This window comes from Candidatus Nitrosopumilus sp. SW, assembly GCF_006740685.1.
In the GTDB taxonomy this organism is placed as follows: domain Archaea; phylum Thermoproteota; class Nitrososphaeria; order Nitrososphaerales; family Nitrosopumilaceae; genus Nitrosopumilus.
Genome location: NZ_CP035425.1, coordinates 899934 through 957186 on the forward strand (window position 1 = coordinate 899934; position 57253 = coordinate 957186).

The 57253-nt window shown below is 34.4% G+C and carries 67 protein-coding genes (2 of these 67 only partly in view); 49 read left to right on the top strand and 18 right to left on the bottom strand.

Translation table 11 applies throughout. The features are described 5' to 3' along the window. Positions 1 to 29: the 5' portion of a pantoate kinase gene (locus Nisw_RS05445; protein ID WP_141977208.1), read on the bottom strand. The gene continues 883 nt to the left of window position 1, outside the view; 29 of the gene's 912 nt are visible here — the first part of the coding sequence; its start codon is at positions 27 to 29; its stop codon lies beyond the left edge, outside the window. 65 nt (positions 30 to 94) lie between these two features. On the opposite strand from Nisw_RS05445, the gene Nisw_RS05450 reads away from it, so the two are divergent. Continuing rightward, positions 95 to 1075 carry a phosphate uptake regulator PhoU gene (locus Nisw_RS05450; RefSeq protein ID WP_141977210.1) on the top strand — a complete coding sequence of 327 codons (981 nt, stop codon included), beginning with the start codon at positions 95 to 97 and terminating at the stop codon, positions 1073 to 1075. Here the strand turns inward: Nisw_RS05450 and Nisw_RS05455 are convergent, their stop codons facing one another. After that, a complete protein-coding gene (locus Nisw_RS05455) occupies positions 1076 to 1591 on the bottom strand; it encodes an NUDIX hydrolase (RefSeq protein ID WP_141977212.1) in 516 nt (171 codons plus the stop codon). It abuts the gene before it with no gap. A gap of 24 nt (positions 1592 to 1615) precedes the next feature. After that, a complete protein-coding gene (locus Nisw_RS05460) occupies positions 1616 to 2518 on the bottom strand; it encodes a winged helix-turn-helix transcriptional regulator (RefSeq protein ID WP_141977214.1) in 903 nt (300 codons plus the stop codon). Between the two features lie 146 nt (positions 2519 to 2664). Between Nisw_RS05460 and Nisw_RS05465 the strand changes: the two genes are divergently transcribed. The 7 genes from Nisw_RS05465 (at position 2665) to Nisw_RS05495 (ending at position 8550) form a co-directional block, all read left to right on the top strand. Beyond that, on the top strand, positions 2665 to 3822 hold the full coding sequence (locus tag Nisw_RS05465) for an ABC transporter permease (RefSeq protein ID WP_141978520.1): 1158 nt from the start codon (positions 2665 to 2667) through the stop codon (positions 3820 to 3822). Positions 3823 to 3841: 19 nt separating this feature from the next. Further along, on the top strand, positions 3842 to 4519 hold the full coding sequence (locus tag Nisw_RS05470) for an ABC transporter ATP-binding protein (protein ID WP_141977216.1): 678 nt from the start codon (positions 3842 to 3844) through the stop codon (positions 4517 to 4519). After that, on the top strand, positions 4519 to 5826 hold the full coding sequence (locus Nisw_RS05475; protein WP_141978522.1) for a COG1361 S-layer family protein: 1308 nt from the start codon (positions 4519 to 4521) through the stop codon (positions 5824 to 5826). Before Nisw_RS05470 ends, Nisw_RS05475 begins: the two co-directional genes overlap by 1 nt. A gap of 39 nt (positions 5827 to 5865) precedes the next feature. After that, positions 5866 to 6207, top strand: a complete 342-nt coding sequence (locus Nisw_RS05480) for a hypothetical protein (protein WP_141977218.1) — start codon at positions 5866 to 5868, stop codon at positions 6205 to 6207. Between the two features lie 167 nt (positions 6208 to 6374). Beyond that, the gene (locus Nisw_RS05485) at positions 6375 to 6563 is read left to right on the top strand and encodes a hypothetical protein (RefSeq protein ID WP_141977220.1); all 189 of its coding nucleotides are present in this window, start codon (positions 6375 to 6377) and stop codon (positions 6561 to 6563) included. A gap of 55 nt (positions 6564 to 6618) precedes the next feature. Further along, positions 6619 to 7002 (top strand): hypothetical protein, encoded by a 384-nt coding sequence (locus tag Nisw_RS05490; protein WP_141977222.1) that lies wholly within the window; start codon positions 6619 to 6621, stop codon positions 7000 to 7002. 3 nt (positions 7003 to 7005) lie between these two features. Next, a complete protein-coding gene (locus Nisw_RS05495) occupies positions 7006 to 8550 on the top strand; it encodes an AarF/ABC1/UbiB kinase family protein (RefSeq protein WP_141977224.1) in 1545 nt (514 codons plus the stop codon). Between the two features lie 2 nt (positions 8551 to 8552). Here the strand turns inward: Nisw_RS05495 and hsp14 are convergent, their stop codons facing one another. After that, positions 8553 to 8933: an archaeal heat shock protein Hsp14 gene (gene hsp14 / locus Nisw_RS05500; protein WP_141977226.1), complete on the bottom strand. Its 381-nt coding sequence runs from the start codon at positions 8931 to 8933 to the stop codon at positions 8553 to 8555. Between the two features lie 64 nt (positions 8934 to 8997). Then, positions 8998 to 9120 (bottom strand): hypothetical protein, encoded by a 123-nt coding sequence (locus Nisw_RS09435; protein ID WP_255430726.1) that lies wholly within the window; start codon positions 9118 to 9120, stop codon positions 8998 to 9000. A gap of 97 nt (positions 9121 to 9217) precedes the next feature. Between Nisw_RS09435 and tmk the strand changes: the two genes are divergently transcribed. The 3 genes from tmk to pyrH are packed head-to-tail and all read left to right on the top strand — an operon-like array spanning position 9218 to position 11711. Continuing rightward, a complete protein-coding gene (tmk, locus tag Nisw_RS05505; protein ID WP_141977228.1) occupies positions 9218 to 9799 on the top strand; it encodes a dTMP kinase in 582 nt (193 codons plus the stop codon). Further along, complete coding sequence (locus Nisw_RS05510) at positions 9796 to 11031, top strand: HD domain-containing protein (RefSeq protein ID WP_141977230.1); 1236 nt, start codon at positions 9796 to 9798, stop codon at positions 11029 to 11031. Before tmk ends, Nisw_RS05510 begins: the two co-directional genes overlap by 4 nt. Continuing rightward, positions 11028 to 11711 (top strand): UMP kinase, encoded by a 684-nt coding sequence (gene pyrH / locus Nisw_RS05515; protein WP_141977232.1) that lies wholly within the window; start codon positions 11028 to 11030, stop codon positions 11709 to 11711. The genes Nisw_RS05510 and pyrH overlap by 4 nt, the downstream gene beginning before the upstream one ends. Positions 11712 to 11713: 2 nt before the next feature. Here the strand turns inward: pyrH and Nisw_RS05520 are convergent, their stop codons facing one another. Further along, a complete protein-coding gene (locus tag Nisw_RS05520; RefSeq protein WP_141977234.1) occupies positions 11714 to 12064 on the bottom strand; it encodes a hypothetical protein in 351 nt (116 codons plus the stop codon). 70 nt (positions 12065 to 12134) lie between these two features. Here Nisw_RS05520 and Nisw_RS05525 point away from each other — a divergent pair, with 70 nt between their 5' ends. Together Nisw_RS05525 and Nisw_RS09180 are read left to right on the top strand one after the other, a co-directional pair. Next, positions 12135 to 12689, top strand: a complete 555-nt coding sequence (locus Nisw_RS05525; RefSeq protein WP_141977236.1) for a hypothetical protein — start codon at positions 12135 to 12137, stop codon at positions 12687 to 12689. Positions 12690 to 12727: 38 nt separating this feature from the next. Then, positions 12728 to 12889, top strand: a complete 162-nt coding sequence (locus Nisw_RS09180; protein ID WP_185736689.1) for a hypothetical protein — start codon at positions 12728 to 12730, stop codon at positions 12887 to 12889. A gap of 43 nt (positions 12890 to 12932) precedes the next feature. Here the strand turns inward: Nisw_RS09180 and Nisw_RS05530 are convergent, their stop codons facing one another. From Nisw_RS05530 to Nisw_RS05545, 4 genes are read right to left on the bottom strand one after another with little or no spacing between them, the layout of a single operon-like run. Further along, the gene (locus tag Nisw_RS05530) at positions 12933 to 13580 is read right to left on the bottom strand and encodes a Dna2/Cas4 domain-containing protein (protein ID WP_141977238.1); all 648 of its coding nucleotides are present in this window, start codon (positions 13578 to 13580) and stop codon (positions 12933 to 12935) included. Between the two features lie 33 nt (positions 13581 to 13613). Beyond that, positions 13614 to 13850, bottom strand: coding sequence for a hypothetical protein (locus Nisw_RS05535; protein ID WP_016940395.1), 237 nt, complete (start codon positions 13848 to 13850; stop codon positions 13614 to 13616). Between the two features lie 8 nt (positions 13851 to 13858). Then, positions 13859 to 14893 carry a V-type ATPase subunit gene (locus Nisw_RS05540; protein WP_141977240.1) on the bottom strand — a complete coding sequence of 345 codons (1035 nt, stop codon included), beginning with the start codon at positions 14891 to 14893 and terminating at the stop codon, positions 13859 to 13861. Positions 14894 to 14952: 59 nt separating this feature from the next. Further along, the gene (locus Nisw_RS05545; RefSeq protein ID WP_141977242.1) at positions 14953 to 15618 is read right to left on the bottom strand and encodes a hypothetical protein; all 666 of its coding nucleotides are present in this window, start codon (positions 15616 to 15618) and stop codon (positions 14953 to 14955) included. A 128-nt stretch (positions 15619 to 15746) separates the two neighbouring features. Here Nisw_RS05545 and Nisw_RS05550 point away from each other — a divergent pair, with 128 nt between their 5' ends. From Nisw_RS05550 to Nisw_RS05560, 3 genes are all read left to right on the top strand, one after another. Then, the gene (locus tag Nisw_RS05550) at positions 15747 to 17312 is read left to right on the top strand and encodes an ammonium transporter (RefSeq protein ID WP_016940394.1); all 1566 of its coding nucleotides are present in this window, start codon (positions 15747 to 15749) and stop codon (positions 17310 to 17312) included. Positions 17313 to 17447: 135 nt separating this feature from the next. Next, positions 17448 to 17687 (top strand): hypothetical protein, encoded by a 240-nt coding sequence (locus tag Nisw_RS05555; RefSeq protein ID WP_016940393.1) that lies wholly within the window; start codon positions 17448 to 17450, stop codon positions 17685 to 17687. Positions 17688 to 17724: 37 nt separating this feature from the next. Next, positions 17725 to 18501 (top strand): sulfurtransferase, encoded by a 777-nt coding sequence (locus Nisw_RS05560; protein ID WP_141977244.1) that lies wholly within the window; start codon positions 17725 to 17727, stop codon positions 18499 to 18501. Here the strand turns inward: Nisw_RS05560 and Nisw_RS05565 are convergent. Beyond that, complete coding sequence (locus Nisw_RS05565; protein WP_141977246.1) at positions 18498 to 19160, bottom strand: hypothetical protein; 663 nt, start codon at positions 19158 to 19160, stop codon at positions 18498 to 18500. The two genes, Nisw_RS05560 and Nisw_RS05565, sit on opposite strands and share 4 nt — an antisense overlap. A 91-nt stretch (positions 19161 to 19251) precedes the next feature. On the opposite strand from Nisw_RS05565, the gene Nisw_RS05570 reads away from it, so the two are divergent. From Nisw_RS05570 to Nisw_RS09185, 4 genes are all read left to right on the top strand, one after another. Continuing rightward, complete coding sequence (locus Nisw_RS05570; protein ID WP_141977248.1) at positions 19252 to 19815, top strand: OsmC family protein; 564 nt, start codon at positions 19252 to 19254, stop codon at positions 19813 to 19815. Positions 19816 to 19829: 14 nt separating this feature from the next. Then, positions 19830 to 20483 carry a nitroreductase family protein gene (locus Nisw_RS05575; protein ID WP_255430727.1) on the top strand — a complete coding sequence of 218 codons (654 nt, stop codon included), beginning with the start codon at positions 19830 to 19832 and terminating at the stop codon, positions 20481 to 20483. A 79-nt stretch (positions 20484 to 20562) separates the two neighbouring features. Beyond that, positions 20563 to 21336: a hypothetical protein gene (locus Nisw_RS05580; protein WP_185736580.1), complete on the top strand. Its 774-nt coding sequence runs from the start codon at positions 20563 to 20565 to the stop codon at positions 21334 to 21336. Positions 21337 to 21391: 55 nt separating this feature from the next. Then, entirely contained in the window at positions 21392 to 21556 is a 165-nt protein-coding gene (locus Nisw_RS09185) for a hypothetical protein (protein WP_185736581.1), read from the top strand. A 16-nt stretch (positions 21557 to 21572) separates the two neighbouring features. Here Nisw_RS09185 and Nisw_RS05585 read toward each other — a convergent pair whose 3' ends face one another. Beyond that, entirely contained in the window at positions 21573 to 23672 is a 2100-nt protein-coding gene (locus tag Nisw_RS05585; protein WP_141977252.1) for a V-type ATP synthase subunit I, read from the bottom strand. Positions 23673 to 23761: 89 nt separating this feature from the next. Here Nisw_RS05585 and Nisw_RS05590 point away from each other — a divergent pair, with 89 nt between their 5' ends. The 6 genes from Nisw_RS05590 to Nisw_RS05610 are packed head-to-tail and all read left to right on the top strand — an operon-like array spanning position 23762 to position 28646. Continuing rightward, on the top strand, positions 23762 to 24358 hold the full coding sequence (locus tag Nisw_RS05590) for a V-type ATP synthase subunit E (protein WP_141977254.1): 597 nt from the start codon (positions 23762 to 23764) through the stop codon (positions 24356 to 24358). A gap of 1 nt (position 24359) precedes the next feature. Beyond that, positions 24360 to 26138: a V-type ATP synthase subunit A gene (locus tag Nisw_RS05595; RefSeq protein ID WP_141977256.1), complete on the top strand. Its 1779-nt coding sequence runs from the start codon at positions 24360 to 24362 to the stop codon at positions 26136 to 26138. Continuing rightward, a complete protein-coding gene (locus tag Nisw_RS05600; RefSeq protein WP_141977258.1) occupies positions 26135 to 27520 on the top strand; it encodes a V-type ATP synthase subunit B in 1386 nt (461 codons plus the stop codon). Before Nisw_RS05595 ends, Nisw_RS05600 begins: the two co-directional genes overlap by 4 nt. Before the next feature lie 4 nt (positions 27521 to 27524). Then, positions 27525 to 28154: a V-type ATP synthase subunit D gene (locus Nisw_RS05605; RefSeq protein WP_141977260.1), complete on the top strand. Its 630-nt coding sequence runs from the start codon at positions 27525 to 27527 to the stop codon at positions 28152 to 28154. Between the two features lie 2 nt (positions 28155 to 28156). After that, positions 28157 to 28288, top strand: coding sequence for a hypothetical protein (locus Nisw_RS09440; protein WP_255430728.1), 132 nt, complete (start codon positions 28157 to 28159; stop codon positions 28286 to 28288). Between the two features lie 49 nt (positions 28289 to 28337). Next, positions 28338 to 28646 carry an ATP synthase subunit C gene (locus Nisw_RS05610; protein ID WP_012216070.1) on the top strand — a complete coding sequence of 103 codons (309 nt, stop codon included), beginning with the start codon at positions 28338 to 28340 and terminating at the stop codon, positions 28644 to 28646. A 35-nt stretch (positions 28647 to 28681) separates the two neighbouring features. Here the strand turns inward: Nisw_RS05610 and pyrI are convergent, their stop codons facing one another. Beyond that, complete coding sequence (gene pyrI, locus Nisw_RS05615; protein ID WP_141977262.1) at positions 28682 to 29143, bottom strand: aspartate carbamoyltransferase regulatory subunit; 462 nt, start codon at positions 29141 to 29143, stop codon at positions 28682 to 28684. Between the two features lie 41 nt (positions 29144 to 29184). Between pyrI and pyrB the strand changes: the two genes are divergently transcribed. From pyrB to Nisw_RS05630, 3 genes are read left to right on the top strand one after another with little or no spacing between them, the layout of a single operon-like run. Further along, entirely contained in the window at positions 29185 to 30114 is a 930-nt protein-coding gene (pyrB, locus tag Nisw_RS05620) for an aspartate carbamoyltransferase (RefSeq protein ID WP_141977264.1), read from the top strand. Positions 30115 to 30155: 41 nt separating this feature from the next. Further along, positions 30156 to 30866, top strand: coding sequence for an LON peptidase substrate-binding domain-containing protein (locus tag Nisw_RS05625; RefSeq protein WP_141977266.1), 711 nt, complete (start codon positions 30156 to 30158; stop codon positions 30864 to 30866). A 21-nt stretch (positions 30867 to 30887) separates the two neighbouring features. Beyond that, complete coding sequence (locus tag Nisw_RS05630; RefSeq protein ID WP_141977268.1) at positions 30888 to 32255, top strand: PEFG-CTERM sorting domain-containing protein; 1368 nt, start codon at positions 30888 to 30890, stop codon at positions 32253 to 32255. Here Nisw_RS05630 and Nisw_RS05635 read toward each other — a convergent pair. Beyond that, entirely contained in the window at positions 32236 to 32619 is a 384-nt protein-coding gene (locus tag Nisw_RS05635; protein WP_014964020.1) for a CopG family ribbon-helix-helix protein, read from the bottom strand. The genes Nisw_RS05630 and Nisw_RS05635 overlap by 20 nt on opposite strands. A 90-nt stretch (positions 32620 to 32709) precedes the next feature. Here Nisw_RS05635 and Nisw_RS05640 point away from each other — a divergent pair, with 90 nt between their 5' ends. Genes Nisw_RS05640 through Nisw_RS05650 form a run of 3 tightly spaced genes read left to right on the top strand, consistent with a single transcriptional unit; the run spans position 32710 to position 35167 of the window. Further along, on the top strand, positions 32710 to 33630 hold the full coding sequence (locus Nisw_RS05640; RefSeq protein ID WP_141977270.1) for a metal ABC transporter substrate-binding protein: 921 nt from the start codon (positions 32710 to 32712) through the stop codon (positions 33628 to 33630). Beyond that, positions 33624 to 34346 (top strand): metal ABC transporter ATP-binding protein, encoded by a 723-nt coding sequence (locus Nisw_RS05645; RefSeq protein WP_141977272.1) that lies wholly within the window; start codon positions 33624 to 33626, stop codon positions 34344 to 34346. Before Nisw_RS05640 ends, Nisw_RS05645 begins: the two co-directional genes overlap by 7 nt. Before the next feature lie 32 nt (positions 34347 to 34378). Continuing rightward, a complete protein-coding gene (locus tag Nisw_RS05650) occupies positions 34379 to 35167 on the top strand; it encodes a metal ABC transporter permease (protein ID WP_141978528.1) in 789 nt (262 codons plus the stop codon). Here Nisw_RS05650 and Nisw_RS05655 read toward each other — a convergent pair. Continuing rightward, positions 35157 to 37940: a CopD family protein gene (locus Nisw_RS05655; RefSeq protein ID WP_141977274.1), complete on the bottom strand. Its 2784-nt coding sequence runs from the start codon at positions 37938 to 37940 to the stop codon at positions 35157 to 35159. The two genes, Nisw_RS05650 and Nisw_RS05655, sit on opposite strands and share 11 nt — an antisense overlap. Positions 37941 to 38033: 93 nt before the next feature. Between Nisw_RS05655 and Nisw_RS05660 the strand changes: the two genes are divergently transcribed. Further along, positions 38034 to 38672 (top strand): hypothetical protein, encoded by a 639-nt coding sequence (locus Nisw_RS05660; RefSeq protein WP_141977276.1) that lies wholly within the window; start codon positions 38034 to 38036, stop codon positions 38670 to 38672. 13 nt (positions 38673 to 38685) lie between these two features. Here the strand turns inward: Nisw_RS05660 and Nisw_RS05665 are convergent, their stop codons facing one another. Together Nisw_RS05665 and Nisw_RS05670 are read right to left on the bottom strand one after the other, a co-directional pair. Then, positions 38686 to 39549 (bottom strand): PEFG-CTERM sorting domain-containing protein, encoded by an 864-nt coding sequence (locus Nisw_RS05665; RefSeq protein ID WP_185736582.1) that lies wholly within the window; start codon positions 39547 to 39549, stop codon positions 38686 to 38688. A gap of 59 nt (positions 39550 to 39608) precedes the next feature. Further along, complete coding sequence (locus tag Nisw_RS05670; RefSeq protein ID WP_141977278.1) at positions 39609 to 40430, bottom strand: CFI-box-CTERM domain-containing protein; 822 nt, start codon at positions 40428 to 40430, stop codon at positions 39609 to 39611. A gap of 110 nt (positions 40431 to 40540) precedes the next feature. Here Nisw_RS05670 and Nisw_RS05675 point away from each other — a divergent pair, with 110 nt between their 5' ends. From Nisw_RS05675 to Nisw_RS05720, 10 genes are all read left to right on the top strand, one after another. Then, positions 40541 to 42256, top strand: a complete 1716-nt coding sequence (locus tag Nisw_RS05675) for a peptidase (protein WP_141977280.1) — start codon at positions 40541 to 40543, stop codon at positions 42254 to 42256. A gap of 33 nt (positions 42257 to 42289) precedes the next feature. Continuing rightward, positions 42290 to 42496, top strand: coding sequence for a hypothetical protein (locus tag Nisw_RS05680; RefSeq protein ID WP_141977282.1), 207 nt, complete (start codon positions 42290 to 42292; stop codon positions 42494 to 42496). Beyond that, entirely contained in the window at positions 42453 to 44048 is a 1596-nt protein-coding gene (locus Nisw_RS05685; RefSeq protein ID WP_141977284.1) for a peptidase, read from the top strand. The genes Nisw_RS05680 and Nisw_RS05685 overlap by 44 nt, the downstream gene beginning before the upstream one ends. A 63-nt stretch (positions 44049 to 44111) precedes the next feature. Continuing rightward, entirely contained in the window at positions 44112 to 44504 is a 393-nt protein-coding gene (locus Nisw_RS05690) for a hypothetical protein (RefSeq protein ID WP_141977286.1), read from the top strand. After that, positions 44497 to 44997 (top strand): winged helix-turn-helix transcriptional regulator, encoded by a 501-nt coding sequence (locus Nisw_RS05695; RefSeq protein ID WP_141977288.1) that lies wholly within the window; start codon positions 44497 to 44499, stop codon positions 44995 to 44997. The genes Nisw_RS05690 and Nisw_RS05695 overlap by 8 nt, the downstream gene beginning before the upstream one ends. Next, positions 44981 to 46222, top strand: coding sequence for a peptidase (locus tag Nisw_RS05700; RefSeq protein ID WP_255430730.1), 1242 nt, complete (start codon positions 44981 to 44983; stop codon positions 46220 to 46222). The genes Nisw_RS05695 and Nisw_RS05700 overlap by 17 nt, the downstream gene beginning before the upstream one ends. A gap of 57 nt (positions 46223 to 46279) precedes the next feature. Then, positions 46280 to 46903 (top strand): hypothetical protein, encoded by a 624-nt coding sequence (locus Nisw_RS05705; RefSeq protein WP_141977290.1) that lies wholly within the window; start codon positions 46280 to 46282, stop codon positions 46901 to 46903. A gap of 96 nt (positions 46904 to 46999) precedes the next feature. Continuing rightward, positions 47000 to 47758: a rhomboid family intramembrane serine protease gene (locus Nisw_RS05710; protein ID WP_141977292.1), complete on the top strand. Its 759-nt coding sequence runs from the start codon at positions 47000 to 47002 to the stop codon at positions 47756 to 47758. A gap of 33 nt (positions 47759 to 47791) precedes the next feature. Continuing rightward, positions 47792 to 47968 (top strand): tautomerase family protein, encoded by a 177-nt coding sequence (locus tag Nisw_RS05715; protein ID WP_008300807.1) that lies wholly within the window; start codon positions 47792 to 47794, stop codon positions 47966 to 47968. 172 nt (positions 47969 to 48140) lie between these two features. Then, a complete protein-coding gene (locus tag Nisw_RS05720) occupies positions 48141 to 48947 on the top strand; it encodes a carbon-nitrogen hydrolase family protein (protein ID WP_141977294.1) in 807 nt (268 codons plus the stop codon). On the opposite strand, the gene Nisw_RS05725 is transcribed toward Nisw_RS05720, so the two are convergent. Beyond that, complete coding sequence (locus Nisw_RS05725; RefSeq protein WP_141977296.1) at positions 48931 to 49389, bottom strand: topoisomerase DNA-binding C4 zinc finger domain-containing protein; 459 nt, start codon at positions 49387 to 49389, stop codon at positions 48931 to 48933. The two genes, Nisw_RS05720 and Nisw_RS05725, sit on opposite strands and share 17 nt — an antisense overlap. A 47-nt stretch (positions 49390 to 49436) precedes the next feature. Between Nisw_RS05725 and Nisw_RS05730 the strand changes: the two genes are divergently transcribed. From Nisw_RS05730 to Nisw_RS05750, 6 genes are all read left to right on the top strand, one after another. Beyond that, positions 49437 to 50600 (top strand): thiolase domain-containing protein, encoded by a 1164-nt coding sequence (locus Nisw_RS05730; RefSeq protein ID WP_141977297.1) that lies wholly within the window; start codon positions 49437 to 49439, stop codon positions 50598 to 50600. A gap of 1 nt (position 50601) precedes the next feature. Beyond that, a complete protein-coding gene (locus tag Nisw_RS05735; protein WP_141977299.1) occupies positions 50602 to 50967 on the top strand; it encodes a Zn-ribbon domain-containing OB-fold protein in 366 nt (121 codons plus the stop codon). Positions 50968 to 51036: 69 nt separating this feature from the next. After that, positions 51037 to 51198: a hypothetical protein gene (locus Nisw_RS09190; RefSeq protein ID WP_182126295.1), complete on the top strand. Its 162-nt coding sequence runs from the start codon at positions 51037 to 51039 to the stop codon at positions 51196 to 51198. Between the two features lie 137 nt (positions 51199 to 51335). Next, entirely contained in the window at positions 51336 to 53507 is a 2172-nt protein-coding gene (nrdD, locus tag Nisw_RS05740; protein WP_141977301.1) for an anaerobic ribonucleoside-triphosphate reductase, read from the top strand. A 204-nt stretch (positions 53508 to 53711) separates the two neighbouring features. Next, the gene (locus Nisw_RS05745; RefSeq protein WP_141977303.1) at positions 53712 to 56363 is read left to right on the top strand and encodes an adenosylcobalamin-dependent ribonucleoside-diphosphate reductase; all 2652 of its coding nucleotides are present in this window, start codon (positions 53712 to 53714) and stop codon (positions 56361 to 56363) included. A 46-nt stretch (positions 56364 to 56409) separates the two neighbouring features. Continuing rightward, positions 56410 to 57253, top strand: the 5' portion of a protein-coding gene (locus Nisw_RS05750; RefSeq protein ID WP_141977305.1) for a hypothetical protein. Its footprint extends 272 nt past the window's final position; 844 of the gene's 1116 nt are visible here — the first part of the coding sequence; it begins with the start codon at positions 56410 to 56412; its stop codon lies beyond the right edge, outside the window.

The following is a 57253-nucleotide window of genomic DNA, read 5'->3' on the forward strand; positions in this document are numbered from 1 at the left end:
TGTGCAGGACAAAATGCTGTTCCCTCCATTGATCTGAGTTTAAATTTTACACAAAATATAAGAATATGGCTTAAATTAATTAAATTAGTATAAATTGACTAAATTTGTTAGACGCCTGCAAAGAATAGGAAGTAGCATTCTAGTTTCACTCCCAAAAGAATGGGTTGATGCAAACAAACTGGACAAAAGCAGTCAAGTTGAACTTGAAACTGGTCAGGACAGTATTTCAATTTCTGCAAACAGAGAAACTCGTCCGACAAAAGAAGTTGTAATATCATATCCCTTACCAAAAGAAGAAAATATTGTAGCTGACATTACTGGTGCTTATCTTTTAGGATATGATATTATTGAGATTAATTCTGATTCTATAATTCCAGGTGAAGATAGAGAAAAAATTCGTAATTCTATGAGACGACTTGTTGGAATGGAAATAATTGAAGAGGATTCTTCTCACATTAACATGCAGTTTCTATTAGATTCTACAACACTCAATCCTGAAAAAATTCTCAAACGTATGAGTTCTATTGCTCTTGGAATGTATGATGATGCATCAAATGGATTAATTGCAGATGATAAATCAAATTTGCAAACATTATCAAAACGTGATGCAGAAGTAAATAGACAATATTTCTTACTTGTACGATTAATTCGTAGTACACTTGTTGATAAAAGATTAGCAAATGCATTTAATTTAGAAAACATCGATGTTCTTGATTATAGAGTTGCAGCAAACCTTCTGGAGAATGCTGGTGATTCTATTGTAGAACTTTCTGATTTTATTTACAATTCATCTTTGTCAAAAGAACAATATAAAAAAATCCATGATGTTGTAAAAGACTTTAACACATTAGCAGAAAAATCAATTGATGCTTTTACAAAACCTGATAGGCTTTTAGCAATTGAAGCAATATCTTTACACAAAAAATTCGAAGAACAACTTGGTAAACTTAGAACCACATTAGGCAACAAAAAAGAAATTCCAATAGATTTTCTTGATATGGTGTTTATGTTTGAGCGAATAGCTCAATCTTGGGCTGATGTGGCAGATCTTGTACAACCAATCTATAATGAATAGTTAGTATAGCTTCTTTTTTGCAGCATATGTTAAAACGGCGCATATGGTCTTTGAATCTTGAATTTTTCCAGACTTTATCATGCTAAGCAGTTTTTTCATATCCACTTTCATTACTGAGAGAATCTCATCGTCATCAAGTTTCAAATCTGCAATTTTCTTCAATCCTGAGGCTACAAAACAGTGGATAATCTCTGAATTATAGCCAATTGATGGGTAGTAAGTGATTAGCGGAGTCATTTTCTTTGCTCTGTATCCTGTTTCTTCTTCTAATTCTCTAAATGCACATTTGATAGGCTGCTCTCTTTTTTCTAATGTTCCTGCAGGAATCTCTAAAACATATCCATGTGGAAATCTATGTTGCTTTACTAAAATTACTTTTTTATCTTCATCAAAGGCAAGCATAGCAGCAGCTCCTCTGTGTTCTATTACTTCTCGTTTTACTTTCCTTCCTTCAATTTTTCCATCATAAACACTAAGACCTAGGATTTTTCCTTCATAGATCTTTTTCTTCTTCATGTGATTTCATGAAATTATTATTATTTAATTGGTTTGATATGTAAGATGTAATTTTGGTGATTTCTTTGACTCTTCAATTGATTTTTTTATCCAATTTGTATAAAATGAGATTTTTTTAGGGATGAACAGGTCTGCTGATTTTACATTTTTACTTGTTCTAACTTTTTGTGTTAATTCATCCATTTTGAATATACTATCACTATACAAAAATAACACAATTTGGTTTTTTGCAATAAATGGAATTTGTAAATATGATTCTGAAAATGTATTATTCAAATTTTCTAATGCATCTTTCAAATCTCCATCAATCCATGTAAGTACTGCATGAGGGATAAAATCTTCAATTTTTTTAGGATCATAAATTAAAGTGAATTGAAAACCATCATTATCATGTAGTTTTTCTATACATCTTGTTACTGTCTTTGTTGATAGATTTGTATTCTTTGCAATTTTTTCAATTTTTTGTCTTGGTTCTTTAATTAATTCCTCTAAAATTTCTAAATCTGTTTTTGTCAAATTTGAATTAAATGCTGAATTTTCAGCTTCAAAAATTGACAATACTCTAAGATCTTTCATCAATTTTTTTGCAAGATCAATCTTTTGCTCTAATTTTTCTTGAATAGCAATACCACATACTGTTACTCCACCAATACATGGAACCACAATGTATGGCTCACCTACTAAACTGACTTGCTCTAAAATCTCTTGAATATTTTCTCCTGATACTACAAAGTACAATACACCATGACCCAAAGTTGGTGGTTCGATTTTGATGACAAATTCTTCAATTACTCCGCTTTCTTGCATTTTTTTTATTCTTGCTCGAACCGCTCCTCCTGATAGTCCTAGTTCTTTTCCAATCTGTCTATCTGATTCCCGGCAATTGTTGAGCAGCCTGCTCAAAATTTTCATATCTAAATTGTCCATTTTGTAACCTTCAATGTTATTCTAGAATTCATAAAAAACCAATATGATATAAAATTGTCTATATTGTTAGCACTATGTATGAAACACATTAAATATCAGACTATTTTACTGATCTCGTGGAATATCGATTGAGATTAGCAAAAAGAATGCTATTCAACAAAAAAGGAAGCTTGATTGGAGCAGTTTTAGCAGTTACAATTGGAATTTTAGTTATTCATGTAAATTTTGTAATTTTCCAAGGATTGTTTGATGCAATTGTTAGAGATATTAGCGATTACAGAAATGGTGACATTCTTGTTACTGATGAAGCAGACTATATCGATAAATCTGATTTATCTGTTGTAAGTTGGTTTGAAAGAATTCCATATGTGGAGGCGGCAACACCGCGGCTTTCATCAACTGCCGAAATGAATATGACAAAAAATGGAAAACTAATTGAAGAAACACGTGTACCCATAGTTGGAATTGATCCCTTTAGAGATATCCGAGCATCAACTGTTCATGAAACTGTTTCAGAAGGAAGTTACGTTTTTTCAAGAAATTCTATTGTATTAGGTTCTAATGTTGCAAGAGATCTTGGTGGAGCTCAAGTTGGTGACAGTGTCAAAGTTCTAGTAGTTGATAGATGGGGAGAAGATCAAATCAGAAGATTTACTGTTTCAGGAATTGCAAAGTCACCTGGTGGACAAGGGTTTGATTATACAGCAGTTATTCATATTGATACTTTACGTGACATGATGAATAGACCTGGTGATACAGGATCTTTTATGGTAAAACTAAATGATCCAACAAAAGCATTTGAAGTAAAGGAATTCTTCTTACGTTCATTTCCAAATGATGATTTTAAAGCTGAAACAATAGAAGAATCAGCTGAAGAACAACTAGCTGGTTTTAGATCTGGTATTGCAATGATTAACATGATTGGTTATTTTGGAATGATGTCTTCAGCTTTTGCTATTGTAACTATTCAGATGATGTTAGTAAATGGAAAAACTCGTGAAATTGGTGTAATGAGATCTATTGGAGCAAAAAGAAAAGATATTCTAATTATATTTATTTTCCAAGGAATGATAATTGGAGCAATTGGTGCTGGTGTAGGCACAGCTGCAGGCTTGGGTTATACATTTTATGCAAAGGAAACTAAAATGTCGTTTAACAATAGTTTGCCTCTTGAGGTTACCTATAACTGGGAGAAGATTATCCAAACCGCTTTGACTTCGTTTATTTTGGCAATTATTGCATCACTCTATCCCTCGTATAGGGCAACTAAGCTATTACCTGTGGAGGCGATGAGAACTGTCTAAGGTATTAGAAATTAACAATTTGAGCAAAGTCTATGGAGAAGGAGAAAATAAAGTCAAAGCACTTGATAATGCTACTCTTTCAGTTGAACAAGGTCAAATTGTTTTAATTGTTGGAAGTTCTGGTTCAGGAAAATCCACTTTACTTAACATGATTGGTTTGCTTGACCGCCCTACAAATGGTAAAATCTTCATTGATGGAGTTGATACTACTACTCTTGATGATGATAAAATTTCTTCATTTAGAAATAAAAAACTAGGATTTATCTTCCAATTCTCAAATTTGCTTTCTGACCTAACAGTTCTAGAAAATGTTCTATTGCCACGACAAATAGGTGGAACAAATAAAACTGCTGAAAAGGATGCAAGAGACTTACTAAAAGCAGTTGGATTAGAAGATCAAATCAATAAACGCGCAAATAAAATTTCAGGTGGACAAGCTCAAAGAGCAGCTATTGCAAGAGGATTAATCAATAAACCATCAATTGTTTTGGCTGATGAACCAACAGGAAATCTTGATTCTGTTACATCTGAGACAATAGTTCAATTGATGAAATCTATGGCAAAAAAACTCAATCAAACATTTGTTATTGTTACACACGATCGTCAACATTTTGGTGATGTAGACAAAGTAATCACAATTAAAGATGGTAAAGCCTTTGAAGGAGATATGCCATCTGAAATGGAGGTTTTAGCATGATGAATCAAAAATTACTCTCATTGTTACTTGGAGTTTTGTTAGTTCCATTAATCATGGGGAATTCCTATGCCCAAATTACATCTGGTGGATTTGGAGACTCTCCATTTGAGCGAGATTTTGGTGATGTCAAATTCTTAGATGCATATTTTGGTACACTAAATCAAAAAATCGAAGTTGAAGCAGGCGATAGTAATGTTCCATTTACTGTAGTATTTGCAAATGTTGGAACTCAAGACATTACAGGAATCAAAGGACAATTATCATTGCCTTTTGGATTTTCGGCTTCTGATGGACCAGGCTCAATCATTAAAGCCGACAGTGATTCAAACTCTTCAGCAGGAGAAAATTTCCACTTGACATTCTTTGTAAATATCGATAAAAATGTCAATATTCAACAATATCCTGGAACAGTAAAAGTTGATTATTCTAGATTAAGAGAGTCTGGTGTTAGAACTGCATTTGAAGACTTTCAGTTTAAGGTAACTGGTGATAGTGTGATTAACGTAAGAGCCTTAGAACCATTTCTTACATCTCTTAGAACAAACAATGTAGTAATTGAAATTGCTAATGATGGAACAGCACCAATATCTAGTGTTGATATTGTTGCATCCAACACACAAACAGAACGGGCATCAACTACATCTTCCACTACCAATGTAGAAAATGTTGTAATTCTAGAATCTAATTGGGATGTTGGAAACATTGAACCAAAATCTGCTAGACATCTTACTGCTACAGTCTATGTTCCAGAGGGATTGAAAGATGACACTCTTAGAATTCCTTTGACCATATCATACTATAATGCACATGGTGACCAACATGTAATTTCAAAAATTGTTGATTTTTACATTAAAGGGTTGATAGATCTTACAATATTCAATGTCGATGTAATTGAATTATCTGGAAATCAGATGATAATTGGAGAAATCATCAATGAAGGAAACGAAGATGGTTTGTTTGGATTTGTTAGTGTTGAGCCTCGTGGTGATTCAAACATCAAACCAAATACTCAATTTATTGATGAAATTGAAGTGGATGCACCTGTACCATTTAACATTCCAATTGAATTTGACGGTGAACCCGAGTATGGGGAACATGACATCACAATTACTGTAAGATACAAAGATGGTGTTAGAGATGAACTCTTTGTAATTGAAGATACTACTATCCTTGTAAATGAACCTACAAATGATAATGAATCTGGACCTGATTCTTCAATGATTATCGTTCCAATAGTAATTGCTATTGGTGTGGGAATTTACCTAATGCGTAGGCGTAAAAAAACTGCAATTACGGGCAGTGATTAAATTTTTAATATTATTTTGGAGAATTAAAGGCAATTTAAGATGAGATTAAGTATTGTTGTTATCATTGCAGCATTAGCAATAGGTGGTATTGTTGCTATTTCTGGCTTTATGGCAAATCAAGAAATTGCAGATATTCCTGAACTTTCAGAATTCTCTGATCAATATACAAAATTAGAGAAATACAAAAATGAATTAGAAAAAATTAATCAATACAATCAAAAAGTTTTAGAAGACTTGGAAAATCAAATCAAAAATTCTGATAATGAGCAATTAGCACAAATCAATAAAGAGATCGAAGTTGTAAAACGTGTAATTAATGACAATAAGGCAGAACTTGAACAAGTTATTCAAAGATTATCTAAAATGGAATCTGATCCTTGATCTGAAAATCAATTCAAAACTTATATCATAATTGTGTCATATTAAATTGGGAATCGGTATGGCAAAGGGAATATTTCTATTTCTAGCTGGTAGTATTGTGGGATTTATTACGACCCCACTACTGTAATTTTTCTAAATTCATATAGTAATTGTAAAAATTATGATTATTGGAAACTCATAGAAAACTAACAATAATTGGTTCTATTTTGTTAGTTGCAACATTTTTGATAAATAACTATCATCAAGAAACCCATCCTGGAGTTGGATTCAATTATGCATATGCAACTGGAATTGGAATGCTCATAGCATTTGGAATTAGTTTTGTAATATTTACAAAAGACAGGCTCAGAAATTAACTGAGAATCCTATACTTTACACTAAAAATATAAACAATTACTCGATCTTGCGATCATGCCATTTGGTGAGATTGAGGTTCCAAAAGAATTACGAGAATTCATGATTGATGGAGCTGAAGAAACTATTCTAGGACAAAAAAATGGTGCACTAAAACAATATCGTTATGGTAATTTACACATTAGAGAATACGATGACAAATTTTTAGTACATACTGATAAAATTGATCCAAGAAAAGATCCTATTGGTCATCTTGTTTATGATGCACCAGAAGTTTTGATTGGTTTAGCTTGTGCAATTTTTGGCGGTTCTAAAATTGCAAAATCTGTTTTTAATAATAATTCAAAAAAACTTTCTTTAACATCTGGATTAGTGTCCTCGGTTCTTTCTGGATACATTGGATACGTTGCATCAAAAAAGATCAAAGATTATTTGGAGTAAATTATGTCTGCAGGAAGAACAATCTATGTGTTGATCAAACTTTTTCCATCAATTCTGGCATTACGTAAAGATAGAAAAAAATGGTCACAACAAGAAAAAAACACAATTGACTCTGAACAATTTAGAAAAAATGCAAGAAAAGCTCTTGATACTTTTGTTTCTCTAGGACCTGTATACATAAAATTAGGACAGTGGTTGTCATCTAGAGCAGACATTTTGCCTCAACCATATCTTGAAGAATTATCTAAACTTCAAGATAGTGTTCCTTCTGCACCATTTGAGCAAGTAAAACCAATCATCGAAAAAGATTTGGGACCAATTAATGAAAAATTTGATGATATTGATACAAATTCTATATCTGGGGCATCATTAGGCCAAGTGTATCGAGGTTCAATTTCTGGACAACAAATTGTTATCAAAGTAAAAAGGCCAGGTATTGAAAATGTTGTACGTGAAGATCTCAAAGTCTTAAAGAAAATTCTACCACTGGCTCTGAGATTTGTTGATCCTAATCTTAGATATTCTGCAAAAGCAATGCTTTCTCAATTTATTGAAACTATCCGCGAAGAAATGGATTACACAAATGAATCTGAAAATCTCAAAAAAATCAAACAAGACATGGAAAGCAATGACAAAGTAATAGTTCCTTCAGTTTATGATGATTATTCCTCAAAAAATGTACTAACTATGGAATATCTGCCAGGAATTAAGGTTACAAACGTACAAGAACTTGATGAGAAAGGAGTTGATAGAGAACAACTAGTCGTTGATGTACATAAGGTCTTTTTCACAATGCTTCTCAAACACTCTCTTTTCCATGCAGACCCTCACCCAGGAAACATCTCTGTAACAGATGATGGAAAACTAATTCTGTATGACTATGGAATGGTAGGTAGAATAAACAATGAAACAAGATACAAACTCATTAGACTATATCTTGCATTAGTTGAAAAAAATCCTCCTAGAGTAGTTAATGCAATGGCAGAACTAGGAATGCTTACTCCTGATTACAATCGTCAAGTAATTGAAAAAGGAATTGAATTATCGATTCGTGCTATGCATGGAAACAAACCTGATGAGATGGAAGTTCAAAGTTTGATGGAACTTGCAAATCAAACTATGAGCAAATTTCCCTTTGTTTTGCCAAAAAATTTGGCTCTTTACATGAGGATGGCATCAATTATTGAAGGAATCTACAAAACACATAATGTTGATTTCAAATTCGTTAAAGTTCTAAGAAATATACTTCAAGAGGAGAACATGATTCCAAAAGCTTACGTCGAAGAGTTGAAAATTTCATTTGAAAAATTTTCAAAATCAATTGATACTGCATTAAGGTTAGGACCTGAAATGGAAAGATTTATGGATGAAGCAAAAATTTCTATGCAAAAAAGAAAGCCAATGGTATTTCTTGGTGGTAGTATTTTTTCATCAGCAATTTTTATTGGTTCAGTATTGTTATATCCAACAAATGAAATATTTGGTATGGCTGGAATGATTACTTCTGGTTTGATAATGATGTGTTCCGCAATTTTTAGAAAACACTAGTTTTATTCTATTGAGATATCTTTTCCTTTTTTAGTTACAGGAATTATTAGTGTTAAAACACCGTCTTCGTATTTTGCGGAATCTATTTTTTCTTCTCCTTGTTTGATATCAATTGGTAATCGTATTTTTTTATCAATGACATTTGGTCTCTGCTTTGAAATTAATGATTCAGATTCTTTCTCATCTACTTCTTTACATGCTTGAATTGATAGGATGTCTCCACATAATGTGAGTTTGATGTCTTTTTTTGAGAATCCTGGTATGTCAATAATTACTTTGAGGTTATCTGAACCAAGATACATGTCAATTGGTGGTAAAACAAATTCATAGAATTCTCGTGATTTGTTTCCGATTTCTTTTATCACTTCTTTTACTAATCCCATTTCGTGTTATGTGGCAAATTTTTGGTTATAAACCTTGAGAGAATTATTGGAAAAACAAAAAAGTTTAGGATGATTTTGAGCCTTCTAAAATTCCAGAATCTCCGTGAATTCTATCTATATGCTTTGAAAGATCATCTTTACTCTCAAAAATTGATTCACAATAAGGACATGAGTATTCTTCAGCCATACTTTGAATTATCTTAAGAGGATATTAAACAATTCGTAAATTCTAGACCGTGTTTTGATAGATTTTTAATCAATTACTTTCTCTGTTTTGATAACTTATGATTATTGTAATTGAAGGTGGAGATCAAGCAGGAAAACTAACACAATCAACTATGCTCGAAAAAGCACTAAAAAAAAGGAAAATCAAAACCAAACTGTTTCATTTTCCAGATTATCAAACTCCTATTGGAAAAGAAATTAGGAAATATCTTGATGGAAAAAGAAAATTTCCACCACAAGTAATTCATTGTCTATTATCTGCAAATAGGTGGGAAAAGTTAGAACAAATCAAAACTGCTCAAGAAAAAAATTCCGTTCTTATAATGAATAGATATTATCATTCTAATCTTGTCTATGGTTTGGCAAATGGGATGAAAGAAAAATGGCTTGAGAATTTAGATGCGGGACTGCCAAAAGCTGATCTTGTAATTTTACTTGATGTCAGTCAAAAAGAATCCTTTAACAGACAAAAAACCAACCGAGACAAATTTGAAAAAAATGAAGAATTTTTGAGAAAAATTTCTAAAATCTATAAAAGTACCGCAAAGAAAAAACGTTGGAAAATAATTGATGCTACAAAATCTAAACAAGAAGTTCATGATGAAATCATGAAAACATTTTCAAAGAAAATAGGATTATGAAAAAAAATTATCTAGACATCATAGATCCGATTCATGATTTCATTCGTGTTTATGATCATGAGCTATCCATAATTGACAATCCTATTTTTCAGAGATTAAGGAGAATAAGACAATTATCTGGAGCACATTTGACATACCCTGCAGCACAGCATACAAGATTTGAGCACTCTCTTGGGGTCATGCACATTGCTAGTCAGGCTGGGCATGTCCTTAATGAAAAAGGATTTTTCAAATATGATGATATTGAGATTCTTAGATTAGCTGGTCTCTTACATGATATTGGCCATGGACCATTTTCACATTTATTTGAAGAAATAATTCAAGAAAAGAAAATTTCTCATGAAGACTTTGGTAAAGAGATTATTCTAAAATCTGAAATCGGTGACATCTTGACAAAAAATGGGTTTGATAAAAAACTTGTAACAAAAATCGCATTTGGTGATTCAAAATTTCAATACATGAATGAAATTGTATCAGGGGCTCTTAGTGCAGATATGATGGATTACTTGCTTAGAGATGGTTATTTTACAGGAGCAGAACATGCTAAAATTGATCATAAAAGAATTACACAATCCCTCGATGTTCATCAAAAGAAACTTGCTTTAGAACGTTCAGCATTGTATTCTTTTGAATCAATGATGCACTCTAGATATCAAATGTTCAAAGCAGTTTATTTTCACAAGACAGTAAGAGCAGCTGAAGTAATGTTACTTGAAGCCTTGAGATCTTCAGATGATGAGTTTGGATTCTCCACTTTTAATCTTGATGAATTTATCCAACTAACAGATGAATATGTTCTATCCAGTTTGCTTTCATCAAAAACTTCTAAATTAAAACGAGCAAGGAAATTTGCCCAAGACTATCAAAATAGAAAATTACTAAAATGTGTGTTTGAGAGTATTTTGACAAGTAGAACAAATCTCAAGAAAATAAGAACAGATGAACTAAGATCTGCCATTTCTAAAAAATCCAAAATTGAAGAAAATGAGATTTTTGTTGATAGTTCAGTAACTCCATCAATTCCACTTGCACCATCTAAAAACGAGTCAAAATCGGTAATCTTGATTACAAATGAAGGTGGTAAATCTTCGGCAAAGGAGATGCCTATTTCTGAAATTCCGGTGGTTTCAGCAATTTCAGGCTACATGAATATTCTAAGAATCTATACCCATCAAAAGAATAGAAAAAAAGTTGAAATTGCCGCAAAATCCATCATTGGTGAACTAGAGTGAAAAAAAGAATCGTAATCAAACTATCTGGTAGAGTTTTTGCCATGGACAATGTAAAACTCCTAAAGGACTGGGCTGAATTTCTAGTAAAAATCAGCAAGGTTTGTCAGCCAATAATTATTGCTGGAGGTGGAAATATTGCTAGACACTACATTAACCACGCAAGATCTTCTGGAGCTGATGAGTCAACACTTGATGAATTGGGAATTGAGATTTCTAGATTAAATGCAAAACTGTTGATTTATGCTCTAAAAAATAAAGCATATTCTCATCCTCCAACTACTCTACAAGAAGTTAGACATGCAGTAGATGATGGATTAATTGTTGTTACTGGAGGCCTTCATCCTGGCCAAAGTACCAATGGAACCGCAGCATTGATTGCAGAAAAAGTAAATGCTGAACAATTTCTTAATGCTACTGATGTTGATGGGGTTTATGACATGGATCCAAACAAATTCAAAAAAGCAAAAAAATTCAAACGAATTGAATTGAAAAATCTCAAAAATATGTTAGTTCATGAGGATTCGGTAGCAGGAGGATATGATCTAATGGATATAGTGGCTCTAAAAATTATCGAACGCTCAAAAATTAAAACAAGAATTCTCAAAGCCAGTCCTAAAATTATTGAAAAAGCCATTAAAGGTGGTAATTTGGGAACTGAAATAATTATTCCAACAAAATAATTTTAGGGCTCATTTTGAATTGTAGGTCTAGTTTCAGTCCATATCAGGATCTCTTTTCCAGGATATTCTTCAATTCCCGAATCTCGAAGTTTCTTGTAAATTGCCAAGGCTTCATCTTTTTCTAATGCCTTTGATTGAGCTTTGGTATATCCATCCTTGTCTACTATAATTGCAACATGTCCTTCTTCTGAATTAACAACTGCTGTGAAATCTTCATCTCCTACAGGTTGGAATTTTCCATCTACTTTTTTTGTGGTTAAAGTTAACATTCCAAATCCTGCTGCCTCAAACATCTTCATTTGAGATTTTCCTGCTCTCTGTTTGCCCTGTTGCACTGCTTGAAAATACTGCACAAGTTTTCTTCTTCCCCAATGGTATAATAACTATCTCAACATTTAAGAAATCAAAGGAGTTTACAAAATTATGAATCCTAAAATTTTTGTTGGAATCGCAGTTGCTGCACTTGCTGCAGTATTGGGTGGAATTCTAATTATGGGGCCTTCCATTGATATAGAATCTCCAACATCAACTTCTGGTACTTCAGATATTCCACAAGTTAGACCTATTGAAATTGAATTAGAAGAAATTGTAGTTTCAAAAATATCAGAGCGTTCTGCAACAATTGATGTTGCATTTGAAATAAAAAATCCTAATGATCGTTCTATGATTGTCACAACTATGGATTATCAATTGTATGAAACAGGATATTCTCAGTCTGAACAACTTGGAGGAGGACAAATTGGACACAGGGCTGAAGGAATGGTAGAATTTGGTTCAAATTACTATACTCTACTTGGTGGAAACTCTATCATACTAAGAGATGAAATTGTATTGAAAAATTCTGGTAATACTCCTGAATTATGGTCTAATTTTGAATCTAATACAAATACTTGGAAAGTTTCAGGTGTTGTATTTTACAATTTGAGTTCTATGACCAGCGGTCAAGAAAACGAACTCATGTTTGAATTTACTCAATAGTATCACAAAATCATAAAATTATGATAATTTGTTTTTAGATGCAAAATATTGGCAAAGTTATAAAAGCAATTTCATTGGGATTTTATCAAATGGCAGAAGCAGGAATGGCCGCTTATGGCGCAGCAGCAGGAGTCGCAATTGCACTAGCAGTAGTGTGTTTCGCTCTTCGTGGTAAAGGACATCCAGAACCACTAGATTAAACAAAAAGGAATTTTTCCTTTACAATATTTTTCATTTATCTAATTAGTCTTGTTTGCCCAATCCCAACATTTCAGAAAGGGATGTCTGTTTGGTATTTTTCCTCTTTGTAAAACATCTCTCATAATATTGACATTCAGTACATTCTGCAGATGGTTCTAAGATTGGTGTTTTTTGTTCTTTGAGAAGATTGTTTAGAACACGTACTCTACGTATGGTATCTTCAAACATCTTTTTGTTACGTGTTAATGAAAATGTTGATTCTTTTCTATCTCCTGTGATGTATACAACCATTCCATCTTCTTTGTCATATATCCACATACATGCATTAAGATACAAAACATCACTTGCATGAGGATTTTCTAATTCTTCAGTAGCTGATCTAAATAGAAGAATGGCATCATCTACAATCATATCTGCTTGTCCCCGAAGCTTTAAATCGTTAATTTCGAAATCTCTTGGATTACTGCCATATTCTAATTTTCTTAATAATCCTGAAAGAAGCTCATTGAACCCTCTTCTTTCAATTTCTTGAGGATCTACCCTATCATAGTAAGAACGTCTCATACATCTGACGACTTCTTGGAGATGAATGGTCTGAAAGTCTTTAGAATCAATATCGATTTCTAATTCATTTCCAATTGATTTTATGGCATTTTGAATAGTAGTTCGAAAATCTCTATCTCCCATCATGGTATATCACTTAGATAATTGGATCCTTATAGGTTAACTCATAATATTGGTCAAAAATTTTGAGATTTTGCCTGCAAATGCCAGTGTTACAAAATGTACTCCAAAACCCACTACTGCTCCTATGACTAATTCACCTGCCCAGAAGTAAATTCCCAAAAATAATGCTAAAGGAGGCAATGAGAATATCATGGCCATAAACGCACTGACCCAAATGGTATTGATTACTGTCTCTGTTGTGATCTCGTTTTTCTTCTTTGGAAATTTTATCATTTTCAGATCTATTCTTCTTCAAGAATCAATTTTGACATAGTTGTTTCTGTAGGGATTTTTTGTTCTACGGCATATGCAATTGCAGCCAAATTCCTTACTTCGAATCCTGTTAGTTTTGTGATTCCAATAATTGTTGCAAAACTAAACATTTTGGTAAATGCTCTGGCAGATGAATGATAGATGCTCATCTCAAATGCTCTTTCAAATTCAGCAACTGCATCTAACTCATTTTCATTTTGTGGAATCATGTCTTTGTATTTGGTTGTGGCAAGCTCATTTAGTGCATCTCTAACTGTACCTACTGCCATCATTCTTCCTAGAAGTTCTCTTGGAACAGTTGGAGTTTGAGTTACAATCAAATCTTGAATTTGTGATTCTTCTAATCCCCAGAATTTTCCTCTAATTACACTGAGAAGATTGTAAAAATCAACATCCATTCCAACAATCTTTATGACATCTCTGTCTCTTGTATTCTTTAGAGCCCGTCCTAACTGTTGGTACAAAATTTTATCAAAGTATGTGTCAAAGACTTGAATGTTTTTAGTTTCATTGTAAAGTGTTGCAGCCTTTGCAATCTCATCTCCAAATTGAACTGAATTTAGACTTGCAACTGCTTCTTCAAGATCTTTTGCAACAAGAGATTTTATGATAACGTCACGTTGTTTAACTAATTCTTCAGCACGAAGATTAATGTGATTTTCAATCTCTTCTTGTGATTTTCCTAAAACTTTTCCTTTGAGTATTAATTTTAGATTTGAGATAATGAATTTCATATAATATGCATCAAGAATATCAGAGTCTCCTGCTGTCTTTGCAATAGAGTAATGAACGTCTGCTAATTGTCCTCTAAGGGCTGATTCGATCCCCTGAGAAGTATATGGTTTTTGAACATCATTAATTGAATCACCGTATACTGTATTTTTTATTCTAGTCATAAATTCATCAAGATCTCTTGATTCTGCCAAAGTCTGAAAATCTGCTCTACCGAGTAATTTTCCTCTTTGACTGTACGACTTTACTGATGCGTAGACGTTTTTGCCCATTTGAAAATTGTTTATGAGTAACGGATTTTAATGTTTGGCGATCTAAACAGGAACAAATTCTAAGTGATTTTATCAAGAAATTTGATGGCGTCCTCTTTTTCCTGCTTTGAGAGCTCTACAAAAGCTATTAGAATTTCCTTTTGAATTGCCAATGATTCATCTGAAATATCTTTCAATTTTGTAAGGTCAAATGGGAGCAATTCTTTGATCTTATTGTCACAAAATGCCTTTACATATTTCTGAAAAATAGAATATGTGAATTTAGGACTCTTCTCTAAGAGACTCGATAGTATTTTCTCAAACTCTTTTTCTTCAGATTCTGAATTTGAAAAAAACTCTTTTAGCAAATTTTCTCTGTTCTTAACATCATTAATTGAAAGGGCTACCAAAATTCCTTTTTTTGTAAGATGATAATATGGAATCCCTTTTTCTTGAAGAGCTTTGGGGCCTCTTTGAAGAGGTAATCTGCCATCTTCTTCTGCAATTTTCATAGGAAGAAGTATCTCGTCTAGATCTCTGAAAATCCCTGAATAGATATTCTTCCAGGCTATTCCTTGTCTTTTTGCCATTTTTTGTGAAATCCCTGTTCTAGTTCTTTCAGCTGGATTGGCATCACTTGCAAGAATTCCAATGATTGATCTTTGTCGTTGTGCCTCTCCTGTTAGTTCTTCTCCTTTGGTCTTGAAGGTATCAAAAATTGCTAGCTTTGTATCTGATTTTCCCATTTCTTACACCTATAACATAATTTCCATATTTTATGTTACTATCAGAATATACTGAAATATAATAATTTACTTTTCTAGACATTCTTGAGTCTCCAACCCTTAAATAAAATCCAATTTCGATAAATTCAATGAATTCTAGGAACTACAAGTATGCTCTATTACTTGTAGCCGCAGTATCCATCACAGCAGCAGGTGCAATGTCACAGGCATATGCACAAAGTGTTGAAGATGGTATGGACGGATATGTAAAAGGAACCAGTGGAATTTACACTGGTAACCCTAACGAATGTTGGTTTGATGATGGCGAAGGTGGCATGCTACCTTGTATGATAGATACAGGTGACACAGCATGGATGCTTACCGCAACATCATTAGTACTCTTCATGTCTCCAGGTGTCGGTTTCTTTTATGGCGGTTTAGCCAGATCAAAGAACATCGTCAACGTTCTTGGTATGACTCTCATTGTTATGGGACTCATGTCAGTACAATGGATTCTATGGGGATACTCTCTAGCATTCGCTCCAAACGCTGATGAAGGCGCCAATATGTATATGGGAAGTCTAGATTATGCTGGATTTAACATGGTTTCAGCTTGGGCACCAATTGGTGAACTAGGCCCATGTCACGATACATGGTCGGCTGCTTATCAGATGAATGAATTTAAGGAAGGTGACTATTGTAGTCAATCTTGGCCAGGAACTGTTCCTCACCAATTGTTTGCAATGTTCCAAGGAACCTTTGCAATTATCACACCAATTCTTATCATTGGTGGATTAATTGACAGAATTAAATTCAGTGCGTTAGTCATATTCGTACTCTTATGGGGTACCTTCGTTTACGATCCAATTGCACACTGGGTCTGGGGAGGCGGTTTCATAGGAGGAGGTGGATTAGACCTCGATCCAGACTTATCACCAACGTTTGCATTAGACTTTGCTGGTGGTACTGTAGTACACATTTCTTCAGGATTTGCAGCATTGGCTGGAGCCTTAGTCCTTGGCAGAAGACTTGGATATGGCAAAGTGCCAATGGAGCCACACAACATCCCAATGGTAGTACTTGGTGCAAGTATTCTCTGGTTCGGATGGTTCGGCTTTAACGCAGGTAGTGAAGTAATGGTAGACGGCATTACCGTCAGCGCATGGACTGTTACAAATACAGCAACTGGTATGGCCGCAGTTACTTGGGTCTTGATGTCATGGGCACATACAGGAAAACCAAGTATTGTTGGTGCAGCATCAGGTGCAGTAGCAGGATTGGTAACAATCACTCCAGCTTCAGGTTGGGTAGGTCCAATGGCTGCAATCATTATGGGAATTGCCGCAGGTACAGTTTGTTATGCATGTGTAGCATTCAAGAATGCAAGAAAGTGGGATGACGCATTAGATGTATGGGGAATACATGGAATGGGTGGTCTTACTGGTGCAATTTTGACTGGTACATTAGCAAGTCCTCATGTATGGGATACTGGAGACGGTATTGGTGCATGGACTGGAACTCCAGAAGGAATGGAGCAACAAGCAATCAGTATCATCGCAGCAGCAGTCTCAATAGGATATGCATTTGGTGTAACCATTGTAATCCTAAAGGTAATGGACGCAGTATGGCCTGGCGGAATCAGAGTCACTCCTAAAGAAGAGGAGATTGGTCTCGATTTGGCTCAGCACGGCGAAAGAGCATACGTCAACGAATAGAAAAAACCCTTTTCTTTTCTTCTTTTTATTATTCAATCTCTCTAATCTTTGATTAAGAATTTATAATTTATTTTTCATTATTACATAAGTTCATATTATATGAAAAACATAAGTACATAGATACGAAGTGATTACATGAGTCTTGTTTTAATGAATTCTTGTAGGGGGACTAAATCATTTATTTCTGATAAATCTCATCACCATAGATTTGTAAAAAATAATCATTCAACACGATTATCTAAAGAAGGACTGAAATTAACAATCCAAAAGGGAACAAAATCTCATAGAATTACTCAAAAACCCAAAGTAGGAATTCCAGTATCTCATAGAATTATCATTGTAAATAGAGGTACTTTACGCCTAAATTTGCCATAAATCAAAGAAATTAATTTGATTATACTAAATTCATTATATGCTAATCTCATCATCTGAACTCAACTCAATCTTAGATGATCCAAATCTCATAATAGTTGATACACGTTCTTTCAAAGAATATTCAGAAGGTCATATCCCTGGAGCAGTTCATTTAGACTTGTTTGCATTTCATTGGATTGACACATCAAAACAAGGAATTGAGAATTTTAATAATCAATCAAAAACACTATTATCTTTTCTTGGAGTAACTCCTGAAAAAAAAGTCATCTTTTATGATTCAGTATCTGGGATGCTTGCAGCTAGAGGAGTATGGATGTTGATGTATTTCTCTCATGAAAATGTCATGATGCTAGATGGAGGAATCACAAAGTGGCAAAAAGAAAATCTTGCAATAGAGAAAAAACCAAATGGCTTCAAGCCATCTAATTTTTCAGGCAAAATCAATTCTGAGATAATTTCAGGATTTGAATATATTCAAGATAATCTTGAAAATCTGAAAATTCTTGATGCTCGCTCGCTTGGAGAATATGATGGTAGTATAGTTCGTGCTGCTCAATCAGGTCATATCCCAAATGCCATCAACATTGATTGGAATCAGAATCTCAATGAAGATGGAACTTTCAAGAGTGATGAGGAATTATCAAAAATGTATGATTACCCAAAAGACACTGAAATTGTGATATATTGTCAAGGAGCCTATAGGGCAGCCAACTCTTTTTTGGTTCTAAAAAAACTTGGATTCTCAAATGTCAAGGTCTATTTGGGTTCTTGGGGAGAATGGGGAAATCGATTAGATCTTCCTGTAGAAAATTAACCCAGAAATATTTTATGAATACTTTCCTTGGTCAAGTGCAACTTGTAGATGTCGTCATTTTTCAAAACAAAGATTCTGTCATGCATCAAAAACAACTCAATCATGTCTGTGATATCAGAATTCATCAAATCACTTGCTTTGTATGGACAGAACATCAAACCAGGCAATCTCGCATTATCATAACTTTGCTCTAGTTTCATGGCATGAGTAAAGGAATTGTTTGCAACATCAGTAATTACAAAATCAACACAGCATAATGGCTGCCTTTTTGATTCTTTTACAATATTTTGAATTACTCTTCCGCAATATTTTGAACCGTCAGTTCTGTCATGTGGATTATACGGTTTTAGTGTTCCATTAAACCAATCAAGTTTTGACAGTACTTTTTCTGCATGGTGCTTTGGAGGTGATGCAAATGACTTGAACCATTCTGTATTGCTTGTCATTCTATCTAGAGATTTTAGAAAATTATTCATTGACTTTTCATCTGAATATATCAACAGATCATGTACATGTGGGGCATCTGTTTTCTTGTCTAACCACTGTTCCACTGCATCTTTTACAATTGAATTAATTGAGACTCCCATCTGCTCTGCTTTTTTGCCTAAATCCGAATGTGTAGAATCATCAAACCCTCTAACTAGAATATCTTTTGTCAACGATATCATTTGTGTGTGAGATTATATAAATTATGATATCATGATATCAAATAAAATAAACTTAATATAATGATATCATGATAGCATTAATATGAAAACACAAACTCAGACAATTATAAATGGTGTTAATGTCTCTCAACTTTTTGAAACGATTGACAACATCAAAGAAAACAAGAAAATTGCAAAATTCAATTTTCGTGCAAAAAACAAATGGATTGATGGAACTGAAAACCAAACAACTGTAAGTGATTTCTATGGTGCATGCAAAACTCACATCAGAGAAACTCCTCATGTATTTGTAAAAGATGAGCCATTACTTCTCTTGGGAAAAGACAAGGGTGCAAATCCTGTAGAATATTTACTAGCAGGATTGGCTGGATGCATAACTACTAGTCTAGTTGCACATGCTGCTGCAAGAGGAATCAAAATTGATTCAATTGAATCTACTTTAGAAGGAGATATTGATCTTCATGGATTGTTCCAACTAGATGAAAGTGTAAATCCTGGATATCAGGGAATCAACATTTCCTTCAAGATAAAATCTGATGCCCCTGAAGAAACTTTGAAGGAATTAGTTGAGCTTGCAAAAAAGGCCTCCCCTGTTGCAAATACTGTCTCACAACCAACTCCAATCAATGTGAGATTAGATAATTAGAGGAAGTGATTTTGGTGAGTTCTTTGCAAAAACAAAATAACGATGTGACAACAATAAAAGTTATGAAAACTTTTGATGCAATAAAAGAACGTCGCGCAGTAAAGCACTATGATCCAACTCATAAACTCTCTGAAGATGAGATTGAAAAATTGATGTCTTTGGCAATCTTATCTCCTACTTCATTTAACATGCAAAATTGGAGATTTGTCTTGGTAAAAGACTCTGAAATACGAAAGAAGATTCGTTCTGCATCTTGGGATCAGGCTCAAGTAACTGATTCCTCATTATTGATGGTTATTTGTGCTGACTTGAAATCTTGGAAAAAAGATCCTGGACAATATTGGAAGGATGCTCCAAAGGAAGCTCGTGACTTTTTGGTTCCTGCAATGGGAATGTTTTACGAAGGAAAAGAGCAATTGCAAAGAGATGAAGCAATGAGGTCTGGTGGTATTGCAGCTCAGACCCTAATGCTTGCAGCCAAAGCCATGGGGTATGATTCAAATCCAATGATAGGATTTGATTCAGAAAAAGTTGCAGACCTTATCAATTTGCCTGAAGATCATGTGATAGTTATGATGATGGCAATTGGAAAGCAAATCAAACCTGCTATGCCTAGAGGTGGGCAACTCCCACTAGACAAGGTTGTTTTCACAGATAGATTTGATTAGTGGTACATTCGTGAAATTCTACTATGACTTTAATTAGAATAATGTCCTTTATGGTATATCTGGAGAAACGAAAATGATGATGGCAATAATCTCTGTGATGTTGGGACTAGCAGTTCTGTTTTCAATTAATGTAGTATTTGATGATGCTTTTGCAACTTTTCGAGAATCTAGAGATACTGTGAAAATTAGTCAAACAAATGAATATGCAAACTATGTTCACTTTCAACCAGAATGGAAAAGCTATCCTAGAAATCTAATTGTTGATGTAACAACAACTTGGGAGCGTGAAGTAATTCCCGGAGAAGAAGAACAATCTGATATTACAAAACACGGAGCAAAACAAAGACAAAATGGTCTACAGTATGTTAACAGCAAACCCGTAGTTGCAGTACAATATGATTACAGAGACTGTGAATCCCAGTGGTTTCATTATGCAAAGACTGGCCTTGATTTTATTGGATACAATCTAAATTTCTTTAAAAAAGATGCATCTATTCCAAATTCTGCTTATTCAAATGAATCTCAAAAACAAAAACTCCAAAATGGATTTGCTCAATTTGTACCAATCTGCACGTCTAAAGAATCAACAAACTACGAGTATACGGTATCAGTTAATGATGATACTATAGGATTTGATGTGTATTTTGTTCCATCATATGTTCAACAATGGTACTATTTCCTATATCCTGAAAACTTTGAACATTATTCTGATAATGGATGTTATGCAAACAACTTCCAAAAATTCTCAGGAGAATGTAGTGGAGTTGATAAGAATGGTGGATTGTTAATCGTAGTTCCTGATGAATTGTCAAGACCAATGACAAAGATCTCTGTTAATCTTATAGAGACATAACCAATCTTAGGAAATTCTAAACAATCTTTTATGTTAGAAATTCTCTAGAGAATTCATGGGATTTCTAAAGAAACTCAAAGACACTGCTGAAAAAGGTGTTGAAAAAGGAGCCGACCTTGGCAAGAAAGGTGTTGAGAAAGGTGCAGAACTTGGAACCAAAGGATATGAGGGAACAAAAGATGCTGCCAAAAAAGGACACGATAAAGCTAAAGGCGACTAGATTCTTTTTTTAAATTTTATTTTCTTTTCCAAATGAATTGGTTGTAAATCAACTCTGGTCTAATTTGTCTAAATGGTTGTGAACCGCCATCATACCACTTTGTAAAGAATTCATACAAATGCAATCTGAGTGATTGGATGTATACAATTAATCCTTCAATCATCATAATTCCTAAGTTTCCTCCAATTATCATTGCCCATGCGCCAACTGATTCTGAACCTCCAAGTGAACTAAATGCATTATTTACTGTAAGTAACAGTGCTGCGTGGACCAGTAACATAATTCCAAGTCGAGCATAACTGATTGTGTGGGCTAAACTTTCTACTGTCTTACCAAGGAACACTTCCATCACAACATTTGCTGCAGAACCTCCATCTTCTGGATGTCTCTTTGCATGCATTATTCCTCCAACCATCATCATTGCCATAGATGCAATTACAATTACTACTGCAATTCTTGTAACAATCCAAACTTGTGCCCATTCTCCTAAGAATATTGTAACCCATGGGACTGCTTCTGTGTGTACTTTGGAATACATGTTCATGACATCATATTGTGAACCAATTGCACACATCATGATAACTACAATACCTCCATAGAGTGTGATGTTTGGAATTGCTTCCAAGTACATGACAATCTTGTGACCTTCTTTAGCTAATCTCTTGATTCTAAGAACCATTGCCCAAACAAGGTGGATAATTCCAATGAATAATGAAACTTTGAGAATATTGATTACTTGTTCAAATGTTAATTCTGCAACACTGAGAATGCCTACAATCCAACTTACTGAATGTAAAGCTCCTCCCTCTTCTAACAATCCTTCTAATGGTCCCATATGATCAAGGTGATAACCAAACGCTTCTCCTGCACCTACACCTGCAATAGCTGCTGCTGCACCAGAAATAGCAATTAACATTCCCCATCTGGAAAGATTACCTTGTCCTTTGAATTTGAATAACAATCCCATTCCCATTAACAATAAACCATGACCCAAGTCTGCAAACATCAGTCCGTAGAAAATTGGCCACATCAATGCAATCATTGGTGTAGGGTCTGCTTCTCCTTTTCCTGGAATACCTTGACTTTCTGTAATTACTTCAAAAGTTCTAACGAATTTTTTATTATCAAATAATGTTGGAATTTGTTCTTTATGTTTAGGATCTGTAATTTCTTCAGTTAGTGAAGTCCATTGTTTTGTAATGTCTCTGAACTTGTCTTCCATTTTACTTGGAATGAATCCTTGAATAACTGCAAAGTGTTTAGTCCCACCTGGTTTTCTTAAAGTCTCAAGAACGTCTTTTGCAACAAGTGCTTCTTCGTGTAATACAAGAATATCACGTCTAATCTTTTTCTTAATTCCTGCAATCTGCTTTGCAATTTGTGCCTGTTTTGCTGTAAGTTCTTTTAGTTTTGCTTCAGCATTAGTATAGGCTTCTGATGGTATCTGTGACATGCCGTCTGGAATGGAAAATGGATTTGCGTTAAAGCCTCTAAGTACTTTGAGTGCTTTTTCTGAATCATCAATTCCACAAATTACTAGAATTGCGGCTTTGTCTTTACTTTCTAAATCATATTTGTAAAATGTAATACCTTCTAATGCTCTACTAATTTCTTCAAAGTCTTCAGAATTTATCACAAAGAGATTTGTATAGAAATACTTCATCAATCCAAATCCTGAAAGATCAATATTGAGTTTTTTAGCAACTTCTAAAGTCTCTTTTAATGAACGATATTCTTCAATTCCTCTTTTTGTGTCTGCTTGTTCTTCTAGAAGCTTTGCTGGTTCGTCAATTATTGATGGAGCTCTCTTTTGGAGATCATTTACCATATCCTCAATTTCACCAATTTCATAATCCTTCTTTTTGATGATAGTTCCTTTGAACAAAATTTCTAAAATTCCTACAGTTGGTGGAACTCCTAGTCCTTTAATCACATCATCAATTGATTGGTAAGTTTTTTGTGCCTCTAAAAGAAGATCATCAATTTCTGGTGTGACTAGGTCATTTTCAGTATCAATCTTATGAAACCATTCAAACTCTGTTAGTCTAGAAATTGCACTTGGAGACTCACTTCTTGGTAAAATTATGCTTCCAAGTTTTAGATCGGCTACTACCAAGATAATCCAACAGGAACTCCTTTGATTTTAATATCTTTCTGAAACGCAATTCCCAAACATTAAAATCTATTACGGATTTACGCGACTCATTGGCAAATTCTGCTTTAGAAACCACTATTAGCAAAATTCTTGAACAAACTGAGAAATCTGTCATTTCAAATGTTGAATCTGCTCTAAATGAATCTCTCAAATCACTTGATGATTCTGTTCCTAAACTTGAACAAGAATTTGACAAAATCATTGCAGATGGAAAAAAAGAAGCCGATAAAATTGAAAAACAGATTATGGGAAGTGCCGATATTGAGGCTAGAAATAAGCAATTAATGGCATTAGAAGAAGCAGTCGACAAAGTATTTTCAAAAGCACTTGAACAAATTGCAAATGCTGATCGCAGTGGTGATTATTCTAATTTAATTAAAACAATGATTGAAGAAGCAACTCAAATTTTGGGAACTTCAGAAATTACTGTTATTACAAATGCAAAAGACAAAGATGTAGTTCAATCAACTTTATCTCAATTCTCAGGAGCTGAAATGTCTTCTGATACAATCGATTGTCTTGGTGGAGTTGTTGTAAAATCAAAAGATGGTGCAATGACATTTGATAATACGATCGATGCAAGAATTGAACGTCTGAAGCCTTTAATAAGGAAAGAGATTGCATCCAAATTCGGGGTAGGAGAATAAGATGGCAGCTCAAGGTAGAATTGTTTGGGTAAGTGGTCCTGCAGTTAGGGCCGATGGTATGTCTGAAGCAAAGATGTACGAAACAGTAACTGTTGGAAATTCAAAATTAGTCGGTGAAGTAATTAGATTAACAGGAGATGTAGCATTTATCCAAGTTTATGAATCAACAAGTGGATTAAAACCAGGTGAACCTGTAGTTGGTACTGGAAACCCACTTAGTGTTTTGTTAGGTCCTGGAATTATTGGACAACTTTATGATGGAATTCAAAGACCACTAAGAGCATTATCTGAAGCTTCTGGTTCCTTTATCGGAAGAGGTATTACAACTACTCCAGTTGACATGACCAAAAAGTACCACTTTGTTCCATCAGTTAGTAATGGTGATGAAGTTGCAGCAGGAAATGTAATTGGAACAGTTCAAGAAACTGATCTTATTGAACACTCTATCATGGTTCCACCAGATCACAAAGGTGGAAAAATTGCAAACATTGTATCTGAAGGAGATTATGATTTAGAAACTGTATTGGCAACAACTGAGAGCGACGGTCAAAACGTTGAACTCAAAATGTATCACAGATGGCCTGTAAGAAAGCCACGTCCATACAAGAATAGATACGATCCAACAGTTCCACTACTTACTGGACAACGTGTAATTGATACATTCTTCCCAATTGCAAAAGGAGGAACAGGTTCAATCCCAGGAGCATTTGGAACAGGAAAGACAGTTACATTACACCAAATTGCAAAATGGGCAGATTCTCAAGTTGTAGTTTACATCGGTTGTGGTGAGAGAGGAAATGAAATGACAGAGGTACTAGTCGAGTTCCCACATCTCAAAGACCCACGTAGTGGAAAACCACTTATGGATAGAACTGTACTTGTTGCAAATACTAGTAACATGCCAGTAGCAGCAAGAGAGGCAAGTATCTACACTGGTGTAACAATTGCAGAATATTATAGAGATATGGGTAAAGACGTTGTACTTGTAGCAGATTCTACAAGTAGATGGGCAGAAGCACTCAGAGAAATGAGTGGTAGATTAGAAGAGATGCCTGCAGAAGAAGGTTATCCATCATATCTTGCATCAAGATTAGCAGAATTTTATGAAAGAGCAGGTCGTGTTAGAGCAGCAGGAAGTCCAGACCGTGATGGTTCTGTAACTTTGATTGGTGCTGTTTCACCATCTGGTGGTGACTTTACAGAACCAGTTACAACTCACACCATGAGATTTATCAAAACATTCTGGGCTTTGGATGCAAAGCTAGCATACTCTAGACACTATCCATCAATTAACTGGATGAACAGCTATTCTGGTTATCTTGCAGATATTGCAAAGTGGTGGGGAGAAAACATCAACGAAGATTGGTTAAGTCTTAGAAGTGAAGTTTATGGTGTCTTACAAAGAGAAGATACACTAAAAGAAATTGTTAGACTCTTAGGACCTGAAGCACTTCCAGATGAAGAAAAATTAATTCTTGAAGTTGCAAGAATGGTAAAGATTGGTCTATTACAACAAAACTCATTTGATGATGTTGACACTTATTGTAGTCCAGAGAAACAATACAAACTAATGAAATTACTAGTTGACTTTTACAAGAAAGGCCAACAAGCAATCAAGGAAGGAACTCCTTTGGCTGACATTCGTGCAATGTCAAGTATTACTTCACTTCTCAAAGCTAGAATGGATGTCAAAGACGATGAGATGCCAAAACTTGATCAACTAGAAAAAGACATGCAAGAAGAATTCAAATCAATTACAGGAGTGAAAGTATCAAATTGACAGCAGAAGGCGGAGTCCAATACAGTAAGATTGCAGAAATTAAAGGTCCTCTAGTTATTGTAGATGATGTTGAGAATGCAGCATTTGATGAATTAGTTGAAATTGAAACTACTGATGGTGAAAGAAGATTAGGTAAAGTTCTCGAAGTTGGAAACGGTAAAGCAATTGTCCAAGTTTTCGAGGGAACTACTGGATTATCAATTGCCGCAACAAATGCAAAGTTTGTAGGTAAAGTTATGGAAATGCCTGTTTCCAGAGAAGTACTTGGTAGAGTCTTTGATGGTTTAGGTAGACCAAAAGATGGACTACCAGATCCTATTGCTGATAAATTTATTGACATTAACGGTGAACCAATGAACCCAGAACAACGTGAATATCCAAAAGATTTCATTCAAACTGGTGTATCTGTTATTGATGGAATGATTACTCTAGTTAGAGGACAGAAACTTCCAATCTTTTCAGGTTCTGGTATGTCACACAATCTCTTAGCCGCCCAAATAGCAAGACAAGCAAGTGTAATTGGTACACAAGATGATTTTGCTGTAGTCTTTGCAGCAATTGGTGTGCAATACAGTGAAGCAGAATATTTCAGAAGAAGTCTTGAAGAATCTGGCGCTCTAAAAAGAAGTGTTCTTTTCTTAAACACAGCAGACGATCCTGCAATTGAGAGAATTATTACTCCTCGTGTTGCATTAACAGTTGCTGAATATTTGGCATTTGAATTAGGAATGCACGTTCTGGTAATTCTTACTGATATGACAAACTATGCAGAAGCACTCAGAGAGATTAGTGCAGCAAGAGAGGAAGTACCTGGAAGAAAAGGTTATCCTGGTTATCTTTACACTGACCTTTCAACAATTTATGAAAGAGCAGGAAAACTAAATGGAAAGAAAGGAAGTGTTACACAAGTTCCAATCTTGTCAATGCCTTCTGATGATATTACTCACCCAATTCCTGACCTTACTGGTTACATTACTGAAGGACAAATTGTACTTGGTAGAGATTTGTTCAGACAAGGAGTTTATCCACCAGTAAACATCTTGATGAGTCTCTCAAGACTGATGAAAGACGGTATTGGTGAAGGAAGTACCAGAGCAGATCATGGTGAAATTTCAAATCAGGTTTATGATGCATACTCTAGAGCACAAGAAGTCAGAGCACTTGCAGGAATTGTAGGTAAAGCAGGACTTACTGAAATTGATTTGAAATACATGGATGTAGGTGATGTCTTTGAAAATGAATTCCTCTCACAAGCAACTGATGAGAATAGAACCATTGAAGAAACATTAGGTATCTTATGGAAGATTGTATCCAAACTACCAAAGAACGAAATTACAAAAATCAAAGATAAGTACGTAGAACAGTATTACAAGGAAGAGTAACAAAATGTCATTTGGACAAAATGTTGCTGCTACAAAAATTGAACTTTTCAAATACAAAAAATCTAGTCAAGTAGCCATAATGGTTCAGAAAATTCTAGATGATAAGCGTAAAGTCCTCCTAAAAAACATTGAAGAGATGATTGAAGAAGCCTCAAAAGCAAGAGGTGGAATCTGGGAACCATTACAAGACATCTATAGTTCTGTTAATGAAGCATATTTGGCATTAGGTTCTTCAACTGTAGACTCTGTTGCTGAATCCACACCTTCTGTTATGGAAGTAGAAGTAAATGTCAGAAGAGTTGTTGATGTAAAAATTCCTGCACTATCTGTTACTGAAAAAGATACAAAATCAATGCCATATGGATTTGCTGATACAAACTCCTCCATCGATAGAGCAGCAAAACAGATCAAAGAACTCTTGCCAAAAATCTGTAAAGCCGCAGAATATGAAAATTCAATTTTCAGTCTTGCAAAGGCATTAGAGAAGACTCAGAAATTACTTAATGCACTTGAGAATGTCATTATACCTCAATATCAACAAAAAGTGAGATTTATCATTGCAACTCTTGAGGAAAGAGAAAGAGAAGAATTCGCAAAGTTAAAAAAAGTCAAGGCAAAGATGGAGAGTAGATAATAATGGGAAAAGAAGAAATCAAAAAAATAATTGAAGATTCTAAACGATCACTAGAAAGCGAGCATGAAAATTTTGCAAAATCTGTAAAAGACGATCTCAACTCTTTCAAAAAGAAAGCTTTAGAAAAAATATGATCCAATCTCACCATGATTTAAATATGGACTTTGAGGAGGCACATCATCCATGAAAACTATAGTCTTGTTACTTATGGCAGCAGCTGTAATTTCTATTTCAGGATCTACTAGTATTGCATATGCCGCAGAAGGAGATGCAGCAGCAAGTTCAGACTCTTTGAAGATTCTCGGTGCTGGTCTAGCATTCGGTCTTGCAGCATTTGGCGCTGGTATTGGTCTTGGTCAAGTAGGTGCAGCAGGTCTTGCAGTCATTAGTGAGAACCCAGCTTTACAATCTAAGGTGTTCATCTTCGTAGGTATGGTCGAATCAATCGCAATCTACGGTATAGTTATGATGTTTATCATCTTAGGACAATAGTCCTAAACAACATATTTTTCAATTTTTAAAATTTTTTAATAATATTTTAGCTTGTTTACATCTAGCACTCTTGCACAATATCTGCATTTGAGAACCGTTCCTTCTTTGTCAATTACATCCATGATTGATTCTATGTGCTCAGTACTGTTTGTAATGCAATCTGGATTTGAGCATCGAAATATCTTATCAATCTCGTTTGGAAGTGATACTCTTCTCTTTTCTACCAATTTGTAGTCCTTGATCATATTGATAGTAGCTTTGGGTGCAATTACTGCAATCTTGTTGGTATCGTCATCTTTTAGAAACTTGTTTTCTACTTTGATGATGTCTTTTTTCTTAAATTTCCCACTTGGGACATTCAAGGCTATGGTAATTAGACTGCCGTCCTTGCCATCTATTCTCAAAGCATTGAGTACCTGCAGACCTTTACCTTCATCAATATGGTCAATTACAGTGCCTTCCTTAATTCGTCGAACCATAAGTTCGGACTGTTCCATCAGAATACTTTGTATACCCACCTGTATATATCATTGAGAGCATGAACGAGTTCTACAAAAAAGACATAATTTCAATTAAGGACTATAACAAGGAACAACTCGAAAAAATCTTTGCATCAACTGATAGAATTATGCAATTGAATCCATCTGATAGGAGAGAAATCTGTAAAGGAATGACATTGGCATATCTGTTCTATGAGCCAAGTACTAGAACACGTCTAAGTTTTGATTCTGCAATGGCATCAATTGGAGGAAATTCTTTGGGAATTGCTGATACAAATTCTTCATCGACTCAGAAAGGTGAGAGTTTGGCTGATACTGTTAGGATAATGTCTATTTATTCGGATGTTCTAGTTTTACGACATACATTAGATGGTTCTAGTAGATTCGCAGCTGAAGTTTCAGACAAGCCTGTAATCAATGCAGGTAGTGGAACTGAAGAGCATCCAACCCAAGCAATTCAAGATTTGTTTACAATCAAAAAAGAAAAGAAAAAGATTGACGGACTAAAAATTGGAATTGTTGGTGATCTAAAGTATGGAAGAACAGTTTACTCTTTGTTGTATGGATTAGGAAACTATGATGTTGATGTTCGTTTAATTTCTCCAGAATCACTACGAATTAGATCTGATTCAACATATGAAATCAAACAGAGATTAGACTATACTGAATCTACAAACATTGAAGAACACATTGATGACTTGGATGTTCTTTATGTAACAAGAATTCAAAAAGAGAGATTCCCTGATGAAGAAGAATACCTCAAAGTAAAGGGTAGTTATGTTGTAGGATTGGACTTGCTCAAACAAATGAAAGATGATAGTATCATTTTACATCCACTTCCAAGAATTGATGAAATCTCAACCGACATTGATAAAACTAAAAATGCAAAATACTTTGAGCAAGCTGAATATGGAAAATACACACGTGCTGCATTATTGGGCTTGACATTAAACGAAAACGGCTTTTAGAATCCGTATTCCATATATCTAGAGACGTTTCAACATGATTATTGGCTGAAACTAAAGTAATTCCAATTTTTCCCTTGGACTTGGTATTGTTCCCTAGGCAAGAACTTCCTTTGAGAATCTTTGAGCCACGTTACAAGCAGTTAGTTGATGATTGTATGCTTGGAGATGGTCAATTCGGTGTTTGTTTGATTGATGAAACAAATTCAGTTAATGGCTGGAGCTCTCCAAAGAAAGTGGGTACTATTGCAAAAATCACGAAATGTGAAGATGTTGAAATGGATGGATTACAACTCCATATTGAAACCCTAGGACGAAATTCATTTAAAATTAAAAAAATTATTCCTCCTTCAATTCCACAACCTGAAAACTATGATCCACTTTCAGTTGAAGGACATCAACTAATCTCAGAGATGCATGAAAAAGTTGGAACTGAAGAAAAAATGTACATTCAAGCTGAAGTTGAAATGATTCCTGAAATTGATGAGAACATTTCTCTTGAGCAATGGGAAAAACTAGTAGAGATGTGGAAAAAAAAGATTGTCAAACAAGCATTACCTCAAGTCGTTGAACCTCACTCTTTAGATCATGTTTTAGAGCAATACTATCTTACAACTGACACTCCTACAATTGATTACATCTATTCCCTTTCTGCACTTGGAGCAAAAGATCCTAATGATCTACAACCAATACTGGAGGCTACAACAATGGCTGAATTGATTCAAAAAGTTGAAGAATTACTCACAGTAAAATAGCCCCAAGTAAGATTTGAGATGATGTCGATTACAAAATTTTCAATATTGGCATTAGCAGCATGTTTGTTGTTTCCTGCCAGTAGTGTTTATGGTCATGGATTGGGAATTGATACCATATCATCAGTAAATGTTGCTGGAAAAGAAATCTCAATTTCAGTAGAGATGCCAATGTACTTTGAAAACGAACAAGAACAAATTACAATTACTGCAACTGATAAAGAAACAAACGAACCTGCAAAAAATGTTACATTTCTCATTGGATTGTTTCATAGTAATGAGATGATTTTTAGAAATTACTTTTTCACAGAAAATGGTGTTTTACCAATAAAAATTTCGTCACAAGAAGGAAATGATAATTTTGTAATTAATGGAGAACAAGACTCACTTTTAGGAGCATATCATGGAACTGAATCATCCCCAATTGAAATTGCAGGCTCTGTTTTTGATTCAGGTGGACTGTACACTTTTGAAATTGAAGTTAGAACAATTGATGAGCCTACCAACATCATAGAAGACTCAGGTGCATATCGTGCTGATTTGAGTATTGTTGAGACCAGTTCTCATCCTCAAAAAGATGCTGAAGGAAATGATGTGGACTTTAGAATGAAGTCATATTTTGATAAAATCTCAAATTTTCAATATAATCCTGTAGCAAAAAAAGTAACTTTTGAGATGCCTTTTGACTGGGGTGAGAGCAGCATGTCTCATGTCTCAGTTATACATGAGGAAGTACATTTTCCAAAAGATTTTGTTGAATTTTTATCTCCTAGTTATTCTGGATATGTAAATGGAATTGAATTATTCAAATCTTCAGTTTCAGTTGATGATTATACAGAAGATCATGAAAGAATAGTTCATTTTGTTTTGTTACAAGATCATCTTAGATTTCTGAAAAATGAAATGAAAAAATCAGATGAACCCCTACCTGATAATATTGTATTCACTTTATCCACTAGTGAAAAAACTGCTTTTCCATTAGAAGCTTATACAAAAAGTGAGGACTATAAGGTAAATCTATCATGGGATCCTGCAGATCTTGAACCTGGAGTTGAAACAAATTTTGTTTTTACTATTAGAGATGCAAGAACAAATGAACCTTTAAGAAATTCTGATTATACATTTGTAATTATTCAAAATGGTCAAGAGATACACCGTATATCTGGTGTAGCACAAGTTGGCGGTGAATTTGAAAAATACACATTTGCTGAAGATCAGACAGGACCTACAATAATTAAATTTGAAAACATACGAAATACTGGACAAGAAACTGAATTTGGGATGGTTGTTGCACCTGAATTTGGTACTATTGCATTACTTGTATTAGTAATTTCTATTGCATCTGTAATCTTTGTTACAAGAAAAAATTCATTTAGATTGCAACTAGCCTAACTGTATCCATGTTTTTGTTTATCTGAAAATCTTTTGTCATGGTAGAAACTTTTTCAGCATCTCCATCAATCACAAAAAGCTCCATGCATTTTTCTTTGTCAATTTTACTGTGAAGATGTGTTGTAATCAAATCCTCAAAGTTGTGAGTTATCCCTGAAACAACATGATCAAACTCATCGTTATGTACTACCAAAAGAATTGCATGAATGTTACCTGACAAATCTGATTTTTGTTTTTCTTCTGAAACAAATGCTCTAATTCCTGCCCTAATTGCCTCAGATCTACCTGAGAACCCCATACTTGATTGCAGTTTGTCTAATTCTGATAGAATCTCATCATTTAGGGAAATTGAGACTATGGGCATATGCCTAATGTTATTAATTATCTTATAAGTTTAGCAATTAAAATTATTAAGATTTTATAGATTTATTAATAAAATTTTGATGAATTATGCGTGAACAGGCAAACAAAACTTGCGATAATTGCTATAGCTATAGTAATTCCATTAAGCTCGCTTGCAGTCTATGGAACTAATCCAAACACCGATTCAACATCTTTTGAGAATTCAAAACTACAAGTTATTTCATCATTTAATCCGTTACATGAATTCGCACAAAATGTTGGGCAAGACAAAGTTGATGCTATATTACTTGTTCCAGTTGGAGTCGAACCTCATGATTGGGAACCAACAATAAAAGATGTACAAAAAATGCAAACATCTGATATGATAATTATTAATGGAATTGGTTTTGAGAACTGGGTTGAGAAACTTGAGGAGAATAACTATCAAGGGACTATAGTTGACACAAGTAATGGAATTCTGGTAAAAGACTCTGAGGAAGATGAACATGCAGATGAACATGATCATGAATTAGGAGATCCTCATATTTGGTTAAACCCAGTTTATGCAAAAATTCAGGTTCAAAACATTGCAGATGCCTTTTCAAAACATGATCCAGAAAATCAACAACACTATCAATCCAATGCAGAATCGTATATTCAAGAACTGGATTTATTGGATTCTCAAATTCGAAATGATTTGTCTAATTGTAGTTCTGATTTTATTGCATTTCATGATGCTTTTTCTTATTTTGCTGATGAGTATAATCTGCATCAACATACAATCATTTCTTCAACTGATTCCCATGGGGAAGCTACTGCAAAAACATTAGAAAATGTAATTTCAACAGCTAAAGAACATGATATCAAAATAATTTTCAGTGAAGAAACAGTCGATACCAGAACTTCTGAAACCATTGCACATGAAATTGGTGGAAAAGTTTTGGTGTTATCTCCTTTAGAAGTTGCATCTGAAGGAACATACATTTCTAAAATGAAGCAAAATCTTGAAAATCTGCAGGAGGCCTTGTGTTGAAGGTAGTTGAGATTAACAATCTTTCAGTTCAATATCCTGATGTAAAAGCCCTTGATGACGTTAGTTTTGTGGTTAACCAAGGTGATTTTCTAGGTATAATTGGACCAAATGGTGCTGGAAAATCTACTCTTTTTGATTGCATGCTTGGACTCAATACAAAATACAAAGGTAAAATCAAATTTTTTGGTGAAGATATTAGAAATTCTAAAAATCATCTCAAAGAAATTGGTTATGTTCCTCAAAAACCAATCTTTGAAAAAAATTTTCCTGCAACTGTTAGTGATGTTGTTAGAATGGGATTAAGGAATGAATCTGATGAAAACAAAATTAATGAAATTTTACAACAGTTATGGATACATGAACTTCGCAATAGGAGAATAGGTGAATTATCTGGAGGACAATTACAACGAGTCTTTATTGCAAAAGCTTTGGTAAATAATCCTAAAATTTTGATTTTAGATGAACCTGTGACCGGAATTGATCAACAAAGTATCGAATTATTCTATAGCATCTTACGTGAATTAAATTCGAAACAAAAGATTACTATTATTTGGTCTTCTCATGATTTGGATGCAGTAAATCAATTAGCAAATCATGTTGCTTGTTTGAATAGAACTTTGTTTTTTCATGGAGAATCTGAAAAATTCTTTTCTGATGATGAACTTGTCAAACAATATTCTGAAGCATCGATGCAGGAGCATATGCATCATCATTAACCATGTCTTTTGAAATTCTAACCTATAGTTTTATGCACAGAGCATTAATTTCTGGAATTGCCATTGCAATTCTTTGTTCAGTTGTAGGATTGTTTTTGGTTCTTAGACGATATTCTTTGTTTGGTGATGCAATTGCACATTCATCTTTTGGTGGAATTGCATTGGGTCTCTTGGCAGGAGTTTATCCGTTATGGACAGCTTATGGTGTATCAATTGTCAGTGCTTTAATCATTACAAGAATAAAAGACAGGTTCAATATTTCTGGTGATGCCTCAATTGCAGTGCTTTTGTCTTCAGGCATAGCAGTTGGGCTCGTAATTATTGGATTGTCTGGCGGATTTACAATTGATATCTTTAGTTTTCTCTTTGGTAGTATTCTACTTGTTAGTGTTGATGATACCATTCTGGTCCTTGCACTTACTGGCGCAATTCTAATTGTGATATTGGTATTGTATAGACAAATTCTTTATTCAACATTTAATGAAGAACAAGCTAAAGTTAGTGGAATTCCTGTAGAGAAAATAAATTATCTAATAGTGTTTATGGCTGGAATTACTGTTGTTACTTCAATTCAACTTGTTGGTGTTTTGTTAATTTCTGCCTTATTTGTAATTCCAAATGTTTCAGCAATAATGTATGGAAAAGGATTCAAACAAACTGCAATTATTTCGATGAGTTTTTCAATTTTTTCAGTTGTTACAGGAATTCTAGTCTCATACATTTTTGATATTACTCCTGCTGGAACAATCGTTTTAATTTCAATTGGATTGTTAGCTGGTACTATGGGAATAAAATCTGCTGGATTACTTTCTAAGAATTGATCAAATCATTTAATCTTCGTTTATCTTGAATGTTTTTGACATAAAATAGAGATGTAGCAATAATTCCTAATGCGATTAGTGGTGATGCAAGTTCTGTATACTTTAATTCAAATTCTCCTGATGATTGAACCTGTGATGCAATAACTGGAATTTCTGTCATCTTTATTGTACCTATTTTACTTGCTTGTTGTTCTACAAACCAAACATTGTTCTCTCCATCTGATGTCATGAATTGTATAAAAGATGTTTCAGAAGGTACAGGAATTTCAATCAAATTATTATTGTCAGGATCATATGCACCGATACTGTCTATGGTGTGTTGAGCAAACCATACATTTCCATATTTATCAAATGTCATACCAAATGGTAGTGCTTCGTCATTAGGCACAGTAATTCTTTCAAATGTCTCTAAAACTGGATTAAATTTGGTAATTGCCAGGCCTGTGTGCTCTGCAATCCAAATATTTCCTTCATCATCAAAGAGCAATGCTTCGGGTCCTTGTAATGGAGGATCGTTTGAAAATTGAGTTATGTGATTATCCTTTGGATCAATGTATCCAATATTTCCTGCACCTGTTGTTGTAAACCATACTTTTCCATCTACATCAAGTTCTAAAGCAAATGGCAAATTCTCTTTTCCTGGTAAAATGATTTCTTCAAACTCGTCACTTTCTGGTATGTATTTTACAATTCTATCTTTGTTAACAATTGTAACCCAAATATTTCCATCAAAGTCTGCTTTTATGAAAAGTGGAGTGTTATCTGAAATAACAGGATCAAGTTTTGGAATTGTTTTTGTTGTAATCTCTTTTGTCTGAGGATCTATGAATCCAATTTGATTTCTGGGCGTATCTACAAACCAAATTTTTCCATCTACATCTTGAGTAAGAAATGTTGTAGTTATTCCATCAAATGAATATGATTTGAATTCTTGAGTTTCAAGTGAAAATTCCCACAAACGTGGGGCTGATGCATCACTTATCCAAAGTGAGTCTCGTCCATCATACAATGGGAAAAGTGGTTTTGATTCTTCCGGCAACTCGTACTCAATTATTTGTGTTTGAATATCTGATAGTCTTGGTTTTACTAGTAAATTCAAAAGCTTTGATTCATTTGCATTCTCAGTTCTTTGTGCTTCAACCTCAACTAACCATTCTCCTGAAAATCCAAATGTTAATTCTCCCTGAAATTCTATTGGTATGTTCTCGTCTTGTTTTACAATTTCCATTGGAACTTCTATTGGTGAGATGTTCTTTGATGGATTTGATATCTTGACTTTTAATTGATCCGAATCATGTAGTGGATTTCCTTCAAAGTCACTAACCTTAACTAGAATTGTGTTTGAACCACTTGAAAATGGTGAAATGTCAATGTCAAATTTTGTATTTTCGGTAAATTCTAGTGTTTTGAAACCATAAACAATTTCTTGTGCATCAACTTTTTGAATCTCTCCTGCAGGTAATGTTCCATTTGTAATTAATGCGACCACTCCCAAGAGTATGATTCCTAATACCGCATCAACTTTGAGTGATTTTTTTAATTTTTTATGAACAGAAATTTTTCCCGTTTGAAGATTTTTCTCAGCATTTTTTTGTAACTTGAATTGGAAAAATCCACCAAACGCAATTATTATTGCTGCAATAGATATCTTTAGAATAATTAATTGACCATAAATTGATTCAGTAATTAATCCAATATCACTTTCTAGGAACCACATTAATGTTGGTCCTGTAATTATTACAACTCCTACTGCAATGATAAACGCAATTGAGAATCGTGGAATCATTAATAGACTCATCTTTTCTCGCTGTACTTCTTTTAATTGAGAAAATGTTGGCAATAAAATAAAAACAAAATAAATTATTCCGCCAATCCAAACTCCTGAAACTAAATTGTGAATATAATCAAGTATCAATGCTGGTGTGTGGCCACTAGCAGCACCATGACCAATCAAACTTGAAGTTGCAATTAATGCAAGCATTACTCCTAATAGTGGAATTTGATTCTTTTTTGATAGAGACTTGCTTCTATCAAGTCCAAACCAAATTCCTAGTAAAATTATTGTTATGCTCATTCTCAAAATCCATGTTATTCCAAAATCCGTCTGAATCGCATCAAGTGGAGAAACTTCTAATCTTACACTTTGTACTGCAATCATCAAAATATTTGAAATGAAAATTAAAACCAGTCCAATTCCTGTAATTGACATAAACTTTCCATGATGAAAGTTTCCAATTTTGTCTATTTCTTCTCTAATTAGCTGTTTGTTCTGGGTTCCCCAAATTATGAGGGATGCAATTACTGCTCCTAAAACAATCGTTTGACCTACTAGTCCTGGAAATCTAGCACCAGCTTCAGGTAAAAATACAAGTTCAGATGGTCTTTCAACATCTAGTAGCGATGGATCAATTACAACATCACCTACTGCAAACAAAAATGCATCTGGAACAAGGTGTCCGTCTACTTTGGAGAGAACTTTAGTTGATACAGTGTAAACTCCATCTTCTAACGGCGGTGTTGTAATGATAAGAGATGATTCTCCTTCATAGTAACTAGTGTCTTTGTTATCTATCTGATTTCCATTAGTGTCAAATACTCTGAGTTCACTAAAGTTAATGTCAACTGGTTCTGAAAAGTATACAATTACTTCTGTTGTTCCAGCTGGTGCATTAGATGTAAGACTTGGAATTGTTTCTTCAGTAAATGGATGTGCTGCTGCAAATGGAACTGAAATAAATGATATTATTAATAAAACAATGAGAAACTTTTGCATTTACTTTTAAGATGATTAAAGACAATTTAAACAGTTTTTATGAATTCGAGCTTTGTACCAATTCACGTAAAGATAATAACGTGTAATTATGAAATGATAGCAGTGAAAATAGCAGTTTTTGGCATTATTGGTTTATTGTTTTCAATTGGTATGATTGCTCCATCATTTGCACATACAACAGTTCATGTTGAACAATATGAAATCGAAGCTGGTTGGGGAATAGAACCTCCAGTTGTTGGAATTAGAAATGATCTTATTCTCAAAGTAATTGAACGTGGAGAAAAGGAGGGTACTTTTACAGGAATTACAAGTGCATTCAAGAATGTTGATGTAACTGTAATTTTTGGTGGTGCAACAAAGAAAATTGATATCAACTCTGATCCTAGACCTGGATACTATTTTTCACCCATTATACCAACTAAAACTGGAACTTATCAAGTAGAACTAAAAGGGGAAATTCGTGGAACCACAATTGATATCAAAATCCCTGTTGAAGATGTAGAACCTACTGCAGTCTTAGATTTTCCCCCTTCAAGTAGTGAAGGTGCTGCAGATGTTGCTGCTCTAAAGAATGCAATTTCATCATTACAACAAGATGTTTCTAAACTAAAGTCAGGTGAGACTGAAGTAACATCTGATGGTGGTGCAGCATATGACTTTGCAATATTTGGATTATCCATTGCAGGTGCAGCTATAATCTTAGCGATAATTGCTTTAGTAAAAAGAAAATAGAAAAAGAGGATTCCTAAAATCTTGGAATTACTCTAGATTTTGCAGTAACTGCTACGATGCTTATGATTGCAACAGCTAGTATCATCATTGCAATTGTTCCAAATTCTGGAACAACGTTTGTAAATACTACTTCTTCGCCAATTGGTCCTGTTTTAGGATCATCAATACCATAACCTTGGAAGGTAACAGTAATGTCTACTGGATCAGAAGAACTTAGTGGTGCTGTTGTATGCATACCTGTGCCATCGTGATGATGTGCGCCTTCATCGTTTAGTACTTCATTACCATTTTGTGTAACACTAATGTCGTGATTCACATGTTCTGCACCATCAAATGCAATAGAGATCTCCATTACTTCGCCTGCAGTTGGTGTTGAAGCCCAAATTGAAACCATTGTACCATCTGATAACATACCTGTTGCGGTTGCATCACCTGATGGCATCATCATTTCATCACCATGATCGTCAGCTTCTTCAGCTCCTGCTTCTTGTACTATGATCAAACCTTGCATCCAAGGATGTACCATACAGAAGTAAGGTTGTTCACCTACAGTTGTTGGAGTCCACTCAAATGAACTTCCAGCCATCAATAGACTGGTGTCAAAGACACCATCTGGTCCATCATCTGGAGTTCCTGAAGTGAATGTGTGTGCTGCAGTGTCAGTGTTTGACATGATTACAACACCGCCAACATCAACTGTTGCAGTACTTGGAATGTAACATCCATCTGCGGTTTCTTCACAACCTGGTGCACCAGAACCTGATGCTGGGACGATTGTGACTTCTGAATGATCTGCATATGCAGCTGGTGTTGTTGCAACTAATCCAGCTACCATAGCAAATAGTACGAAGAAAGAGCAAATTGCTATAGTCTTCATTAAACAGATTACTTGGTCGGATACATAAAAACCTCACTGGAATTTCCAGTAAGTGAATCTTAGTTTTTTCTAAACTGGTACAACTTTAGAATTCCAAATATTGGAATTCCAACATACAATCCAAGATTTAGTAGTACTATAGAGATTCCATATCCTAACATCTCTTGTTCAGAATCAATATCTACATGATTTAGTAATGACAATGATGATAACATTGGAGTTAGTGTTACTTTCATAACTTCTTTGAATAATGGTTGTTCTCTTTCAAAGTCTGCAACAGCAGGTGAGAATGAATAGTAAAATTGATTAAAAGTTGTCATAAATGCAATTCCTGAATTTGTTTTTAGAACCGTATTGTCTCTAAGTTCTCTTAGTTGTTGTACTTGTGGTGCAAGTTCTGAGCCAAATGTTGCAGTTGCAATGAGACAACCACCATTTTCCGCATTAGGTTTCTCATCTTCTGGTGGTGTGATTGGTTGTGCGTTTGCTTCACCTACTAGAATATCAAAAGATACTGTTTCTTTTGGAATTGGTTGGAACAAGATTCCCTCAATTTCAAAGTCCATTGAATACAACCCTTCACCAAGGTTGAACTCTATTGGAATTTTTACAGAACCTACAGATGTATGTGTGAGTGGAATTGGGCCAAATACAGTTTCACCCTCTTTTGATACAGATACTGTATAGTCAATATGCTCTTGAACTTTTTGAGTTTGTGGATTGATAAAATCTATGTTGATCTTTGTTTGAACGCCTGGCTCAATTTCATCGTATGTTAATTTGACATCCAAAGTATTCTTATCTGTAGGTAATGTTTGAGTTTCAGCAAATGCTGGAATAATTAAAAGTGGAATAAGAAGTAAAGCAAAAAGAATCTTCATATTATATTTTCAAAAATGATAAATAAAAATCGTACCCTATTACCTTAAAAAAATATCAGGCATAGAAATGCTATACCATCTTTAAATATGGAACTGACGCAATTTTGTTATTGTATAACAAGTTTGCATTATTCATAACAATAATTGGAATTTTCACAATACCTGCGCTAGTCCCTGATGTTTTTGGACATGGCTTAGGAGGAGATCAAGCACCTGCTCTCACATTTGGTGATATGGAAGTAACTGTACGAACACAATTGGATCCTTCCGACATTACTGTAGGTGAAATTGATACTGCTAATATGCAAATTCGTTTCTTTGATACTTTGACTGACACAAATCTTGACAAGGTAACCTATAGAGTTGAAGTTTGGCAAAGTGGTGAGCTTTTAGCAAGAAATCTTTTCTATGATTTAGATGGGAGACTGGATGTAAAAATTAAACCAAATCCTGTATGTAATGAACTTAAACCTGAAGAATGTACTGTATATGGGGGTTCTGAACACGTTAGTGCACCTGGTGCATTGTTTGTTCAGGGCACAGAATGTAATGATGATAACTTAGACATTTGTGCAAGACCTTCTATGACTGGACCAATTTTTGTAAAAGGTGGTTTATATAAAATACGGGTTGATATTGAAGCTGCTACTAGTCCCAGAACTGTATTGGCTAATCTACTAAGTTACGAAACTTTTGTTAGTGTTGCTCAAGAACAAAATTTCTTCATAAAAACTGCAAGTGCTGAAGAAATTCCTGTGGTTGTAAAAACATACTATGACGATGTTGAAAATTTCAAATTTGATCAGTCAGATAATTCAATTTCATTTGATATGGCATTTGACTGGAATCCTGATTATATTGATCAAGTCCAAGTTGTTCATGAAGAAGTTAGAGTTCCAAAGACTTTTGCACCCTATGCAGAAGGTAAACAATTCAAAGGATATGTCAATGGTGTAGAAATTGATCAAAGAGCATTACTAAATGATCCATATTCCTATGATGATACTAACATTGTTCATTTTCTAATTACTAATCAAGAATTACAGAAAATTAACGAAACATTAGGTGAATCCAACTATAATAATCCGAAAATGGATTTGAAACTTGTTCCACTTAGTTCAGTAGAAAAACAATCTACTGAATTTTATCTTGTAGATACAACAAACTATGAACCTGTTCCAACAACTGTAAACATCTCATGGGATGGAAGTTATGGTGCAGGTGATGAAATTCCTTTTGAGATTGCATTCTTTGATGAAAATAGAGACCTTATTCGAGATATGAAATATGTTGTATCCTTTATTGATGAAAATGACAAAGTCTTAGAGACATTTGTAGGAGATGACCCAAAGATGCCAGGAATTGTAGCTAGTGAGGGAATTGATGTAAAAAAAATCTATGTTCCATCTCAAGGAGTCTATAGAATTGATGTTAGAGCTTTAGGTACTGGATTATCTTATGATGAGACTTATGCTGGAATTGGTTCAGGAATAATTGAACTTGGACCTAGTATGGGAAAGGTTACACCAACACCTGAAGTACAGCCCCCTACAGCGATTCCTGCATGGATTAAGAACAATGCAGAGTGGTGGGCTGCAGGACAAATAGATGATGATTCATTTGTTCAAGGAATTCAATATTTAGTTAAAGAAAATATTCTAAAGATTCCACCAACATCTCAAGGTCAAGGAACTGGATCTAATGAAATTCCTGCATGGATTAAGAACAATGCAGAGTGGTGGGCTGCAGGACAAATAGATGATGATTCATTCATTCAAGGAATTCAATTCTTGATTAAAGAAGGAATCATGAGAGTCCAATCATAAGTTTTTAAATAAATTCAGTCAAGTGATAGTGTAATGAAAGACATCAATGATATCATGCCAAAAATTCCTAACATGAGATGGGGAGCTTTGATGAACAAACCTCCAACCAATGATAAAGTTGAAGAGATGAACAAAATTTTCCCAAGTAATGGTAAATGGCATACTATCTTTGAAGAAAAAGACTCAGTTACAATTGATGGAAAAGAAATTCGTAAAAAAGATCCAAACAAGTGGACATAACTTGAAAAATCTATTTCTGTTATTTTTCCTGCCATTGTTGTTTGTATTTACATTTGATAGTGCATTTGGTCATGGTGTAGGAAGCGAAACGTTTCCTCCAGTAGATCTTAATGGAAAACAAGTGACTCTCGAAATCTCTTCATCCCAAAGTGATCCTGAAGAAAATGATGATCAACAGATTTCTATTTCAATGATTGATTTTGATTCTAAAATCACTTTACGTGATGTTACTTTTCATATAAAAGCTGAAAAAGGAAGCCAATTTCTTTTTGAAAGAGAATTCAAAGCAGATAATGGTTTTCTAGTATTCAATTTTGTTTCAGAAGACAATGATTCTATTACTATTGAGGAAGAAAGTGAGAGCAATGTATTTGGTTCTTTATTGGGATTGGATAGCAGATTAATTCATGTAAAGGGTCCAAAACTCAGCGAAGGAGGATTATACAAATTTGATATTAGTATACTTACTGCTGATGGCTATTCAAAAACACTTGAAGAACCATTGATATTCAATGCAGGAATTTCAATTGCTCAAACATCTAGACATGATTTTATTGATCCAAATTTTGGAGACCAGAATATTCATGTAGTTACATATTATGACGAAATTTCTGACTTTGAATATGATCCTGATTTAAAAGAAATTAGATACTCTATGCCTTTTGAATGGAGTTATACCAACATCAATCAAACATCAGTTGTACATGAAGAACTAGTTATTCCAAAAACCTTTGGTGATTTACTTGTGTCTGGATTTACCATGTTTGTTAATGGTGTTCAACTCTCTGATGATGTAACAACAATAGATGATTTTTTTTCTGATGGTCGTATAGTTCATTTCATTATTTACCAAAAAGAGTTAGTCAATGTTCTTGAAAATGGTGCAAATGATAATGGTATGAATTTTGTAATTAAACCAAACAGAGACTATCCTCATTTGAGTTCAGTTACTGAAAATGGACAATTTAGAATTCTTGTATCTTGGGAACCTGAAAATCTCAAATCTAATTCAAATGCAAAAATAATCTTTGATGTAACTGATGTATTCTTGAAAAATAAACCTGTTTCAACAAATTATCAATTTTCAGTTACCCAAAACAACAAAATAATTTATCAACAAAGTGGAACTAGCACTGATTCGCGAGAAGAACACAATGTAGCAGAATTTATGATTCCGCAAGATATCACAGGAATTGTTAATCTGAATTTTTATAATTTAGATAATAATGATCTTGCTAGAACAACTATTCCAATTGTTATTGATAGAGTTACATCTCAAAAAGAAATTACAATTCCTGATTGGATTAGAAACAATGCATTATGGTGGTCTGAAGAACAAATTGATGACAATACTTTCGTTCAAGGAATTGAATATCTGATTACAAACAAAATCATTGTAATTCCACCAACACAACAAGAAGATTCAGGATCTCAAGAAATCCCCTCATGGATTAGAAACAACGCAGCCTGGTGGGCTGCAGGTCAGATAGATGACCAAACATTTGTTCAGGGATTGGAGTTTTTGATTCAAAAAGGAATCATTCGTGTTTGATCCATACTAATTCGAGAAATGAACCAGTCACTTTAAATGAATAATTGACTAAATCATACTACTTTGTTCAGACCTGAAACTATACTTGAAAGAAAATCTACGTTATTTTCTATTGTAGTTACAGGAGTAGTTGCAATTCTAGCTATACCAATTATAGTTCCTCATTTGTTACATGGTTATCATTTAGCACACATCATATTGCATGTTGGAGGAATATCTTTAGCAGTATTCATTACTGTTCTTGCAATATTTGCATATTCAAAATTAAGAACAAAACGACTTTTACTTAGTGCAATTGCATTTGCAAATTTTATTGGAGCAGAAGTTATTTTACTAGTTGATGCAACATGGCCTACACTGTATGACTTTGATATAATGTCTATTGAAGAGATAGGACATTTATTGACATTTCTCACATTAGGATTATTAGCATTAGGAGTGTTTAGAAATGACTGATAGGGATTCACAAATTCAAGAAATCATTGAAAAAAATCCAGGAATTCAATTCCGTGAAATCATGCGTTCTTCTGGATTAAAGAATGGAGTTCTAAGTCATTATCTAGACAAATTAGAAAAAAATGGAATCATTAAAGCTACTCGTGGTCCAAGACAAGTAAGATTCTATCCTCCACAAATTACAGAAGACGAATCAATTGTAATCAAGGCATTACGAAAACAAACTCCACGTGATTTGTTACTTGCGCTAGTCAAAGAAGATGGTTTAGAATTTTCTCAACTCGTAAAAGAAGTAAACAAATCCCCCTCAACTGTTTCATTATACCTATCACAACTAGTTGATGATGGGTTGGTAGAAACAAAATTCGTTCAACTCAAAAAAAGATATCATATTAAAGTCAGAGACTTGATAGATAAACTAGTTGAAGACTATAGACCAAGCCTACTTGAAAAGCCAACTTCTGGATTTGAAGACATTGTCAATTCCTTTTAGGAATTTTCACAAAACTTTACTATTTGGAATCATCTTAACTGTGCTTTTTGTTCCACAAATAGCATTTGCTGATGTCTTCATTCCTAAAAGTGAATACACTGGTTACTATGACTATCAAGGTATTTTCACTGTCGTTGGAAATGTAAAAAATCAAAATGATTTTGCATTGATTCCAACAATTACAATTTCTGTAATTGACACTGATGATACAAAAATCACTAAAGAATTTGTTCATGTACCAATTCCTACCATGACTGATATTCCATTTAAAATAAAATTCCCTGAAATACATGGTGCAAATCCTGAACTATTGGAAGCAGAAATGAGTTACACTAAAACTGACAAAGAACGTATCCCAATTCAAATTATTTATGATAAAACTCTGATCACACATGATGATGGTCATGTTACTGGAAAAATTGAGAATATTGGAAATTATACAGTATACAATCCAAAAGTATATGCAATTGTTCATGGTTATGAGAAATACATCTTAGATGTTGCTCACAACATTGAACCAATTGAAAAAATTGAACCTGGAGAAATTTTAGATTTCACCATTTATCCAGACCCATCTGTTTCTGAACCAGTACGATTCTACTCTTGTTTTGCACCAGTTGACACTACAGTAATTCCTGTTACTGCAAAGAAGAATGGTGGTGATTTTGATTTTAGATATGACTCAGGTGCATGGTATTCAGCTGCAAAGTTTGATGAATCTGGAACAACAATGACGATTCGTGGATACAACAGTTATCCCTTAGAAACATATGCTAACTTTGAATTCTCTCCGATTTCCGGAAATGAAAAATTTTCTGTTACACTTAATGATGAGCCTATAGAATTCATTCAAAGCATTGATGATATGGGATTTTGGCATGTTGCATTTACAGTTGAGCCTCAATCTCAAGGAATTTTGAAAATTTCAGGGTTTGAAAAAGGATTGCCCCCAGAACTCCCAACAATTCCTGTATGGGTAAAACAAAATGCTGATTGGTGGACAACTCAACAAATCTCTGATTCAGAATTTTTAGAAGGAATTGATTTTCTTTTTGAAAAACAAATTCTATCTGTTCCTGCACGTGAAACAGTATCAGAATCACAATGGAAAATTCCACAATGGGTACAAAATCCTGCAAGTTGGTGGTATGAAGAAAAAATTACAGATGAACAATTCTTAAACATAATTGAGAATTTGGTTCAACGAGAAATTATTGTTGTCTAGTGGTTCATTCAACGAATGTCCCACATTTGTTTAATAGAAAATCACAATATTCTTTACATGAAACAAAACAACAAAGTTTTTGGGCTATCTATTGCAGCATTTTTTGCAATTTCTGTTATTGCAATATCTGCAACACCAACAGCAATGGCAAAATCAGATGCAAATGGCCAACCTGATTTAGTTGCAATATTGACTGCTGTTGATGGTTCTAGTAGTGATCCAAAAGGAAAAGCAGTGTTTTGGTTTGATGATGATTCAAACCCTACATCAATTAGATATCAAATTATTCTAAATCAAATTGATGTTAATGGTAATGATGGTAAGGGATTAAGTGAATCATTAGAAAAAGTTCACATTCACTACGCTCCCGATGGGGTTCATCAACCAATGCATCTTTACAACATTTTAGGTCCAGCAGATGATCTGGATGATGGAAAGATAGCAGGAAATACACTTTCAGGCGTGTGGGATGAAGCAGATGTTTGGTCAAATTGGAATGAACCTGGAATGCCTATGCATCATTCATCAAAACCATTGGATGGAATTAATCCAAACGGTAACACCATTCTTGAAAATTTGTGTACTGGAAATACTGATGTGAACATACACCTTCATGGTGATATTCCTTACATTAGAGGAATCATTGTAGCAAACTCTGATGCATGCTCAAATCTTGGATGATAAATCCATCTTTTCTTTTATTTTTTAAAATTTGAATAATGATTATTCACGATTGAAAAATCTTATTATACAAATTTCATTCAAGCTAAACAACAGATGTTACCATTAAGAGATGAAAATCCCCATCCACCAGGATTCAAACCAAAAATTACAATTGGACTAATCATACTAAATGTAGTAATTTTCTTTTATGAAGTAGCTATTACTGGTCAGTTTTGGGAATTTTCAAACCAAAATGCTGCATTCATGTTTTTTGAGTGGGGTGCAGTTCCTAGCTGTGTTACTGGTTTCTCATCAATGATTCAACCCGGAATAGCTTGTCCTGATACTCCATACTTTTCATTATTTAGCTCAATGTTCATGCATGGTGGTTTAATGCACTTGGGTGGTAACATGTTGTTTTTGTGGATATTTGGTGATAACATTGAACTAAAGTTTGGTAAAGCAAAATTTCTTTTAATTTATCTTGGATGGGGTCTTGGTGCAGGATTAGCTCATATTGTAATTGATCCTACAAGTTCTATTCCTGCAGTTGGTGCATCAGGAGCTATTTCTGGCATACTTGGTGCATATCTGGCAATGTTTCCAAGAGTTAGAATTACAACATTCCTCATGTTGGGATTCTTTTGGAGAATGATGCACATTCAAGCAAAATGGTTCTTACCATTTTGGCTGGTATTTCAGAATCTGTTACCATTTTTCATAGGTGGATTTGGTGTTGCAGGAGGTGGTGTTGCATACATGGCTCACATTGGAGGATTTGTAATTGGATTTGCAACAGGATATCTCTACAAAAAAACTCATAGTTCCGAATACACGTATGGTACTCGATACGGATACCGTCCAGACTATTGAAAGCATAAATTCTTGATTCTAGTTTGAGTTTTCATGCCATTGATTACAGTGTCAATGTATCCTGGAAGAACTCAGGAACAAAAAGACGAATACGCAAAAGCAATCACAAAATCAGCAGTTGAAATTCTAAAAACAAAAGAAAATCATGTAATTGTTGTTTTTGAAGACAATCCAAAAGAAAATTGGTTTTTGGCAGGAAACCAACTTTAATTATTTTTTAAAAAAACTTGACTGGATGACTCCTCCTGTCCAGTCACAGGTTGACATACACACTATGGTCGGTATGATTCTATTAGAACTACTTTGCATAAGAAGGAAATGGTACATTTTGCGATTGTACCAATGGTTTATCCTTTTATTGTCATTTGATTATTGATTTGCAATGAAAGCTGCAGTTGTACAATTCAAAGCATCAACAAACAAAGAAACTAATCTAAAAAAAATTATTTCGTACATTCAAAAAGCAGCTTCAAAAAATGCAACACTATGTGCATTTCCAGAGTTTATGATGTTTTACACAAATTCAACTCAAACACCAAAACAACTTGCATCTCTATCTGAAACCATTAATGGAAACTTTGTAAAAACCATTGCAAAAACTGCAAAAGAAAACCACATTCAAGTTATAGGTTCATTTTATGAAAAAAGCAGAAAAAAAGATAGAGTCTATGATACTTCGTTTGTAATTGACACGTCTGGTAAAGTAATTTCCACGTACAGAAAAATTCATCTCTATGATGCATTGGGTTTTAGAGAATCCGACAAGATGGCATCGGGCTCTAAAATTGCAAAGCCTGTAAAGACAACACTTGGTAAAGTTGGAATGATGATCTGTTATGATTTACGCTTTCCAGAAATGTCTCGCTCACTTGCAGTTGCAGGTTCAGAAATACTAGTTGCACCATCAGCCTGGGTAAAAGGCAACATGAAAGAAGAACACTGGATTACAATTAACAAGACACGTGCAATTGAAAATGGTTGTTATGTGCTTGCACCTGATCAAGTTGGAAACATTTACTGTGGAAGAAGTCTAGTTGTTGATCCTTATGGGAAAATTTTACTTGATATGAAAAAGAAACAAGGAATAGGATACGTCAATATTGATTTGAATAAAGTAAAACAAACACGTAAAGTCTTACCATTACTAAAGAATAGAAGAACAGATGTTTATCCTACTTTGAAGGCTTGACTCTACTTTTACAATTGAAATTAGAACATTGTTTGGTCCATTGTTGTTTTCGTGAATAACGAAAAATTATCATTGGCCATTTACAAACATCACAAGGACTCTTTATTGCTCTAAGCTTTGCTTTTTGCAGTAAAGGTGATGAAGCTTTGCATCCTCCATAAAAGTTCGAACATCCCATGAATCGTTTTCTTGTTGTTCTTGAACGTATTACCATCAGTTCTCCTACTTTACATTGAGGACATGAAACCAACCCGTTTTTTGGAGAGTTTGTTCCAAGAATCATGTATTTTTTGTCTTTTGATGACCAAGACAGGTATCCGTTACCATCTAAATATTGAATAATCTCTTTTTTGAAGATGTTAGTCTTTGACTTTGTAGTTTTAACTGAATGTCTTACTATTGTCTTTTTGATCTGTACGGTTTGAAGTTTCTTTGCTGGCATGTTCTATGTTGAATTTACTAAAACGATTTTTATAGGGAATTGGGTCAGTGACATTTGTGGAAAAGGTTTGTGTTCTTGGCGCAGGAAGCACCAAGTATGGAAAATTAGCAGATAGTATCGCTGATATTACTACTCAGGCATCAGTTGCAGCCATAGAAAGTGCCGGAATTTCACCTAAAGATATCAAAGCATCCTATATCTCAAACGTATTTGGCGTTGCAGACAAGCAGGTACACATTGGTCCTGTCTTGATGAGTAGATTAGGCATTCCAGATAAACCATCATTAACAATAGAGTCTGCATGTGGAAGTGGCTCTGTATCATTTAGAGAGGCATATGCCAATGTTGCAGCCGGATTTTATGATTGTCTTTTAGTTACTGGTGTTGAGAAAGTAACTCATACTGGAACTGAATGGACTACAACTTACTTTGCATATTGTTCAGACTTTTTCTATGAGGGTCAAGCTGGTGCATCATTTCCAGGATTGTTTGCATCAATGGCAAGAGCTTACATGACAGAATTTAACACAACTGAAGAAGACTTTGCAAGAGTTGCAGTAAAGAATCATGATAACGGTGTACTAAATCCAAAAGCTCACATGCAGAAAAAAATTACTATTGATGATGTAATGAATTCTGCAGTAGTTGCAAGTCCACTAAAACTATTTGATTGCTGTCCTTTCTCAGATGGAGCAAGTTCTGTAATCTTATGTTCTGAAAAGTTTGCAAAAGAACACGGTGGTGATTATGTTGAATGTATTGGTTCAGGTCGTGGGGGTTCTCCTGCTGCATTGCAAGGACGTGATCACATGACAACAATTCCAAGTACAAAACTTGCAGCAGCTGATGCATACAAAATGGCAGGTATTACTGCAAAAGATGTAGACTTTGCAGAAGTACATGATTGTTTTACAATCGCAGAAGTTGTTGATACTGAAGACTTGGGATTCTTTGAAAAAGGAAAAGGTGTTGAAGCTGTACGTGAAGGTAGAACCTCATTAAATTCTGATATCTCTATTAATCCATCCGGCGGTCTTAAATCAAAAGGACATCCAATTGGAGCTACTGGTGTAGGACAAGTAGTTGAAGTGTATGATCAATTAACTGGAAACGCTGGTGCAAGAACTGTTAAAGATGCAAAGATTGGTTTAACTCATAACTTTGGTGCAACTGGTGCAAGTTGTGCTGTTCATGTTTTCCAGAGTGTGTAAAATGTCAATTGAAGAACAAGTAATTGAAAATGCCAAAAATGGTAAACTTCTAACTCACAAATGTACTGACTGTGGATATCTTCATTTGTCTACAGCATATTTCTGTAGAGAATGCGGCAGTAAGGGATTTGAAGATGTACTTTTGGACGGTGTTGGAAAAGTTGCCACATATACCATAATTACTGTGCCTCCTGCTGGTTTTGAGAAATACACCCCATATGCCTTTGTTGTGCTCAAACTAGACAATTCTGATTTGAGAATTTCAGGATTTATGGCAGGAATTGCCACCCCCACTGATCTTCCAGTTGGAACTCCTGCAAAAATCACTGGTTTTGATGAAAGAGGAATTATCATCGAAAAGCAGTAAAAATATTTGTTTGAATTATTAAAAAAAATCAAAATCGATTTTTAATTATTTTGCATACTGATCCTTTTCATGTCAGTTGAAGTAACATGTGGAAAATGTGGTGAAAAGATCACAAACATGAAGATGTTAAAATCACTAAAAGATGTAATGAATCCTTATAGTGGAAAATGTCCGTCATGTGGACAGAAACTCTCTACATCCGAGTTTTCATTAGATGTTCAAGAAAAATGATCTCTAATTCTTGATCTTTTTTTACAATTTTTAAAAATTAGATCCAAAATCTTTCTATACATTTAGAAAAATGATCAAAACCATTGAAGATTCATACTGTCATAAGTCTTAATTAGTGCTTTTTTTTAGAAAAAGACATGAAAATGAGTGATGAGGAATTAGAATTAGATCTAGAAGGTGATCTAGATGCAGATGTTGATGATGATCTAGATGTAGACTTGGATGATGATGATTCAGATTCACCAAAACGCGGTGGAATTTTACAATCTACGTCAAAACGTGTCAGAATGATCTTCTCTGTAATGGCAAGTCCTAACAGAATTGATATTTTGAGAATTCTAAACTCAAAAGGTCCTCTAACTTACTCTGAATTAAAATCCCTAGCTGGATTCAAATCAAAAAAAGAGAGTGGAAAATTTGCATACCACTTGAGAAAGTTACTTAGACAATCACTTGTTGCATTAAACAAATCTGAAAGACGTTACACAATTACAAATCTCGGAAAATTAGTTTTAAGCTTAGCAAGACAAATTGAAGAAAGATCAATTATTGAAAGTGGAAAGATGTATGTTAGAACATCACACGAATCAATTGAGGAATTTAATTCTCATAAAATTATTCAATCTCTGGTACGTGAGGGCAGCCTCCCACTTGAATTAGCACAAAAGATTACTGAAGAAGTTGAAAATAGAATTTACAAGTATCAAACTACCTATCTTACAGGCTCACTTATACGAGAAATGGTAAATTCTGTGCTACTTGAGCACGGTCATGAGGAATACCGTAACAAGCTTGCACGCCTAGGCTTGCCTGTCTATGATGTCCAAGAAATGATTACTAACTTAGATAATGTTGGCAATGGTGCTGAAGGCCTCTTGTTTAAAACAGGTCAAAGAGTTTTTGCTGAACACCTTCTTACAAATATCTTACCAAAAGATGTAGCAGATTCTCATCTCTCTGGTGATCTACACATTGCAAATCCTGGAATCTGGTCAATGATACCTGATACAATATTTGTTAATGTTAAAGAGTTAATCGAAGATGGAATTGATCTTGGTGGAAAGTATCTTGATGTTTCAAGAATCCCTGCATCAAAAAACCTAGATGACATTACAAGTGCATTGTCTGTTGTAATTTCTCTTCTTTCAAAAGAAGCTTCACAAGAAATTGTACTTGATGGATTAGTTTCACTGTTCTCAAAACATTCAAAATCACTTCCAGAACTGGAACAAAAACTAACTGCAGCATTTGCAACTGCATCTACAACTTCTAAATACAATAAATCAAGTACTAACGTTTCAATTAGATTGCAGTTAGGTTCTGATACAAAAATAATTAATTCAATTATTACTGCATACAAAAATTATACAATGCTTACCCCAATTCCAAAAATTGGTTTAATCATAGATAATGAAAAAGGAAAGATCACAGATGTTTCAGCAGCTGCATCAGAAATAATTTCCCTTGGTGGAAAAGTAATGTTTGCTAAAGGACAAACATCAAGTTATGGTGTTACCAATGGATTAGCTAAGAATTCTGGACCATTGTCCATTATGCTCCAATCAGTATCAATCAATCTTCCAAGATTGGCATTTGAATCAAACAAAGATGAAACTTACTTTAGAGCAAGATTAGCATTGTTGATGAAACCAGCTTTGTCTTCAATGGCACTAAGAAAGAAAGACATTTCAGACTTGACTAGACGTGGCTTGAATCCAATTTTGGCTAAAAATACACAATATATGCAAAAAAGCAATGTTTCTCTTGTAGTTAATTTAGTAGGCCTCAAAGAGGCTGTCTTTAACATCCTTGGATTCCAGGATAATAAGGAAGGACGTGAAATCCTTCATAAGGTAATTGAGACTGCCGTTGACGTTGGAGCCAAAAAAGGCAAAGAATTAGGCGATCCTGTGGCTATTTGCATGACTGAGACTGACAGTTCCACTCGCTTTGCAACCCTTGATGGTGAAAAATATGGTAAGAATTCATCCCTAAACTCAATGGAAGGTGATTCCTACTCTGAAGGAATTACTATTGATGCCTCTGAAGTTACTGATTATACTGCTAAGAGTGAACCAATCTCTGAATGTAACAAACTTGCTAAGTTGCTAAACGGAGGCTTGTTTGTAACGCTAAAAATTGGTAAAGATGCAAAGCCTGCAGAAATCAAAAAGGCAATCGAGAAAACATCTGAACTTACAACCTCCTTCAAACCAGTTCAAGAGATTGCAATCTGTGGTGAATGTGGCTTTAAAGATGAACCATTTGAAGACAAATGTCCAAAATGCAAGTCTCCATATGTTGTCTGAAATTCATAATTGAAAAACTAGTTACGATCATTTTTGAAAATTTTTTGATCTGTTTCAGACTTCTGCGATCATCGTCCATTGTGAAAGTTATTCCGTTATGAAGTTCATAGTAGCGTTGTCAATTTTATTGAACCGAACTTTTAGACAAAAACTGACAAATCATTTATACCCGCATTGATCATAACCCTCTACGGGGATATTATAATGGATAATTCACAAATAGAAAATACTATCAATGAGATCCGTAAGCGCAGTGGCGCAGTAGCGGCTTTCAATAAAGATAAAATTTCAAATGCCATTTTCAGGGCATTGGCTGCCACCTCTAAAGCCGACCGTGGCCTAGCCGATCAGTTAGCAGATAATGTTGTTAACAAATTAGTAGAACAAGGATTCACCAGTACTAGAACACCTACCGTTGAAGATATTCAGGATATTGTAGAATCCACTTTGATTGACAGTGGTAATAGCGATATTGCAAAAGCCTACATTGTCTATCGTCATGAGAGAAGAAAACTAAGAGACGAAAAAATGAAGGTCCTAAACCTAAAGGCCCTTGATCCAGTTTCCAAAAAGTTTGACTTGAATTGTCTTAGAGTCTTAGCATCAAGATATCTTTTCAGAAATGGAAAAAATGAGATTATTGAATCTCCAACTCAAATGTTTGAGAGAGTTGCAATCCTAGTCGGAATTGGTGACCTCATGTATGATGCACAAGTCTTTGACAAATCTGGAAATACAAAACAAGATGTAGAAGAAGCAAAATCATATCTTGAAAAACTAGATGCCTTTGATTACAAGTTCAAAGTTGGAGACTATTTCTTCAACAAATGGCATTTTAGATCACTTATCAGCCACTACGTAACCCTTGCAAACAAGGGTCAGATGAAAGTAAGTTTCAAAGAACTTTTGACACTAATTGCGGCAAAGAAACTAGATGTCTATGCAGATAAAATCACAGAATACTTTGATCTGATGGTTGCACAAGACTTTTTGCCAAACTCCCCAACAATGATGAACGCAGGTGGAAGACTAGGTCAGCTTTCTGCATGCTTTGTACTTGGAATGAATGATGGCATGGAGGAAATCATGAAATCAACTTCTGATGCCGCATTAATCTTCAAGTCTGGTGGTGGAGTTGGAATCAACTACTCTGATCTTCGTGAAGAAGGTGATATTGTAGCATCAACATCAGGTGTTGCATCAGGCCCCGTATCATTCATGAACATCATTAACACTGTAACTGAAGTTGTTAAACAAGGAGGAAAGAGACGTGGTGCAAACATGGGTATAATTGAAGCATGGCATCCAGATGTTGAAAAATTCATTACAAATAAAACAGAACCTGGTGTTTTAGAAAACTTTAACGTCAGTGTTGGTGTCTGGGAAGACTTTTGGCATGCACTTGTAAACACTAGTGATGGTAACTATGTTTTACGTAGTCCTCGTGACAAAAAACCAGTTAAAGAAATTAATGCACATCAGTTAATTGACTTGATTGCACTATCTGCATGGAAAAGTGCAGAACCTGGTTTGATCTTCTTTGATCAAATTAACAAATACAATGTATTTGCAAAAGCAAGACAAGCACCATTACGTGCAACAAATCCATGTGGTGAACAAAGTCTTTACCCATACGAATCTTGCAATCTAGGTTCTATCAATTTAGTAAATCTCGTAAAGAGACAAGCAGATGGAAACTATGAATTTGATTGGCAAAGATATGAAGAAACAATCAGAAAGACTACTAGATTCCTTGATAACATCATTGATGTTAATACCTATCCAGTTCCAGAAATCAATGTAGCATCAAAAGAATCCCGAAGAATTGGATTGGGTGTAATGGGAGTAGCAGATCTCTTGTACAAACTAAGAATCCCATACAACTCTAAAGAGGGATATGAACTACAATCCAAACTATCTGAAGCCCTAACATACTATTCCATGGAAGAAAGTGTAGCCCTTGCAAAGTCTCGTGGTGAATTCCCACTATGTTCCAAGACCGAGTATCCTGAAGGAAAGATTCCAGTTGCAGGCTATTATGAAAAGCCAAAGGAATCTCACTCCTATGAATGGGATGCATTAATTGAGAAAATAAAACAATATGGAATAAGAAACGTCCTAACCACAACAGTGGCCCCCACAGGTACCCTGTCAATGATTGCAGACTGTTCAAACGGAATGGAACCTGCATTTGCATTGGTATTTGAAAAGAGAGTTACTGTAGGAAGATTCTTCTACACAAACAAAATTGTTGAACAAGTCCTAAAAGAAAATAATCTATACACAGATGAAATTCTTGCAAAGATTGCAGACAACTACGGATCATTGAAAGGAATTGAAGAAATTCCTCAATGGATGCAAGATGTCTTTGTAACTGCAATGGACATTCACTGGTCTGATCACTTGATGGCTCAGGGAGTGTGGCAAGACTGGATTGGAAATGCAATTGCAAAAACAATCAACATGCCATATGATGTAACTGCAGAAGATGTAAAATCTGCATATCTGCTAGCACATGAAATTGGTCTCAAAGGTATCACAGTTTACCGTGATGGCTCTAGACACAAACAAGTCCTTCACATGACTAGTGATAATGCACAAAAAACATTTGATGTTACACCAAGTGAACATGTAACAAGTTATGTTACACAAAACATCACAAACCCATACATCAAATCACAAGTTAATGCTGCACTTGCATTGAAAGTACATGACGAAGAAATCAAAGCTGAACCAATCCAACAAGAAGAAGTTTCAGAAGATCGTCTATGTCCAACATGTAAGAACAACCTTGTATTTGTAGAAGGTTGCAGCATCTGCATTGAATGTGGATTTAGTGGTTGTACTTCTGGATAAATACCAGAATCACAACTTTTTTACTTTCTTTTCTTTTTGAGTTCATATGGATAAGAAGATTCTAGGCATGGCTGTAGGTGTGGCTGTAGTTATAGCAATTGCAGCCAGCGTTCTAAGTATTTCTAGTTCTGAAGTTATTCCTCAAAAGACTAATGAGAAAATTGGATTGGTGATAAATTCTCCAAATCAATCTGTAACCTTACAAGAACTAGATGAAATCTATGCTACTGCATCTGAATCTGGAATTGGAAGAAGTAATGTCTATCTTTTTTGGAATTTAATTGAACCAGAACGCGGTGAATACAATTGGCAATATTCTGATGCTTTGATGAGTTTTAATCAAAAAAATAATCTAAAAGTCACACTTTACTTTTCAATAATTAATGGAGAAACATTAGGACCATTCCCAAATTGGATTGGAAAACCTCCACTTCAATCGCTTGGGGAAGATAGAGTAATCAATGTCCTTGATGCAATTTTATCCCGATATGATATTGTTGATACTGTGATTCTTGCAGGAGAAACAGAATCTCAATTCAGATACTATGAACAAAATATTCCTGTTTACAAAGAACTTTTCACCGGAATATATGATGGAGTTAAAGAAAAACATCCTGATGTAAAAATTGGAAATGCATTTGCCTTACACCAAGTTTTGAATAAGAATTTGAGATATATCGTAACTGATTTGGATGTTGGTGATTTTGTTGCATTCTCTTATTCTCCAGTTGACACAGTTGGCGATATGGTAAAAACTCCACAACAAGCAAAAGAAGAACTAGAACAGATTATTGATTTAGCAGGAGATAGGAAGGCTGCTATTTTTGAGATTAGTTGGAGCACATCTGATTTTGTTGGAGGAAGTGAAGAATCTCAAACTGAATTTTTAG

Bases quoted from the DNA above. Each gene is read 5' to 3' on its own strand.
- Nisw_RS05455 (WP_141977212.1), bottom strand. From the start codon at position 1,591: ATGAAGAAGAAAAAGATCTATGAAGGAAAAATCCTAGGTCTTAGTGTT.
- Nisw_RS05460 (WP_141977214.1), bottom strand. From the start codon at position 2,518: ATGGACAATTTAGATATGAAAATTTTGAGCAGGCTGCTCAACAATTGC.
- Nisw_RS05465 (WP_141978520.1), top strand. From the start codon at position 2,665: ATGCTATTCAACAAAAAAGGAAGCTTGATTGGAGCAGTTTTAGCAGTT.
- Nisw_RS05475 (WP_141978522.1), top strand. From the start codon at position 4,519: ATGAATCAAAAATTACTCTCATTGTTACTTGGAGTTTTGTTAGTTCCA.
- Nisw_RS05480 (WP_141977218.1), top strand. From the start codon at position 5,866: ATGAGATTAAGTATTGTTGTTATCATTGCAGCATTAGCAATAGGTGGT.
- Nisw_RS05490 (WP_141977222.1), top strand. From the start codon at position 6,619: ATGCCATTTGGTGAGATTGAGGTTCCAAAAGAATTACGAGAATTCATG.
- Nisw_RS05495 (WP_141977224.1), top strand. From the start codon at position 7,006: ATGTCTGCAGGAAGAACAATCTATGTGTTGATCAAACTTTTTCCATCA.
- hsp14 (WP_141977226.1), bottom strand. From the start codon at position 8,933: ATGGGATTAGTAAAAGAAGTGATAAAAGAAATCGGAAACAAATCACGA.
- Nisw_RS09435 (WP_255430726.1), bottom strand. From the start codon at position 9,120: ATGGCTGAAGAATACTCATGTCCTTATTGTGAATCAATTTTTGAGAGT.
- tmk (WP_141977228.1), top strand. From the start codon at position 9,218: ATGATTATTGTAATTGAAGGTGGAGATCAAGCAGGAAAACTAACACAA.
- Nisw_RS05510 (WP_141977230.1), top strand. From the start codon at position 9,796: ATGAAAAAAAATTATCTAGACATCATAGATCCGATTCATGATTTCATT.
- Nisw_RS05525 (WP_141977236.1), top strand. From the start codon at position 12,135: ATGAATCCTAAAATTTTTGTTGGAATCGCAGTTGCTGCACTTGCTGCA.
- Nisw_RS09180 (WP_185736689.1), top strand. From the start codon at position 12,728: ATGCAAAATATTGGCAAAGTTATAAAAGCAATTTCATTGGGATTTTAT.
- Nisw_RS05530 (WP_141977238.1), bottom strand. From the start codon at position 13,580: ATGATGGGAGATAGAGATTTTCGAACTACTATTCAAAATGCCATAAAA.
- Nisw_RS05535 (WP_016940395.1), bottom strand. From the start codon at position 13,850: ATGATAAAATTTCCAAAGAAGAAAAACGAGATCACAACAGAGACAGTA.
- Nisw_RS05540 (WP_141977240.1), bottom strand. From the start codon at position 14,893: ATGGGCAAAAACGTCTACGCATCAGTAAAGTCGTACAGTCAAAGAGGA.
- Nisw_RS05545 (WP_141977242.1), bottom strand. From the start codon at position 15,618: ATGGGAAAATCAGATACAAAGCTAGCAATTTTTGATACCTTCAAGACC.
- Nisw_RS05550 (WP_016940394.1), top strand. From the start codon at position 15,747: ATGAATTCTAGGAACTACAAGTATGCTCTATTACTTGTAGCCGCAGTA.
- Nisw_RS05555 (WP_016940393.1), top strand. From the start codon at position 17,448: ATGAGTCTTGTTTTAATGAATTCTTGTAGGGGGACTAAATCATTTATT.
- Nisw_RS05560 (WP_141977244.1), top strand. From the start codon at position 17,725: ATGCTAATCTCATCATCTGAACTCAACTCAATCTTAGATGATCCAAAT.
- Nisw_RS05570 (WP_141977248.1), top strand. From the start codon at position 19,252: ATGAAAACACAAACTCAGACAATTATAAATGGTGTTAATGTCTCTCAA.
- Nisw_RS05580 (WP_185736580.1), top strand. From the start codon at position 20,563: ATGGCAATAATCTCTGTGATGTTGGGACTAGCAGTTCTGTTTTCAATT.
- Nisw_RS09185 (WP_185736581.1), top strand. From the start codon at position 21,392: ATGGGATTTCTAAAGAAACTCAAAGACACTGCTGAAAAAGGTGTTGAA.
- Nisw_RS05595 (WP_141977256.1), top strand. From the start codon at position 24,360: ATGGCAGCTCAAGGTAGAATTGTTTGGGTAAGTGGTCCTGCAGTTAGG.
- Nisw_RS05605 (WP_141977260.1), top strand. From the start codon at position 27,525: ATGTCATTTGGACAAAATGTTGCTGCTACAAAAATTGAACTTTTCAAA.
- Nisw_RS09440 (WP_255430728.1), top strand. From the start codon at position 28,157: ATGGGAAAAGAAGAAATCAAAAAAATAATTGAAGATTCTAAACGATCA.
- Nisw_RS05610 (WP_012216070.1), top strand. From the start codon at position 28,338: ATGAAAACTATAGTCTTGTTACTTATGGCAGCAGCTGTAATTTCTATT.
- pyrI (WP_141977262.1), bottom strand. From the start codon at position 29,143: ATGGAACAGTCCGAACTTATGGTTCGACGAATTAAGGAAGGCACTGTA.
- pyrB (WP_141977264.1), top strand. From the start codon at position 29,185: ATGAACGAGTTCTACAAAAAAGACATAATTTCAATTAAGGACTATAAC.
- Nisw_RS05630 (WP_141977268.1), top strand. From the start codon at position 30,888: ATGTCGATTACAAAATTTTCAATATTGGCATTAGCAGCATGTTTGTTG.
- Nisw_RS05635 (WP_014964020.1), bottom strand. From the start codon at position 32,619: ATGCCCATAGTCTCAATTTCCCTAAATGATGAGATTCTATCAGAATTA.
- Nisw_RS05650 (WP_141978528.1), top strand. From the start codon at position 34,379: ATGCACAGAGCATTAATTTCTGGAATTGCCATTGCAATTCTTTGTTCA.
- Nisw_RS05655 (WP_141977274.1), bottom strand. From the start codon at position 37,940: ATGCAAAAGTTTCTCATTGTTTTATTAATAATATCATTTATTTCAGTT.
- Nisw_RS05660 (WP_141977276.1), top strand. From the start codon at position 38,034: ATGATAGCAGTGAAAATAGCAGTTTTTGGCATTATTGGTTTATTGTTT.
- Nisw_RS05665 (WP_185736582.1), bottom strand. From the start codon at position 39,549: ATGAAGACTATAGCAATTTGCTCTTTCTTCGTACTATTTGCTATGGTA.
- Nisw_RS05670 (WP_141977278.1), bottom strand. From the start codon at position 40,430: ATGAAGATTCTTTTTGCTTTACTTCTTATTCCACTTTTAATTATTCCA.
- Nisw_RS05680 (WP_141977282.1), top strand. From the start codon at position 42,290: ATGAAAGACATCAATGATATCATGCCAAAAATTCCTAACATGAGATGG.
- Nisw_RS05685 (WP_141977284.1), top strand. From the start codon at position 42,453: ATGGAAAAGAAATTCGTAAAAAAGATCCAAACAAGTGGACATAACTTG.
- Nisw_RS05695 (WP_141977288.1), top strand. From the start codon at position 44,497: ATGACTGATAGGGATTCACAAATTCAAGAAATCATTGAAAAAAATCCA.
- Nisw_RS05705 (WP_141977290.1), top strand. From the start codon at position 46,280: ATGAAACAAAACAACAAAGTTTTTGGGCTATCTATTGCAGCATTTTTT.
- Nisw_RS05710 (WP_141977292.1), top strand. From the start codon at position 47,000: ATGTTACCATTAAGAGATGAAAATCCCCATCCACCAGGATTCAAACCA.
- Nisw_RS05715 (WP_008300807.1), top strand. From the start codon at position 47,792: ATGCCATTGATTACAGTGTCAATGTATCCTGGAAGAACTCAGGAACAA.
- Nisw_RS05720 (WP_141977294.1), top strand. From the start codon at position 48,141: ATGAAAGCTGCAGTTGTACAATTCAAAGCATCAACAAACAAAGAAACT.
- Nisw_RS05725 (WP_141977296.1), bottom strand. From the start codon at position 49,389: ATGCCAGCAAAGAAACTTCAAACCGTACAGATCAAAAAGACAATAGTA.
- Nisw_RS05735 (WP_141977299.1), top strand. From the start codon at position 50,602: ATGTCAATTGAAGAACAAGTAATTGAAAATGCCAAAAATGGTAAACTT.
- Nisw_RS09190 (WP_182126295.1), top strand. From the start codon at position 51,037: ATGTCAGTTGAAGTAACATGTGGAAAATGTGGTGAAAAGATCACAAAC.
- nrdD (WP_141977301.1), top strand. From the start codon at position 51,336: ATGAAAATGAGTGATGAGGAATTAGAATTAGATCTAGAAGGTGATCTA.
- Nisw_RS05745 (WP_141977303.1), top strand. From the start codon at position 53,712: ATGGATAATTCACAAATAGAAAATACTATCAATGAGATCCGTAAGCGC.